This window comes from Aliidiomarina quisquiliarum (assembly GCF_023922585.1).
GTDB lineage: Bacteria > Pseudomonadota > Gammaproteobacteria > Enterobacterales > Alteromonadaceae > Aliidiomarina > Aliidiomarina quisquiliarum.
Window position 1 is genome coordinate 1 of sequence record NZ_JAMFTN010000027.1, and the last position, 48,589, is coordinate 48,589.

At 47.6% G+C, this 48,589-nt stretch carries 42 protein-coding genes, 4 tRNA genes and 1 pseudogene; 39 read left to right on the forward strand and 8 right to left on the reverse strand.

What is annotated here, in order from left to right; genetic code table 11:
- From M1L23_RS11760 to M1L23_RS11785, 6 genes are all read left to right on the forward strand, one after another.
- The coding region (locus tag M1L23_RS11760) for a beta strand repeat-containing protein (RefSeq protein ID WP_252627629.1) at positions 1–2,219 on the forward strand (2,219 nt) is incomplete at its 5' end.
- Positions 2,220–2,365: 146 nt separating this feature from the next.
- Entirely contained in the window at positions 2,366–3,760 is a 1,395-nt protein-coding gene (locus M1L23_RS11765) for a TolC family outer membrane protein (RefSeq protein WP_252627630.1), read from the forward strand.
- 20 nt (positions 3,761–3,780) lie between these two features.
- On the forward strand, positions 3,781–5,907 hold the full coding sequence (locus M1L23_RS11770; RefSeq protein WP_252627632.1) for a type I secretion system permease/ATPase: 2,127 nt from the start codon (positions 3,781–3,783) through the stop codon (positions 5,905–5,907).
- Positions 5,907–7,382 (forward strand): HlyD family type I secretion periplasmic adaptor subunit, encoded by a 1,476-nt coding sequence (locus M1L23_RS11775; RefSeq protein ID WP_252627633.1) that lies wholly within the window; start codon positions 5,907–5,909, stop codon positions 7,380–7,382. Before M1L23_RS11770 ends, M1L23_RS11775 begins: the two co-directional genes overlap by 1 nt.
- Positions 7,383–7,398: 16 nt before the next feature.
- Positions 7,399–7,980, forward strand: coding sequence for a response regulator transcription factor (locus tag M1L23_RS15025; RefSeq protein ID WP_252627634.1), 582 nt, complete (start codon positions 7,399–7,401; stop codon positions 7,978–7,980).
- 23 nt (positions 7,981–8,003) lie between these two features.
- Positions 8,004–8,345 (forward strand): hypothetical protein, encoded by a 342-nt coding sequence (locus M1L23_RS11785; protein ID WP_252627637.1) that lies wholly within the window; start codon positions 8,004–8,006, stop codon positions 8,343–8,345.
- Here M1L23_RS11785 and M1L23_RS11790 read toward each other — a convergent pair.
- Together M1L23_RS11790 and M1L23_RS11795 are read right to left on the reverse strand one after the other, a co-directional pair.
- The gene (locus tag M1L23_RS11790; protein WP_252627639.1) at positions 8,332–10,254 is read right to left on the reverse strand and encodes an EAL domain-containing protein; all 1,923 of its coding nucleotides are present in this window, start codon (positions 10,252–10,254) and stop codon (positions 8,332–8,334) included. The genes M1L23_RS11785 and M1L23_RS11790 overlap by 14 nt on opposite strands.
- Positions 10,251–11,006: a transglutaminase-like cysteine peptidase gene (locus M1L23_RS11795; RefSeq protein ID WP_252627640.1), complete on the reverse strand. Its 756-nt coding sequence runs from the start codon at positions 11,004–11,006 to the stop codon at positions 10,251–10,253. Before M1L23_RS11795 ends, M1L23_RS11790 begins: the two co-directional genes overlap by 4 nt.
- A gap of 114 nt (positions 11,007–11,120) precedes the next feature.
- Here M1L23_RS11795 and M1L23_RS11800 point away from each other — a divergent pair, with 114 nt between their 5' ends.
- The 4 genes from M1L23_RS11800 to M1L23_RS11815 all read left to right on the forward strand — a co-directional run bounded on the left by M1L23_RS11800 (position 11,121) and on the right by M1L23_RS11815 (position 15,278).
- Positions 11,121–12,182 carry an OmpA family protein gene (locus tag M1L23_RS11800; protein ID WP_252627641.1) on the forward strand — a complete coding sequence of 354 codons (1,062 nt, stop codon included), beginning with the start codon at positions 11,121–11,123 and terminating at the stop codon, positions 12,180–12,182.
- A 312-nt stretch (positions 12,183–12,494) separates the two neighbouring features.
- Positions 12,495–13,028: a PAS domain-containing protein gene (locus tag M1L23_RS11805; protein WP_252627673.1), complete on the forward strand. Its 534-nt coding sequence runs from the start codon at positions 12,495–12,497 to the stop codon at positions 13,026–13,028.
- 167 nt (positions 13,029–13,195) lie between these two features.
- On the forward strand, positions 13,196–14,191 hold the full coding sequence (locus tag M1L23_RS11810; protein ID WP_252627642.1) for a sensor domain-containing diguanylate cyclase: 996 nt from the start codon (positions 13,196–13,198) through the stop codon (positions 14,189–14,191).
- A gap of 76 nt (positions 14,192–14,267) precedes the next feature.
- A complete protein-coding gene (locus M1L23_RS11815) occupies positions 14,268–15,278 on the forward strand; it encodes a PAS domain-containing protein (protein ID WP_252627644.1) in 1,011 nt (336 codons plus the stop codon).
- Positions 15,279–15,283: 5 nt separating this feature from the next.
- Here the strand turns inward: M1L23_RS11815 and M1L23_RS11820 are convergent.
- A pseudogene (locus M1L23_RS11820) lies at positions 15,284–15,930 on the reverse strand (integrase core domain-containing protein).
- A gap of 247 nt (positions 15,931–16,177) precedes the next feature.
- Between M1L23_RS11820 and M1L23_RS11825 the strand changes: the two are divergent.
- Genes M1L23_RS11825 through envZ form a run of 9 tightly spaced genes read left to right on the forward strand, consistent with a single transcriptional unit; the run spans position 16,178 to position 25,134 of the window.
- Positions 16,178–16,780 carry a TetR/AcrR family transcriptional regulator gene (locus tag M1L23_RS11825; RefSeq protein WP_252627645.1) on the forward strand — a complete coding sequence of 201 codons (603 nt, stop codon included), beginning with the start codon at positions 16,178–16,180 and terminating at the stop codon, positions 16,778–16,780.
- A 57-nt stretch (positions 16,781–16,837) separates the two neighbouring features.
- Entirely contained in the window at positions 16,838–17,863 is a 1,026-nt protein-coding gene (gene hlyD, locus M1L23_RS11830; RefSeq protein ID WP_252627646.1) for a secretion protein HlyD, read from the forward strand.
- A 4-nt stretch (positions 17,864–17,867) separates the two neighbouring features.
- Positions 17,868–19,616, forward strand: a complete 1,749-nt coding sequence (locus tag M1L23_RS11835) for an ATP-binding cassette domain-containing protein (protein ID WP_252627648.1) — start codon at positions 17,868–17,870, stop codon at positions 19,614–19,616.
- Entirely contained in the window at positions 19,613–20,740 is a 1,128-nt protein-coding gene (locus M1L23_RS11840; RefSeq protein ID WP_252627649.1) for an ABC transporter permease, read from the forward strand. The genes M1L23_RS11835 and M1L23_RS11840 overlap by 4 nt, the downstream gene beginning before the upstream one ends.
- A gap of 2 nt (positions 20,741–20,742) precedes the next feature.
- Entirely contained in the window at positions 20,743–21,867 is a 1,125-nt protein-coding gene (locus M1L23_RS11845; protein ID WP_252627650.1) for an ABC transporter permease, read from the forward strand.
- A 30-nt stretch (positions 21,868–21,897) separates the two neighbouring features.
- Positions 21,898–22,755: an LOG family protein gene (locus tag M1L23_RS11850; RefSeq protein ID WP_252627651.1), complete on the forward strand. Its 858-nt coding sequence runs from the start codon at positions 21,898–21,900 to the stop codon at positions 22,753–22,755.
- Positions 22,752–23,015 carry a hypothetical protein gene (locus tag M1L23_RS11855; RefSeq protein ID WP_252627652.1) on the forward strand — a complete coding sequence of 88 codons (264 nt, stop codon included), beginning with the start codon at positions 22,752–22,754 and terminating at the stop codon, positions 23,013–23,015. Before M1L23_RS11850 ends, M1L23_RS11855 begins: the two co-directional genes overlap by 4 nt.
- A 39-nt stretch (positions 23,016–23,054) precedes the next feature.
- Positions 23,055–23,780 carry an osmolarity response regulator transcription factor OmpR gene (gene ompR / locus M1L23_RS11860; RefSeq protein ID WP_252627653.1) on the forward strand — a complete coding sequence of 242 codons (726 nt, stop codon included), beginning with the start codon at positions 23,055–23,057 and terminating at the stop codon, positions 23,778–23,780.
- Positions 23,746–25,134 carry a two-component system sensor histidine kinase EnvZ gene (envZ, locus tag M1L23_RS11865; RefSeq protein WP_252627654.1) on the forward strand — a complete coding sequence of 463 codons (1,389 nt, stop codon included), beginning with the start codon at positions 23,746–23,748 and terminating at the stop codon, positions 25,132–25,134. Before ompR ends, envZ begins: the two co-directional genes overlap by 35 nt.
- Before the next feature lie 15 nt (positions 25,135–25,149).
- Here the strand turns inward: envZ and sthA are convergent, their stop codons facing one another.
- A complete protein-coding gene (sthA, locus tag M1L23_RS11870) occupies positions 25,150–26,577 on the reverse strand; it encodes a Si-specific NAD(P)(+) transhydrogenase (RefSeq protein WP_252627655.1) in 1,428 nt (475 codons plus the stop codon).
- An 83-nt stretch (positions 26,578–26,660) separates the two neighbouring features.
- Positions 26,661–27,317 carry a GMP/IMP nucleotidase gene (gene yrfG, locus M1L23_RS11875; RefSeq protein WP_252627656.1) on the reverse strand — a complete coding sequence of 219 codons (657 nt, stop codon included), beginning with the start codon at positions 27,315–27,317 and terminating at the stop codon, positions 26,661–26,663.
- A 22-nt stretch (positions 27,318–27,339) separates the two neighbouring features.
- On the opposite strand from yrfG, the gene nudE reads away from it, so the two are divergent.
- Both nudE and cysQ read left to right on the forward strand, forming a co-directional pair.
- A complete protein-coding gene (nudE, locus tag M1L23_RS11880) occupies positions 27,340–27,948 on the forward strand; it encodes an ADP compounds hydrolase NudE (protein WP_252627674.1) in 609 nt (202 codons plus the stop codon).
- Entirely contained in the window at positions 27,945–28,784 is an 840-nt protein-coding gene (gene cysQ, locus M1L23_RS11885) for a 3'(2'),5'-bisphosphate nucleotidase CysQ (protein WP_252627657.1), read from the forward strand. Before nudE ends, cysQ begins: the two co-directional genes overlap by 4 nt.
- A gap of 11 nt (positions 28,785–28,795) precedes the next feature.
- On the opposite strand, the gene M1L23_RS11890 is transcribed toward cysQ, so the two are convergent.
- Positions 28,796–29,020, reverse strand: a complete 225-nt coding sequence (locus M1L23_RS11890) for a YheU family protein (RefSeq protein WP_252627658.1) — start codon at positions 29,018–29,020, stop codon at positions 28,796–28,798.
- Complete coding sequence (locus tag M1L23_RS11895) at positions 28,995–30,050, reverse strand: hydrolase (RefSeq protein ID WP_252627659.1); 1,056 nt, start codon at positions 30,048–30,050, stop codon at positions 28,995–28,997. The genes M1L23_RS11890 and M1L23_RS11895 overlap by 26 nt, the downstream gene beginning before the upstream one ends.
- 34 nt (positions 30,051–30,084) lie before the next feature.
- Between M1L23_RS11895 and M1L23_RS11900 the strand changes: the two genes are divergently transcribed.
- Positions 30,085–32,922 carry an insulinase family protein gene (locus M1L23_RS11900; RefSeq protein WP_252627660.1) on the forward strand — a complete coding sequence of 946 codons (2,838 nt, stop codon included), beginning with the start codon at positions 30,085–30,087 and terminating at the stop codon, positions 32,920–32,922.
- 26 nt (positions 32,923–32,948) lie between these two features.
- Here M1L23_RS11900 and M1L23_RS11905 read toward each other — a convergent pair whose 3' ends face one another.
- Entirely contained in the window at positions 32,949–34,853 is a 1,905-nt protein-coding gene (locus M1L23_RS11905; protein ID WP_252627661.1) for an ATP-binding cassette domain-containing protein, read from the reverse strand.
- A 153-nt stretch (positions 34,854–35,006) separates the two neighbouring features.
- Here M1L23_RS11905 and M1L23_RS11910 point away from each other — a divergent pair, with 153 nt between their 5' ends.
- The 17 genes from M1L23_RS11910 to M1L23_RS11990 form a co-directional block, all read left to right on the forward strand.
- A complete protein-coding gene (locus M1L23_RS11910; protein ID WP_252627662.1) occupies positions 35,007–35,216 on the forward strand; it encodes a YheV family putative zinc ribbon protein in 210 nt (69 codons plus the stop codon).
- Between the two features lie 17 nt (positions 35,217–35,233).
- A complete protein-coding gene (locus M1L23_RS11915) occupies positions 35,234–36,820 on the forward strand; it encodes an NAD(P)H-hydrate dehydratase (RefSeq protein WP_252627663.1) in 1,587 nt (528 codons plus the stop codon).
- Positions 36,807–37,298, forward strand: coding sequence for a tRNA (adenosine(37)-N6)-threonylcarbamoyltransferase complex ATPase subunit type 1 TsaE (gene tsaE, locus M1L23_RS11920; protein WP_252627664.1), 492 nt, complete (start codon positions 36,807–36,809; stop codon positions 37,296–37,298). Before M1L23_RS11915 ends, tsaE begins: the two co-directional genes overlap by 14 nt.
- On the forward strand, positions 37,295–38,641 hold the full coding sequence (locus tag M1L23_RS11925) for an N-acetylmuramoyl-L-alanine amidase (RefSeq protein WP_252627665.1): 1,347 nt from the start codon (positions 37,295–37,297) through the stop codon (positions 38,639–38,641). Before tsaE ends, M1L23_RS11925 begins: the two co-directional genes overlap by 4 nt.
- Before the next feature lie 17 nt (positions 38,642–38,658).
- The gene (gene mutL, locus M1L23_RS11930) at positions 38,659–40,407 is read left to right on the forward strand and encodes a DNA mismatch repair endonuclease MutL (RefSeq protein WP_252627666.1); all 1,749 of its coding nucleotides are present in this window, start codon (positions 38,659–38,661) and stop codon (positions 40,405–40,407) included.
- The gene (miaA, locus tag M1L23_RS11935) at positions 40,407–41,360 is read left to right on the forward strand and encodes a tRNA (adenosine(37)-N6)-dimethylallyltransferase MiaA (protein WP_252627675.1); all 954 of its coding nucleotides are present in this window, start codon (positions 40,407–40,409) and stop codon (positions 41,358–41,360) included. Before mutL ends, miaA begins: the two co-directional genes overlap by 1 nt.
- A gap of 165 nt (positions 41,361–41,525) precedes the next feature.
- Positions 41,526–41,777: an RNA chaperone Hfq gene (gene hfq / locus M1L23_RS11940; RefSeq protein WP_252627667.1), complete on the forward strand. Its 252-nt coding sequence runs from the start codon at positions 41,526–41,528 to the stop codon at positions 41,775–41,777.
- Positions 41,778–41,819: 42 nt separating this feature from the next.
- Positions 41,820–43,112, forward strand: a complete 1,293-nt coding sequence (gene hflX / locus M1L23_RS11945; RefSeq protein ID WP_252627668.1) for a ribosome rescue GTPase HflX — start codon at positions 41,820–41,822, stop codon at positions 43,110–43,112.
- A gap of 42 nt (positions 43,113–43,154) precedes the next feature.
- Complete coding sequence (gene hflK / locus M1L23_RS11950) at positions 43,155–44,315, forward strand: FtsH protease activity modulator HflK (protein ID WP_252627669.1); 1,161 nt, start codon at positions 43,155–43,157, stop codon at positions 44,313–44,315.
- Positions 44,316–44,317: 2 nt separating this feature from the next.
- On the forward strand, positions 44,318–45,199 hold the full coding sequence (gene hflC / locus M1L23_RS11955) for a protease modulator HflC (RefSeq protein WP_252627670.1): 882 nt from the start codon (positions 44,318–44,320) through the stop codon (positions 45,197–45,199).
- Between the two features lie 97 nt (positions 45,200–45,296).
- Complete coding sequence (locus tag M1L23_RS11960) at positions 45,297–46,451, forward strand: aminotransferase class V-fold PLP-dependent enzyme (RefSeq protein ID WP_252627671.1); 1,155 nt, start codon at positions 45,297–45,299, stop codon at positions 46,449–46,451.
- 78 nt (positions 46,452–46,529) lie between these two features.
- Positions 46,530–47,831: an adenylosuccinate synthase gene (locus M1L23_RS11965; protein WP_252627672.1), complete on the forward strand. Its 1,302-nt coding sequence runs from the start codon at positions 46,530–46,532 to the stop codon at positions 47,829–47,831.
- A 152-nt stretch (positions 47,832–47,983) separates the two neighbouring features.
- A tRNA-Thr gene (locus M1L23_RS11970) sits at positions 47,984–48,059 on the forward strand.
- 15 nt (positions 48,060–48,074) lie between these two features.
- A tRNA-Tyr gene (locus M1L23_RS11975) sits at positions 48,075–48,159 on the forward strand.
- A 34-nt stretch (positions 48,160–48,193) separates the two neighbouring features.
- A tRNA-Gly gene (locus M1L23_RS11980) sits at positions 48,194–48,268 on the forward strand.
- Between the two features lie 15 nt (positions 48,269–48,283).
- Positions 48,284–48,359, forward strand: a tRNA-Thr gene (locus tag M1L23_RS11985).
- Between the two features lie 106 nt (positions 48,360–48,465).
- On the forward strand, positions 48,466–48,589 hold a 124-nt coding region (locus M1L23_RS11990), incomplete at its 3' end, for a GTP-binding protein (RefSeq protein ID WP_252627676.1).

A 48,589-nucleotide genomic window follows, 5' to 3' on the forward strand; every position in this document is an offset into this window, starting at 1 on the left:
TGGACGGCATTGATGTCAGCGGCTTGACCGATGGTCCATTGACCATTGATGTGGTGGCGACAGACAACAACGGTAGCCCGGTCAATGACAGCACCAGTGCCGAGCTGGATGCAGTTGATGCAGCACTGAGTGTGAATGCGACGGTTAACCATCAAAACGCTACTCTCGATATTGAGGGGCAGTCGCTAGATTTACCGGCGGGAAGTACTGTAAGTATTTCAATATCCGACCAGAACGGTAACGTGGTCACTGTGGTAGCTACACTAGCTGCGGATGGTAGTTATAGCATTGCGGGGGTTGACGTCAGTGGCTTAGCAGATGGTGAACTCACTGTTACAGCAACAGCCACGGACAATAATGGTAACACTGTTAATGCTACGACTAATGCTGACCTTGATACGACTCCGCCGGTGCTCACCGTCGATGCGCCGGACAGCAACGATACCACACCAACCATCACTGGTACCTCAGATGAGATCGGGGCGACCGTGACCATAGTGGTGAAGGATGCAGCGGGTAATGAGCAAACATTGACGGCCGTGGTTCTTGCCGACGGTACATGGAGTGCAGAAGTTAATTCATCACTTGCAGAGGGCGTATATCAAGTAGACGCGAGAGTAAGTGATGCAGTAGGCAATGTTACTACTGCCGAAACAACCGGTGAAATAGACTTAACGCCACCACTCATTGAATTCGACGATCTGCCAACGAATACCAACAACACCATGCCTGATATTAGCGGGACGTCAGATGAAAAAGGCGCGACGGTGACGGTTACAGTAACGGATGAGAACGGTGTAGAGCAGACGGTCACAGGAGTGGTACAAAGTGATGGCACCTGGTCAGTCAGCCTGGTTCGTCCATTGGCGGTTGGCAATTACACTGCTAAAGCAACGGTTAGCGACGCAGTGGGTAATACTGCAACAGCGCAGGCCGAGGCCCCTGGCGTAATTGTACCTTCAATAGCTATTTCTAACTTCGAGTTGAAAGAAGAAGCAGGTATTGAGGTGACTCAGCTGATATGGGAGGGGGGACTTTCAACGAGTCAGTTTGGCGTCACTACAAACCTCGCAAACACGAATAATGGCGTCACTGGCCGCTTGACTAATAATGACGTCAATAGAACTCGTAACCTGTCGATAACCAGTGTCGATGGCAGTAATACAACGGCTCTGATGGCTGTGGGCGATACTTACTTAGTGTCCTGGCAAACCGTGAATGCTGCTGGCCATGTGAATGGTAACTTTGAAGTGGAAATGACGGTTACCCGGTCTGATTATTTCTCCTTCACCGGTGAAGCTAGAGACATATTAGTATTGCAGGGAACTGTGAATGGTAATTTATACTCGGTGGTGGTCGATTCTAACGGCGTTCAGACAGGTTCCTACGGATGGTTTGGTTGGTCAGGTAATGAATACCTTATCAATGATCTGTATGATACCGATGTAGGTTTCAGAGAATTTATTGTTAATGGACAAGGTGCGGCTAACTCATCTGTTGTATTGTCTCAAATTGATGAGAATGGCGTTGAAACACAACTAGGAAGCACTACTACAGATGCTAACGGTAACTGGAACTTCGAGCTGGGTGCTTTAATCGGCCGTACTGGGGAGCTGAAAGTTGTCGGGGTTGATGAATTTGGAAATGAGTCAGTAGATGTCAAATCTTTCATTTTTGGCGAAACGAATATCTCCAACTCATTGGAAGGTACTGGAGACTCAGATTTGATTGTGGGTGGTCTACAGGACGATGAGATCACTGGCGGTGGTGGTAATGATGTGCTTATCGGTGGAGGTGGTAATGATACTTTCATTTGGAACGACGGGCATGAAGGCACAATAAACATACCGGCTGTGGACACTATTCAGGACTTTTCGTTAGGTAACTTTGCAAACGATTCAGAAGCAGACAGACTCGATTTGTCGGACCTTTTGGTTGGCGAGAGTCCATCGAACATTAATGATTACATTATTGCCGCAGAAGATGGAAACGGTAACACAATTCTGTATATTAGCTCGGAAGGTGGTCTGGCAGGCGATAGCGCTAACGCCAATCAGCTTATTCAACTTAGCGATGTGAGTATGAGTGGTGGAAGTTCTGCCGACTTTATTCAGGCGCTGTTGAATAACGGTCAGCTTATTATTGACTCTGGAATAAGCGGCACCAACTCGCATGATGAGAACCAGAATGTAAACTCTAGTGATAGTTATGTGAAGTAACCCTAAAAGGCTATATAGTTTATAGTGTTGTTGTACTAATAAAGAAGGGGTAGATTAGGCTCTAACCCTTCTTTATAATAAGGAAGGGGTAGATTAGGCTCTAACCCTTCTTTATAATAAGGAAGGAAAGGGAAAAAGGGATTAGCATGAATAAGAAAAAGAGTATTTTTATTAAGCGTAGTGCGGTACATGGACTTTCCTTGGCTGCATTAATTGCAACCATGCCCGCGTCAGCCAGTCTTGAACGAGCAGTTAATCAGGCGTTGAATCAGAACCCTGAAGTCCGTCAGATGTGGCGAGAGGTTTTGCTTAGTGACGCGGACATTGATATCGCATCGGGAGACGTTAAACCAAACGTGGACTTGGTAAGTGGCTACGACTTTACGGATCGGAACTACTCTAATAATCGTACTTTTAGTGGTGCCTTTGCTGAGGTGCAACTTAATCAACTTCTTTATAACGGTATTGCGCGTCACAATATAGCGAGATTTGAAGAAGTTCAGTTGGTCAGGTATCGCGAACTCTTGGGGATGGCGAATAACATAACATTTGATACTGTCAGAGTTTATGTTGACGTCAAGCGACAGCAAGAACTAGTGCGTTTGGCAGCTGAGAATTATCGCCAACACCAAACCGTGTTCGATCAAGTTGAAGAAAGTTTTGAGGCCGGGGTTGTCCGTAACTCTGATTTAGAGCAAATCAGTGGTCGAATGGCGCTGGCTCAGTCGAACTTACTGACTGAACAATCGAACCTGCACGATGTGATTGCACGATACTTGAGAGTGGTGGGTACGCTACCTCCTGCAACGCTTGAAGACGTATCGTTGGAAAGCCCCTTACTGTCTCAGGATGTGGTGGCTCAATTACGTCACGCCTACCAGCACAACCCTCGCTTCCTGGCATCGTTACATAATATTGAAGCCGAGCGGCACAACATCAGTGCAAATGAAGGGCGCAATAAGCCAGTATTCGAATTTAATGCGTCATATGGCGTTAGAGAAAATGATGAGATAGGTATATTTGCTGGCACACAACGAGAAGCCAGAGTTGGTGTGCAAATGCGCTACAATCTGTTCCGAGGCGGTAGTGACCGGGCAAATATCAGGCGTTCTTATGAACTCTACAATCAGGCTCAGGATGTGCGCACAGGCGTTTGTATGGACATTCGACAGGATATTCAGGTCAGTAACAACGAGCTGAAAAATTTACAAAGACAAATCCCTAACCTGCGCCAACACAGGAACTCGTCTGACCGAGTGCGCGTTGCATACTCTGATCAATTTGGTATTGGCAACAGAACCTTGCTTGATGTGCTTGATTCTGAAAATGAATATTTCCAAGCTAGTATTGCTTACACCAACGCTCAATATGATGAAGTTATTCGTCGTGCGGCGCTATTAAGCAGTATGGGGTCACTAACCCCAGTGGTTGGTGGAGCGGAATCTCATTTTCCTGAGCCGAGAAAGGACTCATCCATTGACGTTGACTTTGATTATGTTTGTCCGCAGTATGACTTAGGCCAATACGTGAATTATGGTTGAAACGTCTTAAAGGAAGTAACGTGTCAGAAACTGGACATAATAAAGATTTACTGAAATGTCTTGAAGTTATCGCCCGTATTCACGGGCGATATTTTAATGAAGCTACAGTCCTAGCCGGTTTGCCACTCACCAACGGGGACCTTACCCCTAGTACGTTTGAGCGAGCAGCTAGCAGGTTGAAGTTAGCCTCGCAGGTGTTAAGCCGGAGTATTACCAACCTTAATCCATCATTGCTACCAGCTGTCATTTTGCTGGAAGATGATCAAGCCTGTGTGTTGCATACGGTCGATTACGCAAAAGGGACAGCAGAGGTTGTATACCCAGATTTACCCGGCTCTACCATTGAGCTTCCGTTGTCCGAGTTAGCCAGCACATGCAATGGCTATGTGATTTACTGCCGACCAGAGTTTGACTTTGACAAAAGGGCTGACGATGCGATACGCACTAAGAAGAAGCATTGGTTCTGGGGCGTCATTAGTGAAAACCGAAGGTTATACCGCGACGTCTTGATTGCCGCGTTGCTCATAAATATCTTTGCATTGGCAATGCCTTTGTTTGTTATGAATGTGTATGACAGAGTCGTTCCTAATCAAGCAACTGAAACGCTGTGGGTGTTGGCTGTCGGTGTGTTTATTGCGATAACCGCAGACATGATTTTACGTTTAATGCGTACTTGGTATGTAGACCTCGCAGCGAATAGGATAGACGTAAAAGTGTCGGCAAATATAGTGCATCATGTGTTGGGCATGAAAATGAGTGACACGCCACAGGCGACTGGATCGTTTGTATCCGGTATTCAAGGGTTTGAGTCTGTCCGACAATTTTTTAGCTCCGCAGCTGTCAACGCGCTTGTGGATTTACCCTTTGTAATCTTCTTTATTGCGGTTATAGCGATTATTAACCCTTATCTGGCGCTGCCAATTATCATTGGCGCTGTATTGTTGTTTTTATATGCTTTAATGACACAGCACAAAATGAAACAGCTTGCGGAAGATAGTATGAAAGCGGCGGCAATGCGCAATGCTTCGCTGGTTGAGTCTGTTAGTGCAATGCCCTTGGTTAAATCTTTTAATGCACAGAGTAAAGTACAGTCGACCTGGGAAAAGAGTACTATTTTCATTAGTCGTACAGCGGCACGAATGCGTGTACTGTCTGCATCATTGTCTACATCAGGATCCTGGTTACAGCAAACGGTTGCTATTAGCATGATAGTGATAGGTGTTTATCTTGTTATTGCTGGCGAATTGACTGTTGGAGGTATTATTGCTGCTTATTTATTGTCTTCCCGCGCCATGGCACCAATTGGTCAGGCTGCCGGCCTTCTGGGGCAGTACCATAATGCAGCAACCGCTATGACCTCACTCAATGAATTGATGAGTAAAGAAACCGAAAGCGACGAAGAAACTTCTCAAGTGTCAAAGCCGATCTTGCAGGGTGGGATTGAGTTTAAAAATGTTGATTTTGCCTATGACGAAGATGGCCCCGACGTGCTAAGCAACTTATCTTTCGTGATAAAGCCCGGAGAACGGGTCGCTATATTGGGACGAAATGGGTCAGGAAAGTCATCAGTAACTCGATTGCTCCTGGGGCTTTACCACCCGCAAAAAGGAGAGGTACGGCTCGACGACATCAATGTGAGGCAGCTCAACTTGACCGAAGTGAGACGCAACATTGGATTTTTACCTCAGGAAGCGGATCTTTTTTTCGGTACTTTACAAGATAATATCATGCTTCCAACCGATAAATTCCGCCCCGAACGACTCGTCGAGATCGCGAATCAAGTTGGCTTGTCATCTGTAATAGGGCAGTTTCCTGACGGTTTCAACCACATGATTCAAGAGCGCGGGCGTAACTTATCCGGAGGACAAAGACAACTCGTCGCGCTGGCCAGGGGGCTTATCAATGACCCTCCTATTGTCATGCTTGACGAGCCGACAGGCTCTTTGGATCACAATAGTGAAGACCTACTTCGGCGGACGCTGAGTGATACTTTACAGGGAAAGACCTTAATTGTAGTAACTCACAAAACGTCCATGTTAGAGCTTGTAGACAGAATTATTGTTATCGATGGTGGTAAAAAAGTAGCCGATGGTAATAAAGAAGACGTTCTACAAGCTTTACGTTCTGGCAGAGTGGGGGCTGGCTGATGCCGGGTGTTAAAATAAAACATACAAGCCAAAAACAAAGAGAAAAAGTTAGCAGTAAATCAGCTAGTAATACTACCTCCGAGGAAAAGGCCTTTAAAGCACTAGGAAAAGTGACGTCGCAAGGTGCAGCCGGCAGTAGAATATTTGATGCGCTTTTTGGGCGGTGGCTGACGATACCGAAGTCTTCTGATTGGTTAGTTGATGGTGAATGGGCCGAAATACAGCAATCACCAATTAAATCCAGAGTGTTACTTTATGCAATAGCATTTGTATTGTTTATGCTAGTGCTTTGGGCTGGATATGCAGAGATCGATGAGGTAGTCAGAGGCGACGGTAGAGTCGTCCCTTCGTCGCAATTGCAACGCTTACAGTCCCTCGATGGTGGTGTTGTTCAGGAAATACTGGTATCCGAAGGACAGGTAGTCGAAGCTGGCGAGACGCTGCTAAGAATCGACCCAACTAGGTTTATTTCGGACTTTCGAGAGCAACGCTCTGAATACTTTGCTCGCGCAGGTGAGGTTGCCAGACTTCGAGCCTTAGTGGCGGGCGTTGAACCAGTATTCCCTGCGGAGCTAGAAGAGAACGCGCCGATTGTGATTGAGGATCAACTAGAACTCTATCATTCTAGCATGGACGAGTTAGCGCAGCGGCGTGCAGTATTCGAGGCGCAGCTTGAACAGCGACAGAATGAATTAGAGGAGTTACGAGCGGCTTTCAGACAGCATCGAGACTCCCTGGCTTTAACACGGCGTGAACTAGAAGTTACCTGGCCGTTACGGCGAAGTGGTGCAGTTTCTGAAGTAGAGCTACTGCGTTTGGAGAGAGAAGTTACCATTTTGCAGGGTGACGTTGAGCGAACAGATGCAAGTATAGAGCGAACTAGTGGCGCAATAAGTGAAGCGGAAGCAAGGCTGCGAGAGGTAGAAGTTGCGATGCGTAATGAATGGCGGGCTCAGCTTGCTATTGCCTCTGCGCGGCTGAGTGGTCTGTCAGAAGCAGAGGCAGGTTTAGCGGACAGAGTAAGGCAGAGCGAAATTAGAGCAACGACAAGGGGGGTCGTGCAAACAATGCACGTCAACACCGTTGGCGGGGTTGTTTCTCCGGGCAGGGATGTTCTGGACATTATTCCGTTAAATGATCAGTTAATTATTGAGGCGAGAATAAGGCCTCAGGACATTGCATTCTTACGTCCAGGTCAAGAGGCTATGATAAAATTCACAGCCTATGATTTCATGATCTACGGAGGGTTTCCCGCAGAAGTTCGGCATATAAGTGCGGACACCATTACTGATGAGCGAGATAATACATTTTATATCGTAAGGCTAGCTACCATCGCGGATGAGCTACCAGAGCACATCAATATTATCCCTGGGATGACAACAGAAGTTGATATCATCACAGGTAAACGGACTATTATGCAATACCTATTGAAGCCAGTGCTAAGAGCTACTTCAATGGCACTCACGGAGCGATAGCTGAATGGATATATTCGTGTCTACCAAAGGTTTCCGAAACTCAGCCTGGGCAGAGTTTTCGAGTCGTAGCCTTGTGACAGAGGCCCCCAGTGACCTGAGTAAATTAAAACAAGGGGATACTCTATGGGTCTTAACTTTACAAAACACCTGGCGCGAAATGGTGTTGGAAGCGGTTAAAAAAGAGTGCCATGTTGTAGTAATGTCGACTTTGCCGAATGCCAGAGAAATGGAAACAGCAATCAATTCTGGCGCGTCGGGCTATTGTCCTGCGATTACCGATAAGGATACTTTGCACGCAATTAAGATGGCGGTGACGAAGGATTCAATATGGATTCCAGCCAAATTCCTAAGGCAGCTTACGGGGTCTGTTACAGAACTAATGAATGGAGAAAACCGCAATAGTGACTGTGCAGGGCTGGGACTAAGCGAGAGAGAGGCTGATGTTGTCCAGTTAATTTTGAAAGGCTACTCTAATGCTGAGATCGCTGCAGCGCTTTTCGTGGCTGAAAGAACGGTGAAAGACCACCTTACGAATATTTTTAAAAAGCTCAATGTCAAAGATCGACTTCAACTAGCGTTGCTAGTTTTAAAACGTTAATTTATAGAGTTTCTGAGGTACACATGCCTTATATTAAAAGAAGTAGCGATGGTCAAATTGAGTCCGTAAGCGCAAATGTCAGCGATGAAACCAACGAATTTATCGCCAGCGACAGCTCTGAGTTAACGAAATTTTGGAACTCTTTAGCCGGTAAGTCGCATGCAGAACTAACTCAATCAGATACTGATGTCGCTCGCATTTTTGAAGATTTAGTCGATATATTAATTAACAAAGGTGTTATCCAATTCACTGATCTTCCCAAACCTGCCCAAGCTAAGTTAATTAAGCGGCAGGATTTAAGAAAAAAAGTGGGCAACCTCGATTATAAAATCGACTATGATGATGATAATATTAACTTAGGTTAACCCCTGGGCCGGTAAGCCCGTCAACCCCCAGCTCCTCTAGCAGCCCTCTATCATGTTGGGGCTGAAAACCTTGCGCAATAACCACTGTTCCCAATGAGTGACCAACCCGACAGAATCCTTTAAGAATATTCTGACCATCGACCGACTCGTGAGCCCCCTGAGTTAGTGTTGCGTGTAGCTTAATAAAATCAAGACCTAACTGCTGTATATTACTAAGTTGATTAAAGCAGTTAAGCGCTGATTGCAAACCAATGGAAAAGCCTGCTTTTTGGAGTTCAACGCAATAGGACTCAATAGCATCAAAATGTTCAATAAGCGCAATTTCATGAATTTCGATAGACACGCGAGCATATGGATGAAGTTGTGCTAGCTTTTTCAATGCAGCGCGGTTGGCCTCCTTACTTAAAAACTCATAAGATAACTTGATAGATGTTTGCTTGTCATGAGCAACACTTCTCTCAAACAAGCGGTGTAGTGCTGAAAGCTCGATAACGTCTATAAGCCCTAAGCGTCGCGCCCAAGGAAGAAAGAACCCTGCGGAACGAATTTCATCTTTCAGTTGCGCTCTTATCATGCCTTCATAATGAATAACACGGTTTTCATTTACCATGATCACAGGATAGAGCTGGAAGAATACCTGCTGCGCTTTGACCGCTGATTCAAGAGCCACCCGCCAATCCTCGGTGGTTAAGTACGGGCTGACTCTAGCTTCGTCAGAATGCAAGTATGAACTATTCGATTCGTTCGACTCAATATCACTCAATACTGAGTCTATACGCATCAATGTCTGTGCTTTAGTATCATCGGAACTGAAGTTTGTTGATCCAACCAGAACTTGGTTTAAATTCAGACCTTGTTCATTACATAAAGATGCAACACTTTCATATATTTTTCGTGAAAAATCCGAGAAGTTAGTTGGGTGACTAACAAGTATAGAGAAATCAGACCCATTTAATCTCGCGACGGTATAGGATTCAAACTTTGAAACATTATGTTTGCAAAGGAGCTCTAGGGTTTGTGCCAACTTGATAATGAATGCATCAACATGGCGCCGTCCCAGCTCTTTATTCAGTTTATCTAGTTGTCTCAACCGAATAATAGCGACACCGTGGTCTTCCGATTTATCACTGCTTGCGAGCAATGCGCCTAGATTACTTAAATAGACGTTTCTGTTTGCTAACCCCGTTAGTTCGTCATGCTCAGTCTTGGCTCTCAAAGCGTTGAGTTTATCATTTTCCTTTTCAAGGATACTTTTTACCCGACGTGTCAAAAGGTTCATGGCTGACACAAGGCGTCGATATTCTATAGTCTTGGGTAGCGGCAGTGAAATAAAACGTTTCTCTCCCAGCGCCTCAGCCTGATTAATTACTTTATCCAGGGGCCGGGTCACGATGCGTTGCAGCACCATACTTAAAGAGCCTATCACTATGCCAATCAGAGCTGACCAGATTGCGAAGCGTATAGTAGCCGCCCAGATTTCGCTGACAAAAAAGCCTGAATGGCTTTTTATCTCAATAGTGCCAAATTGACTCCAGCCGTCACTAATATGAGCAACGCCAGCAGGTGCGTCTATATTGATAGCAGAAGAGAACCACAAGGGCGCGTTGGCTTGGGCCGTTCCTTCAAATTCAAGGGTGATATCAAAGTCGCTATTAATTCCCCTTAGCTTGATATACTCATAATGCCCAGTGTCAAACTGAGCTGAAATAAGCAACTCCAATAAAACAGGGTCTTTGTCGATTTCAGTCAGCATCTGTGCGAGAAGATTTGCGCTATCATTATTTTTAATAGCGAGTTGCTGATTAATTTGGTGTATGTTTGACGCAGTTGAGACCAACACTCCACACAAAAACATGAAAACAACGACAGTAGTTATAATTGCCCAAAGTTGTTTATTTAAAGTCATCATTGATGCTCCAGGTAAATGCCTTGCTGTTCCATGCGTTCAATCACGTTGCGCCAACGTGATAATCTTGATGTGGGGCTGGAAGCCGCTCTACTTCCTGTTGAACCAGCCCAAAGTCCATCACTATTAAAACTGAAAACGGGTGTTAAATCATCACGTTCCGAAGCTGGTAAAATATTGCGTACTAAACTGTCAAGAATCAAAGGCTCTGAAGACGGAGTCTCAAAGTAGCCTAAAACCATATGCGCCTGGCTAAAGCTACTGCGAGGTCCGCCTATCTGTGCACGAACATATATTAAGCGTAATTTACTTGCTTCAACACCAGCTAGTCTTAGGCTAATATATTTGGCGATTGCGTAATCTTCACAATCACCAACACCTTGCCCTATAGTTTCCAGAGGCGTTGTCCAGTAGTCTTCTATTCCATGTACACGCATGTCGGTTTGGTAGGTTAGATTTCTATGGAAGAAATCATTTACGGTACGAATTTTGGTACTATCGGGTTGATTCTGAATATTCCTTATCATCGAACGCCATTGATTGGTAACGGCTGCTTTTTCATTTCCGTAGGATTGCCGAACAAAACGCTCTGAAACTTCAAAGTTGACAACCCAGCATGCATTCGATTGCTCTGCTTCAGCATATAAATGCGCAGATACTAAGGTACCGGCTATTAAAATAGAGATCCCAGTAACTCGAAATTTTGATACTCTGCTGAGGAAATTTTGTTCGTATGCCACTAGATTAATTTTCACGTATGCGTGATGATTAGCATTATATTTTTACTCGCAAAATATGTTCAGGAATGTTTAACGCTGAACACTATAGCATTAAAGCTAGTTAACACAAAATAACATGGAGAACACCAAATGAATACTCTGCTGCCGAAACTCGCGTGCGTAAGCGTCGGGGCTGTCTTACTCTCGGCAACGCCATCGGTTCTAGCCGATGACATCACTGGTTTTGCAGGCGCAAGGGGTGGCTGGATGCATTTGGATAGTCAGCGAACAGAAACAATTGATGAGAGCGAATTTAACATTCGAGATGGACTGCGCACATTTGCGCCAGGTATTGAACTAGGTTTTGTGGTAGCCGAGGAGCTCGCTTTCAGAGCTTATTATGACCATTTAAGTGCAGAGTATCGAAACACTAACCGGACGGCCAGGGGATACAGCTCCGGCGTAGACATGCTTTTTGGGTTCTCAGAAGGTTTTTATGGTGGTGTGGGTGTTAATCATACGGATCTGGGTGACCAAAGAGGTTTCGGCCTTCGTTTAACTGGTGGGCACCGATATAACTTCACTGATCGTATCAGCTCGAGAATTGAGCTCGCCTACCAAGCGACAACGCAACGTGGGTTTGATGATATTCATGTAACTGCCATCTTGCAATATACCTTTGGTCAGAAAAGAGCCTTACAAGCTATTCCAGAACCTTATGCTACACAGGCTGCTTCTGTCGAAATTCCTGACGCAGACGGTGACGGCGTCCCTGACTATCTCGATCTGTGCCCAGGCACGCCCGCTGAGCATGCTGTTAACGAATATGGTTGCTCTCAATATCAAGCCAGAGATCGTAGGTTTGAAATTAATGTAACTTTTGCACTTAACTCTGCTGATATTCAGGACGAGTTTCTGCAGGAAATTTCCGTGTTCGCAGAGCACCTGCGTCAGAACCCAGACCAAATGCTACGAATTGAAGGTCACACCGACTCAAGTGGTCGTGGTTGGCGCAATCGTCAGCTTTCTCAGGAAAGAGCTGATGCAGTGAAGTCTGTTCTCGTGGATGTTTTCGGCATTGATGCTTCGAGAATTGAAACGCAAGGTTATGCAGATACAAGACCATTGAATTACGGCGACAAAGAAAACCCCGCGAATCGTCGGGTTGAAGCTATTTTCGAAGTTGAACAGAACGAAGCCGTTCGTCGTTGAATTTGGGCCTACAGTGTTTTCTGACAATTGAAAGCGTAATAAAGCATTGTTGGCTTTTTAGCACGGGGATTGTGTTAAGTCAGTCGAAGCTCATACTCCATTTTTCATGACACAAGGGTTCGTCTAAGCCCATTACGATTGTCACGGTGCTTGTAGTATGGGCTTGGTCGAGCTAGAAGTATGAAAATCACGTCAGTAAAGTTGAAGTGAATTCATGTTATGTGGAACTCTGTTACAGGCTAATGCGTAATCGGTTAGCGCTGCCTTTTCCGGGTCTCTTGCTATAGAACAAGGACGTCCCAGTTGAATAATATGAAGGAAATTAATGCCCATGTAGCCGGGCTGTTAAATGAAACGCTACTTTCTAGCCCTGCGGTTATCTATCGGGTAGTTGCCAGTTCACCATATCAGATGGAATATTTGTCAGCGAACGTCGAATCATTACTGGATGTAGATGGAGACACTCTTAAAAAGGAAAGTGGTTGGGATGAGCTCGTGCATCCTGACGATTTTGAGGCCTCATTTATCAAATTCGTCGAGCTTCTCAAGAACCCAACCCAGGTTGAGCTGCACCGCAACTACCGTTTAAAAACACGAGCGGGACGGTATATTTGGGTATCTGACCGGAGTAAGAAAGCCTTTCGAAATAATCAGTTGATTAGCATTGTTGGCTCCGTTGTGAGCGTCGATTTGCAGTATCGCCAGCAAAAAATGATTGACTCTCTTATGCAGGCCGTCCCGGGCATGTTATATCAGTTTATGATAGACACTGAGGGTAAAGCTTCGTTCCCTTTTGTCAGTCCAAACATTATAGCAATTTACAATGTTGGCGCCGAAGCGGCTTGAACTGGTCTAATGGATCCGGACACATTAATTAGCGACAATGCGGATGTAATATTTGATGTGATCCATCCAAAAGATAAGCAGCGGCTTTTAGAGAGTATAGAGAAATCAAAGCAAGAGATGTCAATTTGGAAATGTGATTATCGAGTCAGTCTTGAGGGGTGCATAGAATGGCTGCGTGGTCAGGCAATGCCCACGAGGCTCGAAAACGGAAGTACGCTTTGGCATGGGCAAATTATGGTCATAACCAGGGAAAAAGAAACCGAGAAGGCGCTGGCAAAACTCAGTCTCAGCTTAGAGAGGCTCAGCGTATAGCGAAGCTTGGGCATTGGGTCGCATACCCTTATCAAAATCGTTTAGAGTGGTCCGATAACGTTTATGATGTGTTAGGCATAGAACGTGGAACATTTGAGCCGTCAATTAAAAACTTTCTTTCAGTTATCCATCCAGATGACGTTGGGATAGAGCAGGCAGCAATGGAAAAGGCCTGGGAGACAGGTAAATATGAAGTATCTCATCGGGTATGCACCCCTTCAGGCGATGTGGTTTGGGTACATGAGCTAGGCGAATTGACGACCTTGCCCTGCGGGGATGTTCAATTACTAGGAACTGTCCGAAATATTACTGCCGAAAAACATAATGAAGAAAACCTGCGTATTTTGGCCTCAACAGATGCGCTGACTGGCATAGCAAATCGCAGACATTTCAACCAATCCTTAAAGCATGCATTTTCTAACTATCACAAAAATCGATCGGCATTTAGCATTATTATCTTCGACTACGACTTTTTCAAATCGATCAATGATACATATGGTCACTCCGTAGGCGATGCAGTTTTAATCGAGGGAGCGCGAGTGATTCAACAGGCGGTGCGCGGTAATGACCTGTTTGCTCGTCTCGGAGGCGAAGAGTTTGCGGTTATTCTATACGGTGCTGATATTGAGTCAGCGATCAAAATTGCTAGAAAGTTACAGGACAAGCTGAAAAAAGCTTGTGTGAGCATTCAGGGGCAGGATTTATTACTTAATGTCACCGCCAGTTTTGGTGTTGCCGAAATGAGTCATCGTTATCAGTACCCAGACAATTTATTAAATGCTGTCGACAAAGCCCTATACCAGGCCAAAGACAGAGGCCGGAATCGAATTGTTAGAGTATCACCGGATTAATTCTCAAAATTTTTCTCTTTTGACAGGCTCCGCGTTGTGATAAACCTAGATAGGAGGAACATATGGAGTTTTGTAGATGCAGCGACCGGCCACCCCCGAGGACGAAAAACAACGTCAGGCTGCGCTTGATGCAACCGGGCTTTTACATTCAGGCTCAGATCCGCGCTTCGACCGAATCACCCGCATGGCGAGTGAGTTATTTTCGGTACCTGTGTGCCTTGTCTCTTTGATTGACCGTGAAAGGCAATGGTTTAAATCCTGTTATGGACTGAATGAGCAAGAAACTGCGCGAGATATCTCATTTTGTGGTCATACCATTTTAGAAGAAAGGCCACTGATTGTAGAGGATACCTGGGGTGACCGTCGGTTCGCCGATAATCTTCTCGTTATCAGTGGGCCTAAGATTCGCTTCTACGCAGGTGTTCCCCTAAAAGCACTGGGGCGATTTCACATTGGCACCTTATGTATTATCGATACCGAACCAAGGTCTTTATCAGCACAGCAAGTTGAGCTTCTTGTAGATCTTGCTGCTATGGTTGAAACTCTGGTTGAAGCTGACGTTGACGCAAAACAAGTTCGGGCAGTGCTTGAAGCGACAATGCAAGAAAAAGAGCACCGTGCACAATTAGTGATTGAGGGTACGAGAGTCGGTACCTGGCAATGGAACGTGCAGAGCGGTGAGACCGTATTCAATGAGCGATGGGCTGAAATTGTTGGTTATTCCCTAGCCGAGCTGGAACCGATCAGTATTACTACCTGGATGGATTTGGTCCACCCGGACGATCTCGCAGAGTCAGAAGCAAGACTCAACGCACACTTCTCCGGTGAGCGGGACATGTACGATTGCAAATGCAGAATGCGCCATAAGCTCGGGCATTGGGTGTGGGTCCACGATCGCGGCAGAGTCGTTCAGTGGACCGCGACGGGCGAGCCATTGCTCATGTATGGAACCCATGCGGATATTAGCGAGGAAGTTGCGAGTCAGCAGGCTTTGCAGAGTAGCCGCAACGAACTGGCTTCACTAATTGAAAACATGCCAGGAGTTACCTACTGTAAATACCCCATTTATAACACAGTCATCTCGTAGAGAATTTATGCCGCATTTCGGTACTCTAACGGCGTCATGTCATTCAGTGAGTCGTGTGGTCGTTCAGTGTTATATAGCTCAATCCAGTCTTCGGTTATTTGCTTTACCTCATTCAGGTTGTTGAAAATATATAAATCCAGTACATCATCACGATACGTTCGGTTAAATCGCTCAATGTATGCGTTTTGGTAAGGGCAACCAGGTTTGATGTAATCAATCATAATGCCATGCACTTTTGCCCAGCTGGTGAAGACTTCTGAGGTAAATTCACTGCCGTTATCAACGCGAATTTTCTCAGGGTAACCGTGCCATTCAGCNGGCCTAGCTTTCGAAGGCGTTTAAAGCGTTTAGGAAAACCCCAGCGATGATGTTTTTCAATCAACGCATTGAGTGCATCAATGATTGCAGTGTCATCGGTTAACTTAGGTTCGTAATAATAAGCGGTACGGCTGATGCCAACCGCATTACAGCACGTTACAACGCTCGCGTTATACCGCACATCGGACGCTTCCATACCGCCATATTTTTCGCGCCACTTATAAAATGTTGAATTGCCGATGCCATACTTACGGCAGAGGTTTTTGATCGGCATGCCGACTTCAGCTTCTTTCAAAATCGCCACAATTTGGCTTTCAGTCTTTCGTTTGCTCATCGTAAAACTCCTTTGCTTTAGCTTAAAAGAAATTCTACGAGTAATCTGTATTATTTTACGGGGTAGTTACAGGTGCGTGTGTGCGCAGCCGTGCACTCCATTCAAACTAGAAAGCGAATAATAACAACTATTTAAAGCAAAGCCCCACGTTGCATTGAGTGGGGCTTTTTGTGTTTGTAAAATTCCTTTGCAAAAGCGAAGTCTCAGGCATAAGATAGTAACTAGTTACTATCTTTAAGGGCCGGTTATGACCAAGTTTCCAAAACATCTTCCTGCCGACGAGCGGCGTTCTGCCACTGTGGCTACCGTTATTGATTTAGCCGCGGAACAAAACCCCAGCGACATAACTACCGCGGCCATTGCTAAGCGCATGGGCTTAACCCAGGGCGCTATATTTCGCCACTTTGCTAATAAAGACGCCATTTTAGAAGCGGTTATGGCTTGGGTTTCGAAACGCTTATTAGCCCGAATAGACAAAGCCATAAAAAATGCCGCGTCGCCCTTAGATGGGTTAGAGGCAGCTTTTTTAACCCATGTCGACTTTGTGGCTAAACATCCTGGCATACCACGCATGCTGTTTGGCGAATTGCAGCGCACGGGTGAAACCTTACCTAAAAAAATGGTGCAAACATTATTGCAGCACTACAGCGAGCGTATTAGCCAGCAACTTGCTCAGGGTAAAGAGCAAGGCCAGCTATACGCCGATTTAGACATAAGTGCCGCCACTTTATTGTATGTGGGAACTATTCAAGGCTTGGTAATGCAGTCGGTGCTGGTTGGGCATACCAAAACAATTAAAGACGACGCGGCACGTGTGTTTGCTATTTACAGCCGGGGTATTCAAGCCTAAACAAGCCAATAGCAGTTAAGTGCAAGCGGTAGCAATACGCTTGCGGAGGTATAAAACATGATAAAAACATTCTTTTCTAAGCCTATTAAATGGTTGGTTGTGGTGGCTGTTATTGCGCTGGTCGGTTGGTTTTGGCAGCAAAGTAAAACTGTTGAAAACCCCAACCTACTGCTGTACGGCAACGTAGACATTCGTGAAGTGCAGCTGGCTTTTAGGCAGCCAGGCCGTATAGAAACCATGTTGTTCGACGAAGGCGACAGCGTGCAGGCGGGCGATAGAATGGCAACACTCGACGCCCAGCCCTACCAAGAAGCCTTGCGCGTAGCCGAGGCAACCGTAGCGTTGGCCGAAGCCGAACTGGCAAAAATGAAACGTGGTTTACGGCCGCAAGAAATTTCTCAGGCCGAACAAAATGTGAATCAGGCGCTGGCCATTGAGCGCGACACAGAAAGTAATTACCGCCGCCAACACGACTTGTATGAAACAGGCCTAAGTAGCCAGCGTGCATTAGACGCTGCGCGGGCTGCTTACGAACAAGCAGTGGCGCAAGTGAAGTCGGCCCGAGCGGCATTGTCGCAGGCAGTAGAAGGGTTTCGCGGCGAAGACATTGCGGCCGCTGAGGCGCGCTTAGCTTCGGCCCAGGCGCACCAGGCCCAAGTTGCCACGGCCTTAGCCGACACGGAATTAGTGGCGCCCAGTGAAGGCACGGTTATTACCCGAACCCGCGAGCCGGGCAGCATGGTTACCAGCCAGCAAACCGTGTATAGCTTAAGTTTAAATTCGCCGGTGTATGTTCGTGCCTATATTGGCGAGCAACAGCTAGGCCGTATTGCACCAGGCACGCAAGTAAAGGTGTATTCCGACTCGTCGAGCAAAACTTATGTGGGGCAGGTGGGTTTTATTTCACCCCGTGCTGAATTTACCCCGAAAACAGTTGAAACCACAGACTTACGTACCGACTTGGTGTACCGCTTACGCATTGTAGTAACCAACGCCGACAAAGCCCTACGCCAGGGCATGCCGGTTACCATAGAGGTAGAAAACGACTGGTCGCTGGCGCCTAAAACCGTGCCGGAGCATTAATAATATGCTGGCCAATAATACAGCGGTGGTAATTGAAGGCGTAAACAAGCACTTTGCCAATACCAAAGCATTGCGCAACTTGAGCGCCACCATTCAATACGGCCAACTTACTGGCATTGCCGGCCCCGACGGGGCTGGTAAAACCACCCTTATGCGTATTCTTACTGGGTTATTAGAGCCCAACGCAGGCCATGCTACGGTGGCGGGTTTTGATGTGGTGAACAACAACGAAGCCATTCATGTGGTTACGGGCTATATGCCACAACGATTTGGCTTATACGAAGACCTAACGGTAATGGAAAATATGCGTTTGTACGCGCGCTTGCGCGGAATGAACGTTGCTGAGCATACGGAATTATTTGCCGAGCTGTTGGAATTTACTCGCCTTGGCCCTTTTACCGAGCGCCTGGCGGGTAAATTGTCCGGTGGTATGAAACAAAAGCTAGGCCTTGCCTGTGCGTTAATGGCCAGGCCAAAAGTGTTGTTGTTAGACGAGCCCGCCGTAGGCGTAGACCCCGTTAGCCGGCAAGACTTATGGCGCATGGTGCAAGCCTTAACCGACGAAGGTATGGCGGTGGTGTGGTCGACGGCGTATTTAGACGAAGCCGAGCGGTGCGATACGGTGTTGTTGTTGAACGAAGGCCAGCTAGTATTTCAAGGGCCACCGGAAGAATTAACCAACCGCTTGGTAGGGCGCAGTTTTCGGCTTGAAAACGTGGGCGCCGAGCGCCGCGCGGTGTTGGCAGAAGTGTTAAACTTGCCCAGTGTAAGCGACGGTGTTATTCAAGGGGCTGCGGTTCGCGCGGTACTTCGAAAAGACGCCCAGGTAAATGAATTACAGCAGTTAGCCAACCGCGTGCAAGCAACCATACAGGAAGTGCCGCCGCGCTTTGAAGACGCCTTTATCGACTTGTTGGGTGGTGGCCCAGGTGGTACTTCGGCCTTGGCGGAGCGCTTGCCGAAGGTGGAGTTAGCTTCTAATATTGCCGTGTCGTGTAAGCATTTAACTAAGCGTTTCGGTGACTTTACCGCCACCAATAACGTGAGTTTTGAGGTGCAAAAAGGCGAAATATTTGGTTTGCTTGGCCCCAATGGTGCAGGTAAGTCGACCACCTTTAAAATGTTATGTGGGTTAATGAAGCCAACCGCGGGGGAAGCCCACGTGGTGGGGTTAGACTTGCGTAAAGCCACTGGGGCGGCGAAAGGCCAGTTGGGTTATATGGCTCAAAAGTTTTCCTTGTATGGTTTGTTGTCGGTTAAGCAAAACTTAGAATTTTCTGCCGGTGTATATGGTTTAAGTGGTGCCAAGCAACGGCAGCGTATTGCCGAAATGATCAAGGGTTTTGCCCTAGAGCCATGGCTAAATAGCTCGCCCGACTCGTTACCCTTAGGTTTTAAGCAGCGCTTGGCGCTGGCTTGTGCGGTTATGCACCAACCGCCGGTGTTATTTTTAGACGAGCCCACTTCGGGGGTCGACCCCATTACCCGCAGAGAATTTTGGACCCATATTAATGGTTTGGCCCGCAAAGGCGTAACCATTATGGTAACCACTCACTTTATGGACGAGGCAGAATATTGTGATCGGGTGGCGTTGCTGCACCGTTCCGAGCTTATTGCCTTAGACACGCCCGACGCACTAAAACGAAGCGCTATTACCGAACAATGCCCAGACCCCACCATGGAAGACGCCTTTATATATTTAGTGGAAGCGGCCGACTTAGCCGACGATCTTAAAAAGCAGGGGGGCGTATGAAGGTGAAAAAGTTCGACTTAAAACGGCTAGGCGCCTTGGTGTACAAAGAAAGCCTGCAGGCTATACGCGACCCTTCTACGCTGTTAATTGCCTTTGTGTTGCCGGTGGTGCTGTTGTTTTTATTTGCCTATGCGGTGTCGCTTGATGTACGCGACGTGCGCATTGGTGTGGTGCAAGAGTCTAATTCGGCGCCGGCCCAGCAGTTGGCGGCGGCTTTTGCTAGTACCCGTTATTTAAATGTAACCATGGCGCAAGACCGGCGCGAAGTGGCGGAACAAGTGGTGTCGGGTAAATTGCGTGGCTTTGTGGTTATTCCTCAAGACTTTGAACAACGCTTACACAGCCAAAATGGCCTACCACTAATTCAAATTATTACCGACGGCTCGCAGCCGAACACCGCCAACTATGTGGCAAATTATACCCAAGGGGTAATTCAAAACTGGGGCGCTGGCGCAGGCATGAAGGTGGCGCCGGCCGCCATAGAGCTAGAGCCCCGTTATTGGTTTAATGCCGAATTGGAAAGCCGCCGCTCGCTAGTGCCGGGTGCTATTGCCATTGTTATGACCATTATTGGCACCATGCTAACGGCGTTAGTGGTGGCGCGCGAATGGGAGCGCGGCACCATGGAAGCGGTTATGTCGACGCCGGCTTCGGTGGTGGAAATTCTGATTGGTAAGCTGTTGCCTTATTTCGTGCTGGGTATGTTAGCCACCTTAGGGGCTGCGGCCTTGGCTATTTTCGTGTTCAATGTGCCGTTGCGCGGCTCGCTGGCGGCGCTGTTGTTTTTGTCGGCGGTGTTTATGATTCCAGCGTTAGGGCAAGGGTTACTTATTTCGTCGGTTACTCGTAATCAGTTTTTAGCTGCACAAATAGCGCTGTTCTCTGGGTTTTTACCGGCCTTTATGCTGTCTGGCTTCTTGTATGAAATAGACGGTATGCCCGCTCCCATTCAGTTTATTACTTGGTTTGTGCCGGCCCGATATTTTGTTTCGTCGTTAAAAACGGTGTTTTTAGTGGGCGACATTTGGGCTGTGTTTTGGCCAAACCTACTTGCCATGGCCGCCATTGGTACATTTTTCTTTGTGCTGGCTAAACGTGCCACCCGCAAGAACTTGGAGGGCTAATAATGACAAAGCAGTCGAGTTCGTTTTCTATAGTACGGCTACGGGCGCAATTTATAAAAGAAGTGTTCAGCGTGCTAAGAGACCCACGCAGCCGCATGGTTATTTTTGCGCCGCCCTTATTGCAGTTATTAATATTTGCCTTTGCCGCTACCTTAGAAGTAAGCAATGTAGAACTTGCCGTATACAACCAAGACTCGGGGCGCTGGTCGCAAGAGCTTGTTATGCGTTTAGACCACGCCGACTTTGTTAGCAACATTCACTATGTGGGCAAAAGTAGCGATTTACAGCGCTTAATTAATGAAGGCAAAGTTATTGCTGGTATTCAGGTGCCTATTGATTTTTCTCGGCAAATTACCGCTGGCGCAAGTGGCCAACTGCAAGTTCTTATAGACGGCCGGCGAAGTAATTCGGGGCAAATTACCTTTGGTTATTTGTCGGCTATTGTGGCCGACATAAGTGCCGAAGTGCAGGCGGAGCAAAGCCAAATTACCCCAGTGGTGGTGCGCCATTGGTTTAACCCGAACTTAAATTATCGTTGGTTTATTGTACCGGGGTTAAGCGGCATTTTAGCGTTTTTTAGCGCCTTAATGATTACGTCGTTGTCGATTGCCCGTGAACGTGAATTAGGCACCTTTGATCAGCTATTAGTGTCGCCCACCTCAACGGCTGAAATTATTATTTCAAAGTCGTTGCCGGCCTTGGCTATTGGTACGTTATTAGGGCTATTAATGATTGCCGCGGCGGTGTTCTTATTCCAAATTCCTTTTAGTGGCTCTTTTTGGTTGCTGTTAATTAGCATTGTTTTGTTTATTTTGTCGGTGGTAGGTATTGGCTTAATGATTTCAGCCATAAGTAGCACCCAGCAGCAAGCTATATTGGGGGCTTTTGCTATTGGCGTGCCGGCGGTATTAATGTCGGGCTTTGCCACCCCCGTTGAAAATATGCCTATGATATTACAAGCCTTAGCTCAAGCTATTCCGCTTACGCACTTTTTAGTAATTGTGCAGGGCAGTTTTTTAAAAGCACTTACTCCAAGCGACATTTTAGCCAACGTGTGGCCGTTGTTGGTTATTGCTGTGGTGTCGTTAACCCTAGCCACTTTATTTGTAAGAAGGCGGCTAGAGTAACTGGGTTTATTCAAACACGAGGGCAAATACATGCAAACCACAGACATGACATGGCGGTTGTTATCTATTCTCGAGTCGCCTACGTATCGTTTGGCTGAAGCCGATATGGAATTGCTTAACCATGCAGACTTAAGACCAATACGGCTGCAGCTAGAACTACTCAAGCCAGAATTGGTGTTACGCCAAGAGCATATACATTCTACGGTGGTGGTGTTTGGCAGTGCCCGCGTGCTTGATACTGATTCGGCTGACAAAGAATACGCTAACAAGGCCACACAAAGCCGAGCCAAGCCAAACAATACAGGCCTTAAGCAAGAACTAAGCCTGGCTACTAAGCGGGTAGAACAAGCGCGGTACTACGAGCAAGCCCGCCAGTTTGCCAAGTTAATTTCAGCCCGCTTTCAACAAGAAAAACGCAATGACTTTGTTGTGGTTACAGGCGGTGGCCCGGGCATTATGGAAGCGGCTAATCGTGGTGCCTATGAAGCTGGTGCCCGTTCAATTGGCTTAACCATTACTTTGCCGAACGAAGAAAACCCTAACCCCTATATTAGCCCTGAATTAGCCTTTCGTTTTCATTACTTTGCCTTGCGCAAAATGCACTTTTTAATAAAGGCCAAAGGGCTGGTTACTTTTCCTGGCGGCTTTGGCACCCTCGACGAACTATTTGAAGTGCTTACCCTAATTCAAACCGGCAAAATGCCGCGCATTCCTATTGTGCTGGTTGGCCAAGCTTTTTGGCAGCGAGCGATAGACTTCGACTACTTGGTGGCCGAAGGCTACATAAGCGCTAGCGATTTGAACTTATTTAGCTACGTAGACGACGCAGCAAGCGCCATGGCGGAATTAGAGCGGTTTTACCAAAACAATAAAAAAGGTGACCTATGAAACTGGCAAAATATACCTACACAACCATGTTGCTGGCCCTAATGTTGTGGGCGAGTTCAAATTCGCTATTGCATGCGCAAGCAAATAATGAAGTGCCGAATATGGTGTTGCAGCAAGTTATGCAAAAACTTGGCCGCGATATGGAAGCTGTAACCGCCGCTATAGCAGTTGAAAACTGGGCCCTTGTGGCCGAGCTGGCACCGCAAATTGGCAGCGTTGTTAATTTGCTAGGGTATAAATATTGGCAACGGCGCTGCTGATCCTTACACTGTTGTTTGAAACCGTATGGAGATAACAACGTGGGCGAAACAGTAAACCGAATTTTAATAGTAGACGATGACGTGCGCTTACGTGCGTTGCTAGAACGATATTTAACCGACCAAGGCTTTCAAGTACGGGCTGTGGCCGACAGTGGGCAAATGGACCGGTTATTATTACGTGAAACCTTTCATTTAATTGTGCTCGACTTAATGCTGCCGGGCGAAAACGGCATAGCTATTTGTCAGCGGCTACGAAGCAAAAATAATTCTATTCCTATAATTATGCTAACGGCGAAGGGCGACGAAGCAGACCGTATTTTGGGCTTAGAAGTAGGCGCCGACGACTATATGCCTAAGCCTTTTAACCCCCGCGAATTGCTAGCGCGCATTAGGGCGGTGCTGCGGCGTCAAGTACGAGAAACGCCCGGGGCGCCCAGTTCTGATGGCCAAGAAGTGGAGTTTGGCGGCTTTTGCTTTAATTTAGCTACCCGCGAGCTGCACCGTGGCATTGAAGTTATTAACCTAACCAGTGGCGAATTCGCGGTATTAAAAGCCTTGGTAAACCATGCGCGCGAACCCCTTTCACGCGACAAATTAATGCACTTGGCCCGTGGCCGCGACTATAGCGCCATGGAACGTAGTATTGACGTGCAAGTGTCGCGCTTGCGGCGCATTATTGAAGCCGACCCGAGTAACCCGCGCTATTTGCAAACCGTTTGGGGCTTGGGTTATGTGTTTGTTCCCGACGGCGTTGCCCAAACCTAATATGAAATACTTACCCCGCACAGCGTTTGCTCGTACCTTGGTGTTGCTGGCTGGAATTTTAATTATTAACCAAGTGGTGTCGTACCTAATGATTACTATGTACGTGGTTAAGCCCAGTGTTCAGCAGCTTAGTTATTTGGTTGGCAAACAAATTCAAGCACACCAACTTATTGCCGAGCAACGTTTGTTGCCCCGCTTACGCGAACGCTATAGCGAAATTTCTGGGGTTGAAGTATTCACGGCTAATGAAGCCATTCAAGCTGGGGTCGACTTAGCTGTTCCTTATTCTTTTATTTCTAATGAACTAAGCAGCTTACTTGAACAGCCCGTAACGGTACGTTTTAGCCAAACAGGACTTATTCATATTTGGGTGCAATTCGACGGTGATTCAACCTGGTATCGGGTGGTATTAAGTAGTTTAGACGACCGCCAGTTTTCACCATTATTATTTTATTTATTACTTATTGGCAGCTTAAGTGTGGCGGGTGGGGCGTGGTTTGCCCGATGGTTAAACCGGCCTTTGCGGCGCTTGCAGCGGGCGGCATTAGACATGAGCCGAGGAATTTACAGCGACCCATTGCCAGAAGCAGGGGTTTCAGAAGTGGCTAACGTAACCCAAGCCTTTAATAAAATGTCGCGCAGTATGCAAAAGTTAGACGCTGACCGCTCATTGTTATTGGCGGGTATTTCTCACGACTTACGCACCCCATTAACACGCATTCGGCTGGCTGCCGAAATAATGTCAGTAAGCGACAGCCATTCAAATGAAGATGCCAGTCAGTCAAATGAAGATGTATTTAGCGAGACCATGTATGAAGGTATCGTGCGCGATATTGACGATATGAATTCGATTATTGATCAATTTGTCGACTTTGTTCGCTCGCCCGACATGAGCGACGTGGCTAAAGTGAGCTTAAATGAACTTATTCATGACGTGGTGTTAACCAACGATTACACCGAACTAGAGCCGATAGAATTAGCGCTCGATAATAATTTGCCATTACTTTTAGTGAACCCTACGGCTATTAAGCGTTTGCTAACGAATTTAGTGGTGAATGCGCGGCGTTATGGTGTTCCGCCAATTATCATTCGCAGTGGCTGGAATAAGCGCAAAGCCCGGGTGTGGTTTTCGGTGAGCGACGCAGGTAAAGGTATACCGGCCGAAGACTTTGAAGAAATGTGTGCGCCCTTCAGGCAAGGCGACACAGCCCGCGGCGGGGAAGGCTCAGGGTTAGGTTTGGCTATAGTGCGGCGTATTGTCGACGTGCATGAAGGCGAACTACGGGTTAATAATAAACCGAGTGGGGGCTTCAGTATTAGCGTAGAGCTGCCACTGAAGCGCCACCATAAATAAACAACTGAATAACAGTTAGCTTTCTGGTGCTAAGCGGTTCATGCCGTTTAAAGCTGCAACACGATAGGCCTCGGCCATAGTTGGGTAATTAAAGGTGGTATTAATAAAGTAATTAATATTATTACCGCCGTTTTTCTGTTCCATAATAGCCTGGCCAATGTGAATAATTTCCGAGGCACGTTCACCAAAGCAGTGAATGCCTAAAATTTCTAATGTTTCACGGTGAAAAATAAGTTTTAGGCTGCCCACATCGCTGTCGGCTATTTGTGCTCGAGCTAAATGCTTAAACTGCGCACGCCCCACTTCATAGGGCACTTTGTGGGTGGTTAATTGCTCTTCTGTTGCGCCCACTGAACTAATTTCAGGAATGGTATAAATGCCGGTGGGAATGTCGGAAATAAGCTTGGTGTCGCACGTGCCGTCGAGCATGGCAGTGGCAGCAATACGGCCTTGGTCGTAAGCGGCACTAGCAAGGCTGGGGTAGCCAATTATGTCGCCCACGGCGTACACATTATCTACCGATGTACAGTAATTTTGGTCTACTTCTAGTTGGCCACGGTGGTTAGCTTGCAAACCAATAGCTTCGATATTTAAGCCTTCAATATTACCAGAGCGGCCGTTGGCGTATAACAGGCAGTCGGCAAACATACGCTTGCCCGACATGGTAGTTAAAATAACGTTGTCGGCACCGCCTTCAATGGTTTTGAATTCTTCACCATGGCGAATAATAACGCCGTTGTTGCGTAAGTGATAACTGAGTGCGTCGGAAAACTCAGAATCAAGGAATGACAACAAACGGTCGCGGTTATTCACTAAGTCAACCTTTACACCTAAACCGCGGAAAATACTGGCGTATTCACAACCAATAACTCCGGCGCCAACAATAATAATAGAGCGTGGGTCATGGTCTAGGGTTAATACCGTGTCGGAGTCGTAAATACGAGGATGCTTAAAGTCGACATTGTCAGGCCGGTAAGGGCGCGAACCGGTGGCAATTACTACTTTACCAACATTAAGCCGATCTACCGAACCGTCGGGTTTTTTTACTTCCAAGTGGTGCTTGTCAATAAACGACGCATAACCATGAATAACAGTTACGTGGTTACGCACATAAAACGAGCTGCGTAAGGCCACTTGTTTGCGGATAACGGTTTCAGAGTGGCGCAAAATTTCTTTAAAAGACAACCGGCGTGGCATTTGGTCTTGCTTAAACAGTGGGCTAGAATTGTATTCAATTAAGCGGTTTACCGAGTGGCGTAAGGCTTTAGAAGGAATAGTGCCGCGGTGGGTGCAGCTGCCGCCAAGCCTTGGGTAGGCTTCGACAATAGCTACTTTTTGGCCACGCTTGGCTAGCATCATGGCGGCGCCTTCGCCGGCCGGGCCCGAGCCAATAACGACGAAGTCGTAGTCTGCGGTTGTTGTTCGTTTGTTGTGCTTAGCCATAGGCTCCTCGTGTTTACTACTGGGCAACGTAAAACCCGCGCTTTACGCTGCTAATTGTAACTTAAATCAGCTGCTTGTAGGTATTACTCTATTGCAGGTAATTGCGCAAATGAAGCCACCGACATGTGCCGACTAAAACGAGTAGCGGGCTGTTGGCTGTCGGGGGTTTCAATGCCAAGGGTATAACGAATACCAAAGGTGCGGGCACTGTCTAAAATATGTTCGCTGTCGTCGGCAAACAAAGTACGTTCGGGGTTAAATTGCAACTGTTGCTGCAGCCCTAGCCAAAGCTCTTGAAATTCTTTGCAGTAGCCAAAGTCGTGGGTGGAATATTGTATGGCGCACCGTTGTTGTAAGTCGGTGTATTTGTTTTTTAGTGCCAGCGCGTCGGGGTGGGCGTTGGTTACAATAACCACTTCTTTACCGGCCTGCTTTAAAGCGTCGAGAAAAGCGGGTGCGTCGGGCCGATATTTAATTTTGTCGGCGAAGTGTTCTTTTAGTTCTCGAATGGGTAGCTTTAAGGTACGTTCCCAGTAGTCGATACAATACCAATTAAGGGTACCTGCCACCTGGCTGAAGGCATTACGAAAGAATGACTGGGTTTGCTGCACCGAAAGTTGATGCTGTTTTGCATAGCACTGCAGTAAATAATCGTTCCAAAAATGGTTGTCGTAATGTAAGTCGAGTAGGGTGCCGTCCATGTCGAGCAGAACGGTGTCTATTTCAGACCAATTTAACATGCAGTTTCCCCGTAGTTTCGTTATGGTATATGTTCAACACGCTGATGGAGCTGTGAGCAAACGTATTGTGCCTAGTAAGCAAGTTCCCACCATATTGTCGCGTCAGATTGTAGCGGAAAGTCGCTTGCTACGCATTGAAGCAATAAACCTAAAATTTAGTAATGGCGCCCTACGCCAATACGAACGTATGCAAGGTAGTGGCCGTGGTGCGGTATTAGTGGTGCCCATGCAAGATGAACACACCATGTTACTTATTCGTGAGTATGCCGCCGGCTTGCATAATTACCAGCTTGGCTTCCCTAAAGGGTTAATCGACCCGGGTGAAACGCCAGCACAAGCCGCCGACCGCGAACTTAAAGAAGAAATTGGCTTTGGTGTGCGCGAACTTAAAGAGCTTAAAACCGTAACTGTGGCGTCGTCTTTTATGGCTGCCCACATGACCTTATTTGTTGGCCGCAACTTATACCCAGAATGGCTGCCTGGTGACGAGCCCGAGCCATTGGAAATAGTACCATGGAAGCTGTCGGAACTCGATAACTTGCTAAACCAACCCGACTTTACCGAAGCACGAAGCATTGCTGCGTTATTACTTTTACGCCGTTGGCTCGACCAGGGAGGGTGGAACACATGAGTTTCATGCCTAGTACCGAGCTAGCGGCATTGCTAGAGCCAACCTGCGATGTTGCCAGCGAAACGGGCAAGCTGTTGCTTGAATTACAACGCAGCGGTGGGTTTGCGGTAGAAAGCAAAAGTGACAGTTCACCGGTTACTTCGGCCGACTTTGCCGCCAGCGACTTAATTGTACGGCGCTTAACCACACTAACCCCACATTTGCCGGTGCTAACGGAAGAAGCCTTAAGGCCTTGGCGCGAGCGCCGTGATTGGGGTTCGTATTGGTTAGTAGACCCCCTCGACGGCACCCAAGAATTTATTTACGGCAGCGACGACTTCGCCGTAAGTATTGCCTTAGTAGAACAAGACCAACCCGTGTTAGGGGTTATTTATTGGCCGGCTAAAAATGCCGTGTACTTTGCTGGCCGTGGCCAAGGAGCGTGGCGTAAAGTTGGCAGTAAATTAGCAAACATTCGGGTGCGGCAACTGCTTAACCCGGCTACTGATCCAATTACTATTGCCCTTAGCCGTCGCCAGCCCGCCGAACGTATATTGTCGCGTATGCACAATGGTAACCGCACAGTGGAACGGGTGCTTACGGGTAGTTGTGCGTTAAAGTCGTGTTTGGTGGCAGAAGGCACCGCCGACTGCTTTTATCGGGTGGGTGAAACCGGCGAGTGGGACACCGCCGCGGCACAAATTTTAGTACAAGAAGCGGGGGGTAGTTTAGTTGACGAGCACTTTAATGCCTTGTTATATAACCACCAGAAAAACCCTGTGAACCCGAACTTCTTAGTATTGGGCGACCCACGTATTGCTTGGCCGCTAATATTTAACGGGCAGAGGCCGGCTTAGCTACTGGTAGGCTATTCTTCCGGTACATAACCCGACTTTGGCACAATATGCGCACTTTCGTGTAATTCAGACCAAACAATAATAGCGTCGCCGGCTTTTAGTTGGCGACGCACTTGGTTTACTTTGGTGGCTAGTGAAACGTCGAATTCGCCATATTCGGTACCTTCCATTAACACAAACTGTTCTATTAGCTTGGTAAGTGTTTCTGCTTCAAGCTTTTGCCATGGAATGAGCATAAAACTCCTGTTCAGTAAAAAAATTAAATAAACGTGGTGGTAGCCAAGGTAAGGCATTGCCGTTACGTTTTTCAATAAAACCCACGTGACCACCCCGTTGGTGTAGTTCGTAGTGTACCTGCGGGCTTAGCGCATTGCGATCCGGGATCGACGCCTTGCAGGTAAAGGGGTCGTCTTTAGCATGCACAATAAGCAGCGGAGTTTGAATAGCACCTAAAAATTGTAACCCACTACACTGGCGGTAATAGTCGCTGGCGCTGCTAAAGCCGTGCAAAGGTGCTGTAACAAGGTTGTCGAAATTAGGAAAGTCGCGAATAGACAGCAAGCAACGCTCGGTTATGTTTAGGTGGTTGGCAAGCACGCCATTTTCTAGTTTAGCTAAGGTTTTTTGTTTTAGGCTATTTAGTAAATGGTTACGGTACATGCGCGACCAGCCCCGGTTAATGCGTTGCGAACTGGGCGCTAAAGCGAGCGGTGCCGACACCGCCGCTGCCGCCACAATAGGTAGTTCGGGCGACTCGGCCAGTAATTTCACCAACATATTACCGCCTAAACTATAACCCGCTGCATAAAGTGGCTTGGCAGTAAACTCGTGGGCTAAGTACTGCACAAAAAAACGAGCGTCGGCGGTGTCGCCGGAATGATAAGCACGGGCAGTACGGTTGGGCCGGCCAGAGCAGCTTCGAAAGTGCATAACCACGGCGTGCCAGCCTTGCTGCTTAGCTTCGAGCATAAGTTGGTCGGCATAAGACGACTTAGCACTGCCTTCTAAACCATGAAATATAACCAGCAGGGGTGCGTGGCTTGCGGCTATTGTTGCCCGTGGTGCGGTCCAAGCTAAGTCAACAAAGTCGCCGTCGGGTAGGGTTAGTTCTTGCCAAAACAATTCTACACGGGGCTGATACTTGGCTAACCGCGACCAAAGGGTTTGTAAATGAGCGTTTTTAAACCATGGGTGAGGGTTAAAAACCTGGGGCTTGAAATGGTTAGAAACAATTGTTTCATTGAACGGTGCCGGTTGGGCTTGCATAATCTAACCTTCATTCTGTTGATGGACCATATACATGAAGCTTTCTAATTATAAATTACTTTTCGTAACTGTTTTGCTACTTAGCTTGGCGTTAACGGGCTGTTCGGCACCCGAGGTTCAAGTAGCCAGTAGCGATCAAGTTTACACTAGTCCGTACGATACCCGCGAATACCGCGCCTTAACCTTAGAAAATGGTATTCAAGTAATGCTGGTAAGCGACCCTGAAACAGAAAAGTCGGCGGCGGCATTGGCAGTGGGTGCCGGTAGTATGCAAAACCCCGACGACCAACTGGGTTTAGCGCACTTTTTAGAACACATGCTGTTTCTTGGCACTGAAAAATACCCAAACCCAGATGAATACAGCGAATTTATGGCGCGCCATAACGGTATGCATAATGCCTACACCGCCGACGACCATACTAACTATATGTTTGAAATAAATAACAATGCTTTGCCAGAAGCCTTAGACCGTTTTGCCGACTTCTTTAAAGCCCCGCTGTTTACGCCTGAATATGTAGAAAAAGAAGTAAACGCAGTGAATTCAGAATGGTCGATGCAACGTGCCAACGACGGTTTTGTAATGTTTGCGCTGAATAATATTACCTTAAACCCAGCCCACCCTATAGCCCGCTTTCGTATTGGTAATAACGAGTCGTTAAGCGACAAGGAAAACAGCAAACTGCTACCAACCATGGTGGAGTTTTATCAGCGTTATTATTCCGCCAATTTAATGACCGTAGCGTTAGCAGGTAACCGTAGCCTAGACGAGCTAGAGCAATTGGCCCGCGACGCTTTTAGCGACATCCCTAACTTTAACGCCAAGGTAGACGACATTACCGTACCGCCGGCAACCGCCAACGAACTGCAACAGGTTATTTATTACAAGCCACAGGTTGAAACCCGTGAGCTGTTGTTCGACTTTCTTATACCCGACATGAGCGCCGCGTTTCTAAGTAAGCCGGCGGGTATTGTGTCGTATATTATTGCTTCGGAAATGCCAGGTACCCCGGCGGCCTTATTACGTGAAGCTGGCTTTATCGAGTCGATGAGTTCGTGGGGCGAAGCGAATAACTACGGCAACGCTGGGCGCTTACGGGTTCACATTAGCCTAACTGAACAAGGGTACGCACAAAAAGAATTGGTAATGGGGCTGTTGTTCCGCTACCTCGATGAAATTCGCCACGAAGGTGTTGATTTAGCCTATGTAGACGAAGTGCGTACAGTATTGAACAATGACTTTCAATTTTTGCGTCGCCAAGGGGCGTTCCAATATGTGTCGAATTTAGCCGCGGTAATGCAAACGGTGCCGATGCAGCATGCGGTTGACGGCGATTATCGCTTAGACCATTTCGACGCTGCGGCCACCCAACAGGTGCTCGACAGTTTAACCCCTGCCAATGTGCGCATTTTTGTTATTGCCGCCGATGTAGAAACAGACCGAGAAATGCACTTTTTCGACGGCCACTACCGCATTGAAAAACTAACGGAACAAACCATTGCTGACTGGAAAAATATGGCGGGGCCAGTGCCTATTAATTTGCCTGCCGTAAACCGTTTATTACCAGAAAACCTAAGTTTGGTATTAGGCGCAATAAGCAAAGAGCCCAAAACATTATTAAATAACCAAGGTGTGTCGTTGTTGTACCAGCGTAGTGAACGTTTTGCCGAGCCCCGCGCTGCGGTAACGGTGAACTACCATAAGCTGCTAAGTGAATTAACTTGGGAACAGCGTACAGCCGCCCGCATGCTGCTAGACACCTTTAACTTGAGCGAACAAGGTTTTGCCCGTGAAGCGTCGATTGCTGGGGTAAGTTTTAGCCTAAGCTTAGGTACCGGGCTAGAATTATTTATGTCGGGTTTTAACGACAAGCAAGAGCAATTAGCTAGCATGGTTATGGACCGCTTTTTAGCTTTTACACCTTCGCCAGAACAGCTAGAGCAGTCGCGCGACCGGTTCCGCCGGCAAATTGAAAATATGCGCCGAGAACGGCCACTACAGCGTTTATTTCCTACTTATACGCAACTGACAGCAGCTGAATATAAGTTAGAAAGTGAACGCCTAGCGGGTATTCAAGCCATTACCATGGAGCAAGTGCTGGCCAGTCGTGAGGCACTATTAAGCGATGTAAGCGTACGAAGCTTTGTGTATGGCAATCATGCGGAAGCCACCGCGTTGGCCTTAACCCGTAAGCTTGCAAGCTATGCCCAGGTGAATGCCGACCGTACTTTCCAAGAGTTTGAACCAACGCGAGAGCTAAACGACTTTCCGTTGAACTTCCAAAGCGACACCCAGTTAAGCGACAGCGCCGTGCTGGACGTTTACCTGTTAAATGAAACGTCGATGCAAGCCCGTTTAGCCGTAAGCATGCTGCGCGACCTCATGCACACTCGCTTTTTTAACCAATTGCGTACGGAAGAACAGTTAGGTTATGCGGTGGGTGTGGCGGGAGTAAACTTACAAGATCGCCCCGGCTTTGGCTTTTATATTCAAAGCCCAGTGCGTGGGCCAAGCGACTTAATTGCTCGTTTTGACACCTTTAAAGACAACTTTTTGCCATACTTAACTGAACTAAGCGACGAGCGTTTTGCTGAAGTGCAGGCGTCTATTCGCAGTAACCTAGTGCAACCACCACAAAATTTAAGTGAAGAAGCAAGCTTGGTGCGCAGAGAATGGCGTAAAGCACAGCCTATGTTTGATCGGCGCGAGCAACAGTTGGCCTTAGTCGACAGCATGACCAAGGCTGACTTAGTGCATTTTTATAACCGCTTAGTAAGCAATGAGGCGTTACGTACCCGGGTACAATTCCGTGGCAGTGACTTTACCGACACGGAATTTGTTACACAGGAAGGTTGGAAGGTGTTTAGCGAATAGTTTTTTGCTAAGCAAATGAATATGAGCTACTGATTCAGTAGCTCATATTGCGCCTCAAGCTCTAGCCATTCAGCTTCTAATTGCTCAAGTTCATTTTGCTGCTGACCTTGCTGCTGAAATAAAGCCTTTAACTGCTCGGCCGATTTGCTTTGGTAAATATCAGGGTTTGCCAAGGTTTCATTTATCAGTGCTAAGCTTTGTTCTACTTTCTGCATGGCCATTTCGGCTTTCTTTATTTTGTTTCGTAGAGGCTTTAATTGTTCGCGCTGGGCTGCTGCGGCTCGGCGCTGTTGTTTCTTTTGATCTTTAGCTTCGGCATTATCTGCTTGACTGTTCACTACACAAGAATCTTCAATTGAAGAGGTTTGCTCGTTCAGCCATTGGCTATAGTCGTCAAGGTCGCCCTTAAAGTGCTCTACGGCACTATTGGCAACTAAATAGTAGTCGTCAACGGTAGCGCGTAAAAAATGTCGATCGTGCGACACTACTACCATGGCCCCAGAAAATTCTTGTAGCGCCATAACCAGAGCTTCGCGCATATCTAAGTCGAGGTGGTTGGTGGGCTCGTCGAGTAATAGTAAGTTTGGCCGCTGGTATATAAGCATGGCTAACACTAAGCGGGCTTTTTCACCGCCAGAAAAAGGTGCAACAGGCTCGAAGGCACGGTCGCCTTTAAAGCCAAAGCGGCCTAAGTAGTCGCGCATTTTTTGTTCCGCCGCGCTTGGGTCTAGCCGCAACAGGTGCGCCATAGCGGTTTCTTCGGGGTGCAAAGTGTCGAGCTGGTGCTGGGCAAAATAACCAATAGCTAAGCCTGCGCTTACTTCTCGGTCTCCTGTTAGGGGTTGTATTTCCCCGGCCAGCAGCTTGGTTAAAGTTGACTTACCCGCACCGTTACGCCCTAACAAACCAATACGGCTGCCAGGCACTAAGTTAAAGTGAATGGCTTTTAAAACAACCGTGCTGCCATAACCGGCTTGTACGTTGTCGAGTTTAATCAGTGGGTTAGGCAGTTTGTCTGGTTTTGGAAAGGTAAGGTCGTAGCTTACGCTTTCGTCGAGCGGCGCGGTGGCGGTTAATTTTTCTAAGGCTTTTAAGCGGCTTTGGGCCTGCTTTGCTTTACTGGCTTTAGCGCGAAAACGGTCGACAAAACTTTGTAAATGAGCCCGTTGGTCTTGCTCTTTAGCAAATTTTTGCTGTGCTTGGGCACGGCGCTCGGCACGCTGGCGCTGAAAGCTGGAATAGTTACCTTGATAGCTATTGGTGGTGCCTTGTTCAATATGTATGGTGTGGGTAATTACGCCGTCGAGGAAGTCGCGGTCGTGAGAAATAATCATAACCGTGCCGGGAAAGCGTACTAGCCAACTTTCTAACCAAATAATAGTGTCTAAGTCGAGGTGGTTGGTGGGCTCGTCGAGTAATAATAAGTCGGCCCGTGCAATTAATGCCTGAGCTAAGTTTAAGCGCATACGCCAACCACCCGAGAATGACTGCACCGGGTGGTTAAGTTGTTCGGTGGTAAAACCAAGGCCCGCCAATAGCGCCGAAGCGCGGGCTTCTATTTGGTAACCGCCAATAGTGTCGAGCTGGCCATGCAGTAGCGCAATGGCATTGCCGTCGTTGTTTAATTCTGCTTGTGTTAGGGCGGTTTGAATAGCCATGTATTCGCTGTCGCCAGCAATAACATAGTCGCGGGCAGGGGTGTCGAGGGCCGGTGTTTCTTGCGCTACACTAGCTATACGCCATGCTTTAGGAATACTAAGTTCGCCGTGATCTTGCTTTAGTTCGCCACGTATTAAGGCAAAAAGCGATGACTTACCAGTACCGTTAGCGCCCACTAAGCCGACACGTTGCCCGGGAAAGATGGTAAACTGTGCAGCGGTAAGCAATAGTTTGCTACCACGCATAAAACTAAGATTTTCGGCCTTGATCATATAATTTAAGAACATCGCTTGGTTAAATGAGAAGCGGGCATGATACTGGTTTTAGCTAAACATTGTTAGATAGGTAGTGCCAGATACTTTTTGCCTGCTAGATTCTATTCGCTATATTCTTTAGGCAGGCTTTGTGAAACAAGAGAGGAAAAAATGACCCGCACCCGAAAGCGTTTTATTGCCGGCGCAATATGCCCAGAATGTAAAGACGAAGACAGCCTAATGCTTTACGAAGAAGGTGGGCAAGAGCACGTAGAATGTGTGTCGTGTCATTACAAAATGAGCGAGCGCGACGCCAAGGCAAACACTAAAACGCCACCAACACCACAGCAAGAACAGCTTATTGGGTACTTTAAACCTTAAGGAATTAAAAACTGATTATGAAAAACACTAGGTTAACATGCACGACCTTTAAGAGCATTTCGCAGCCATTATATACGCCAGCACAAGTGCGTGAATATGAAGGCGTGGCAGCTGAAAATGCGGGTATTACCATGTGGCAGCTAATGGAGCGTGCTGGCCAAGCGGTAATAAATTGTTTGCGGCATCGTTTTCCTATTCCGGTAACTGTTGGTGTGCTTTGTGGCAGTGGTAATAATGGCGGCGACGGTTATGTGGCGGCTACTCTTGCTCGCCAAATGGGCTACAACGTACGTGTGTTTGCCAACCAAGAATTAAATAGTAAACAAAGTTTAGAAGCCGCATTAGCGCTAAATCTTTGGCTTGAAACTGGTAACCAAGTAGAAAGTTTTGACGACTGGTTAGCCAGTAGCACCGACGTGGTAATAGATGCCTTGCTAGGTACTGGCTTACAAGAAAACGTGCGCGACGACTTAGTGCCAATTATTGAAGAATTAAATAGCCGCAATATTCCGGTTATAGCTATAGATGTGCCTAGCGGTTTAAATGCCGACACCGGTCAAATACAAGGCTGTGCAGTAAAGGCGGCCCATACAATTAGTTTTGTGGGTATGAAGCGCGGCTTATATACGGGCGCGGCCCGCGACCATTGCGGCCAGCTTTGGTTTGCCGATTTAGGCTTAAAAGAAGCTTTTCGTGAACTAACTGAAGTGTCGGCTTGGCGCTTAGAAGCGCGCCAACTTAGCTACTGGCTGGCGGCACGAAAACAGCAAAGTAATAAAGGCGACTTTGGCCACTTACTTATTATTGGTGGCCAACAAGGTATGACCGGCGCCTTGCAACTGGCGGGTGAAGCTGCGTTGCGCAGCGGTGCTGGTAAAGTAACCATAGTGTGCCAGCCGGGGCAGGAAGGTTTTGTAGCCGAAGTGCCAGAATTAATGGTGCTGGGCCTTGATCCAAACAACATTGCCGACGCCACCCGGTTAGACATTCTTATTGCCCACGCTACCCATATCGCTATTGGGCCGGGCTTGGGGCAGTCTGAATGGGGTCAGAACCACTGGTTGCGGGTGCTGGAGTCGGCTAAGCCCATTATTGTCGATGCCGATGCATTGAACCTTTTAGCTGCAACGCCGCTCAAACGAGACAATTGGATACTTACGCCGCACCCAGGTGAAGCAGCACGGTTGTTAGGCACCGACACCGCCAGCATACAATTAAATCGCTGGCGAAGTGTGAAGGCCTTGCAAGAAAAATACGGTGGTTGTGTAGTATTAAAAGGTTCGGGCTCATTGGTGCAAGACGCCACCGACGTAGGCGTATGTGCTGCCGGAACCCCAGCCTTAGCTACCGCAGGTACAGGCGACGTATTAACTGGCGTGATTGGTGGTTTAATGGCACAGTCGGAAGCATTAGCCTTAACACCGTGGGAAGCCGTAAGTGCAGGGGTGTTAGTGCATGCCCTAGCCGGCGAAACGGCGGCCCATGAATTGTCGTTAGCTAGCCGCAAAAAAGGTGCCGCGCCAACGCCAGTAAGCCGTGGTATGACCGCTTCGAACCTATTGCCACATATTGTAAAATGGGTGAACCCAAATGAACGTGACTAAAGCCGCCTCAGTGGAAAAGTTGCTATTAGCCGATGAAGCAGCAACACTAGCTTTAGGTGCAAGCTTGGCAAAGGCGTGCACGCAGGCCACCGTTATTAGCTTGCAGGGCGACTTAGGGATGGGGAAAACAACCTTTTCGCGCGGTTTTATTCAGGCTTTAGGGCATAAGGGGGCAGTGAAAAGCCCCACCTATACACTGGTAGAGCCCTATGAATTAGCCAGTTGGCGGGTGTACCACTTCGACCTGTATCGCCTAGCCGACCCTGAAGAACTTGAATTTATGGGTATTCGAGATTACTTTTCAGCAGACAGCTTGTGTTTAATTGAATGGCCAGAACGTGGCATGGGTGTTTTACCAAGCCCCGACATTGCAGTGCGTTTTACTGCAGCACGTTCGGCTACAGGAGCGCCCACACGGGAAGTGGTGCTAGAAGCACTAACAACAATAGGGCAGCAAATATTGAATAGTCGCCTATGAAAAACCTTCATCAACAGCTCAGTTGTTTATTGCTTGCGGTGTTAATGTTTTCCGCAGCGAGCGCCCATGCGTCGGCTATCGACAGCGTTCGGGTGTGGCCTACGCCCGAACAAACGCGCATTGTTTTTGATGTGGCCGCCGAGCCCAGCTACACCTATTTTACGCTTTATGAAAACGGCCCCAAGCGTATTGTTATCGACTTTAAAAACAGTAAAAACAATGCCGACTTAAAGGCGGTAGAAATAGAGTCGTTATTGCTTAACCGTATTCGGCTAAGTACCCCACCTAACGCAAGCACGGTACGTATAGTGCTTGAAGTGAACGACGCGGTAGACCCAAAAATATATAAATTACCACCAACCGGCCCTTATGGGCATAGGCTAGTTGTTGACTTGGCGGGTATTTCAATGGTTGTTCCTCCTGCACCTGTGCGCGAGTCGCGCGTGGTGCGAACTGCAGAATGGAGCGAGCATAGGCCCGTTGTGGTTGCCATTGACGCCGGCCATGGTGGGCAAGATCCTGGTTCAATAGGGCCTACGGGCACCTATGAAAAAATGATAACGCTAGCTGTAGCCCAACGGTTGGCGGCAAAAATTAACGCTGATCCGGCTATGGAAGCCGTGTTAACACGTAACGGCGACTATGGTATGTCGTTGGCGCAACGGGCGTCGCAAGTGCGTCAGGCCCGGGCCGACTTCTTTATTTCAATTCATGCGGACGCTTTTACTACGCCCCAACCGCGGGGCGCTTCGGTATGGGTGCTGTCGCGTAGCCGCTCGGAAACAGAATACGGTCGTGCCTTAGAAAACAAAGAGCGTTTAAGTGAAGAGCTATATGAATTAGATTCACGCCTACAAGAAAATGGTAACGACCCATTTTTAGCGCGGGCATTGCTAGACATGCGGCGCGACGATTCCATGCAAGACGGTTCGTTAGCGGCTGAAATATTACTTGACCAATTGGGGCGAGTAACTACGTTGCATCGGCCCAAGCCACAAGGGGCAAGCTTTGCGGTACTCAGCAATATTGGTACTCCTTCGGTGTTGGTAGAACTTGGCTTTATTTCTAACCCGCATAAAGAACGCCTATTAAAAAGTGCTGCGCACCAAGAAAAACTGGCTGCAGCATTGTACGCAGGGTTACGCACCCATTTTACGCGCTATCCGGTTGATGGCACTATTTTAGCCCACCAGCAACTACACAAACATGTGGTTGCGCGGGGTGAGTCGCTGTCGATTCTGGCTCAGCGCTACAACACCACGGTCGACGCCATTGTTCAATTTAACGATTTGGGCAGCACCACTATTCGTGTGGGCCAAGAACTGCATATTCCAACATCGTAACTAGTATAGTTAAAACCATGCCTATTCAATTATTACCCACTCAGCTTGCCAACCAAATTGCGGCGGGCGAAGTGGTTGAACGTCCTGCTTCGGTGGTAAAAGAGCTGGTTGAAAACAGTTTAGACGCCGGTGCCAACGAAATTACTATAGAGGTAGAAAAGGGGGGGAGTCGCCGTATTCTTATTCGCGACAATGGCAAAGGTATTCCCGAGCAAGAGCTTACCTTAGCTTTAAGCCGCCATGCCACTAGTAAAATTTCTACTCTAGACGACCTTGAAGCAATTATAAGCTTGGGTTTTCGGGGTGAAGCCTTAGCCAGTATAAGCTCGGTGTCGCGCTTGCGCTTGGTGTCGCGTACCGCGGAACAAGATTCGGCCTTTAGTGCCTTTTGTGAAGGCCGCGATATGGCCGTTACTGTAGAGCCCGCAGCACACCCTATTGGCACCTCGATAGATGTGGAAGACTTGTTTTTTAACACCCCTGCGCGACGTAAGTTTTTACGCACCGAAAAAACCGAGTTTGGCCACATTGAAGAAGTAGTGCGGCGTATTGCTTTAGCTTACCCACAAGTTAGCTTTCGCTTACACCATAATGGCCAGCTGGTACGTCATTACCCAGCATTACGGGGCAATGCCGAACCGTTAACCCGTATTGGCCGCATTGTGGGCAAACGCTTTGCCGACGAAGCTATTTATTTAGAGCATGAATATGGAGAATTAAAGTTAAGTGGTTGGTTGTCGCCGCCCGAAGTTTGCCGCCACCAAAACGACGTACAATACTTTTATGTGAACAACCGCATGATGCGTGACCGACTACTAAACCATGCGGTGCGGCAAGCATACGGCGACTTGCTCGCCGACGACCGCCAGCCTTCCTTTGTGTTGTATTTGTCGTTGCCAGCCCGCGACGTAGACGTAAACGTGCACCCAGCTAAACATGAAGTACGCTTTCATCAGTCGCGCCAGGTACACGACTTTGTACTTACTACCCTACGCGACGCACTAGCCCAAGCGGCAGGTGTTGACCCAAGCATGGCCCACGAGCCTGTGCCGCATCAGTATACTGCGCCAAACCCAAACCGCTACGTAATGAGCCCAGGCACAACAAGCCCAAGCGGTAGTAAGCCAAGCCAAAGCCGTGCTGCAGGCTCTGGTTATGGAGCCGGTGCAGTTGCCCGTACTGCAGCAGCTAGCTGGCAGCAAATGTTAGCAACACCATTGCTTGAAGGCACCAGCGCCGACGCGCAAAAAACTGACTGGCAACCGCTGTACCAGTTGAACCCCACTTGGTTGCTGATGGCGAAAGGCGAACAACTAGGGTTAATCAAGCTGGCTGAGCTACAAGCGGCTTTGACTCGGCGCAAACTTGATCAAGCTATTGCCGTTGGGCTTAGCGGCCAGCCGTTGTTATTACCAACGCAGGTGGAAGTTACTGGCGTAGCCAGCTGTTTGGCCCAATACCAAACGCATTTAAGCCGGCTAGGTGTACAGCTAAAGTTAGTGAATGCTAACCAATGTGCAATTTTGCAAGTGCCGGCTATGTTACGGCGCACCGCAGTGGCAGAAACCGTGCCAGCGCTATTAGCATGTTTGCAACAGCAACCCGCCAGTGTTGCTATAGACGAGCGCAGCGATGTGCTGCAATGGTTAGCTGAACAAGCCAACGAAACTATTGCCGCTGCTAGCATGCAACAAAATTGGCAGCAATTAAGCGCTACACAACGGCCCACCTTACACCCACTAAACTGGCAGCGAGCTATTTTATGATACAAGCAGGCGATGGGGTAATTTGTATTTCAGGGCCTACGGCGGCGGGTAAAACAGCATTAGCAATGGCCTTATACGACAGGTTTCCCTGTGAAATAATAAGTGTCGATTCGGCGCTTATTTACCAAGGCATGAATATTGGCACAGCAAAACCAAGTGCCGCCGAACTGGCCCAGTACCCACACCATTTAATTGATATTTGTGATCCGGCTGAGTCGTATTCAGCGGCTGACTTTGCCAGCGACGCTAAAGCACTAATTACCGACATTATCCGCCGTGGTAAAACACCACTGCTGGTTGGCGGCACCATGTTGTACTATAAAGCCCTGCTTGCGGGGCTGTCGGAACTACCAGCGGCAAACCCACAAATACGCGCCGACATACAAGCACAAGCCGATGCTTTAGGCTGGGACTTGTTGCATGCACGCCTTGAACATATAGACCCAGTGAGTGCAGCGCGTATTCACCCGAATGATCCGCAGCGGTTAATGCGCGCCCTAGAAGTGTTCGCAGTAAGTGGGCAAACACTAACGGAACTAACCCAAGAGCAAAAGCCAGGCTTGGAACTGCCCAGTTGGCAAATAGCTGTAGCCCCAAGTGATCGAAAAGTACTACATCAACGTGTTGAACTACGCTTTGATCAAATGCTAGCGCAAGGGTTTCGTACAGAAGTTGAACAATTGTATGCGCGGGAAGACTTACATATAAATTTACCCGCCATACGCTGCGTGGGTTATAGGCAAATGTGGCAATTTCTGAACGGCGAGCTCACTTTCGAAGCTATGCGTGAACGTGGCATTATAGCAACCCGGCAGTTAGCAAAGCGCCAAATTACTTGGTTGCGATCTTGGCCAAGTTTAACCTGGCTAGATCCAACTGAAGGTCAGTTAGTTACGCGGGCCATGGCGGCTTTACAACAACCGCCGACAGCCCCTGAAGTTTGGCTGCCCTAAGTAGCTACAATTAAAGCGGAAGTATGTTTAGGCAATATTTATCTTGTGTTTTGATAGGCTTTAGCAACAAAATCTATATATTATAGCTAAACTAAAAAAGCACTGATGTTGAAAAATTATAAGTCGACCCAATAATACTAATAATGAGTAATAGGATACATAATCATGGCAAAGGGACAAATATTACAAGACCCATTTTTAAATGCGTTACGACGTGAGCGTATCCCTGTTTCAATTTATCTTGTGAATGGCATAAAGCTGCAAGGTCAAATCGAATCCTTTGATCAGTTTGTAGTATTGCTAAAGAACACAGTGAGCCAAATGGTATATAAACATGCCATTTCAACGGTTGTACCGTCGCGCATTCCAACCCAATATCCACCACAAGCAGGGCAAGAGTACGACGACAACCATTAGTTTTTACATAATCACCTTTACGAGGTGCAGGAGTGTGCTTGTTTGTTAGAAAGATATGAAGGTGGTGAGCAAGCAGTGCTGGTTCATGTAACTTTTGTTGCTGAGTCGGCAAGAGAAGATCTTGAAGAGCTAAAGTTATTAGTGTCTTCAGCGGGGGTAAATGCAGCTACTGTAGTAACTGGGTCACGCAGTACCCCCGATTCCCGTTTGTTTGTGGGTAGCGGCAAGGCAGAAGAAATAGCTAGTGCCGTAAAAGCAACAAACGCCGATGTTGTTATATTTAACCATGCGCTTAGTCCCTCGCAAGAGCGAAACTTAGAGCGTGTATGTGAATGTCGAGTCATTGATCGGACCGACCTTATTTTAGATATATTCGCCCAACGAGCGCGTACCCATGAAGGTAAGCTACAAGTTGAGCTAGCCCAGTTGCGCCATAAATCGACCCGCCTGGTGCATGGTCGAGACTACCTGCAAAGCCAAAAAGGTGGTGTAGGTATGCGTGGTCCGGGTGAAATGCAGTTAGAAACCGACCGGCGTTTAATTCGCGAGCGCATTAAAAAAATTACGGAACGTTTAAACAAAGTAGAAAAGCAGCGCGAGCAAGGCCGGCGTTCACGCAAGCGGGCCGACATTCCAACCTTAGCACTGGTGGGTTACACCAACGCGGGTAAGTCTACTTTATTTAACTTTTTAACCGAGTCGGACGTATATGCGGCAGACCAGTTATTTGCCACCCTCGACCCAACGTTACGGAAATTAGATTTAGGCGATATTGGCCCAGTTGTGTTTGCCGACACGGTTGGTTTTATTCGCCATTTGCCCCATGACTTAGTGGCGGCCTTTAAAGCAACGTTAACGGAAACTCGCGACGCCGACTTATTGCTGCATGTTATTGACGCTGCCGACGAGCGTTTGGCAGAAAACCAATACGAAGTTGACCAAGTGCTAGAAGAAATTGGTGCTGCCGAGGTACCTCAGTTATTGGTGTTTAATAAAATAGATGTATTAGCAGAAGTAGAGCCGCGCATTGATTACGACGACGAAGGCGTGGCGCGGGCTGTGTGGATGTCGGCAGAAACCGGTGCTGGCGCCGATTTATTACAACAAGCGCTGTACCAACGGCTGATGCCAAAAATGGTGGAAAAAGCAATATATTTGCCGCCGGCGGAAGGTAAATTACGCAGTGAGTTTTATAATTTGCAATGTGTACAAGCAGAAACCGTGCAGGACAACGGAGATATGTTAATATCTGTGCGGCTGCCGACAATTGAATGGCACAAGCTTATTAAAGAGTACGGCGAAAAATTAAACGAGTACAGCCACAAAGTAGGCTGAACATGCAAGAACCATTAAAACTAGTGAAAATTGGAGTAGTCAATGGCCTGGAATGAACCGGGAAAAGGCGGCAAAGACCGCGACCCTTGGAACACCAATAAGGGTGGGAATAATCAGGGGCCACCTGATTTAGACGAAGCTTTAAAGAGCCTTATGGGCAAATTAGGTATCGGTGGTGGCAAGGGCGGTAGCGGCTCGAAAGGCAGTGGCAACATACCTGCTAAAGGGGTTGGCCTAGCTGCGGCGCTGGTTATCGTGGTTTGGTTTATTGCCGGTTTTTATACCGTTAATGAAGCCGAGCGTGGTGTAGTGCAACGTTTTGGTGCTTACCATTCAGAAGTAACCTCGGGCTTACACTGGCGCCCTGTGTTTATTGATACAGTAACAAATATCGACGTAAATACAGTGCGTTCGTTACAAGCTTCGGGCTTTATGTTAACTGAAGACGAAAACGTTGTGCGGGTTGAAATGGCGGTGCAGTTCCGAGTGGTTGATCCGCGCGGTTACTTGTTCAATGTGGAACACCCTGAAGCTAGTTTAGCCCAGGTTACCGACAGCGCTTTGCGTTACGTGGTTGGCCATAACACCATGGACAACGTGTTAACGGTTGGTCGTGAAGAAGTTCGCCAGCAAACCTGGGAAATTATTGATCGCTTAATTACCCGTTATGGGCTTGGTTTAAACGTTATCGACATTAACTTCCAAGGTGCTCGTCCGCCAGAGCAAGTACGTAATGCATTTGACGACGCTATTCGTGCTCAGGAAGACGAAGAACGCTTTATTCGTGAAGCTGAAGCTTACGCGCGTGAAATAGAACCGACAGCACGTGGTCGAGTACGCCGTATGCAACAAGAAGCGCAAGCCTATAAAGAGCAAATAGTGCTTCGTGCCCAGGGTGAAGTGGCTCGTTTTGATCTGTTATTACCACAGTACAAAGCAGCACCAGAGGTAACGCGTCAGCGTATTTTCTTGGAAACCCTCGAGCGCATTTATGCCAACAACACCAAAGTATTTCTTGACGCCGGTGACAGCAATAACCTGATGTTACTGCCGCTTGATAAATTGCTTGAAAAAGCCGAGCAGCAGCAAGTAACTCAGCCAGCACAGCAAGGTCAGAATAGTGCGACGCCGCCACAACGGACGCCAGTTCAGTCGAGCAGCAACCGTGAAACGACACGAACCAGCAACCGAGGAGTTAACTAATTATGAAAAACTTTGTGTTTGTCATTATTGTTTTGTTAGCCATACTTGGCTTTTCTTCACTGTTTTATATTGCCGAAGGTGAGCGCGGTATTGTGCTGCGCTTTGGTAAAGTGGCACAAGAAAACGGCACTGCCTTGGTGTATCAGCCAGGCCTGCATTTCAAAATGCCATTTATTGAGCGTATCGTTAAGTTAGATGCCCGCTTAAAAACCCTAGACGGCCAAGCCGACCGCTATATAACCAGTGAAAAGAAAGACTTAATTGTTGACGCTTTTGTTAAATGGCGAATTCAAGACTTTGAAAAATACTACCTGTCCACCGGTGGTGGTAATCAACGTCAAGCGGAAGACCTATTAACACGTCGAATTAACTCGGGCTTAAGAGCCGAATTTGGTACTCGTACCATTCGCGACATTGTTTCAGGGCGTCGTGACGAGCTAATGGAGCAAGCGTTAATTCAAGCGTCGGAAAGTTCAAACGACTTAGGTATTCAAGTAATCGACGTACGGGTGAAGCAAATTAACTTACCCGACGAAGTAAGTTCGGCTATTTTCGACCGTATGGTTGCTGAACGCCAAGCCGTAGCGCGTGAACACCGTTCGCAAGGTCGCGAGCAGGCTGAAATTATTCGCGCCGACATTGACGCTCGAGTAACCGTAATGCTAGCCGATGCTGAACGTGAAGCACGCCAAGTGCGTGGTGAAGGTGACGCCGAAGCAGCTGAAATTTATGCCAATACCTATGGCCGCGACCCTGAGTTCTTCTCATTCATTCGTAGCTTAGAAGCCTACACCAGAAGCTTTGGCCAAGGTGATACGGTTATGGTGATTAGCCCAGACAGCGAATTTTTCAAATATTTCAATTCGTTACAGGCAGCTCAATAAGGTTGCTGAAGACAGGCTAAGCATTTGTTAACTTTTGCTGTATAAAGAAAGGGGGCTTAGCCCCCTTTTTTGTGTTTGTTAGAAAAGGACTTAGTTCATGTACAAGAAACACTATTCACGGTTTTTAGCCGCGCGGCCTGATCTGTTACATTGTGCGCCTCATAGCCATTACTACTGGCCCGATATTACGCGGGAAGCCCAGTTGCGCTACTGGGACGATTCAGCTCTGTATGCCGACGAGAAGTGGGGCTATTTGTTTAGTGAAAAAGTACCTGCGGTACAACAAGGTATTGCTCGCATATTAAATGTAAGTAACCACGAGCAAATTGTTTTTGCGCCAAACACCCACGAATTGTTGTACCGAGCTATATCAACTTTTGACTATGGGCGACCCTTAGCTATTTTAACCACCGATGCGGAATTCCATAGCTTTAATCGCCAAAGCCGGCGTTTAAAAGAGCGCGGTAATGTAAAGCTGGTGCGCATTGCTACCGAGCCGTTCGCAACCTTTGCCGAGCGTTGGCGCGACGCCGTTGCTTCCCACAGCTGGGACATGATATTTATAAGCCAGGTGTTTTATAATTCTGGCGTAGCAGCACCCTTACCAAATGAATGGTTGGCTGGGGTACAAAATGACGACTGTTTAATTATGGTCGACGGCTACCATGGCTTTGCTGCGGTTCCTACCGACTGGTCGGCCTATACCGACAGAGTGTTCTACTTGGCAGGGGCTTATAAGTATGGCCAAGCGGGCGAGGGCTGTTGCTTTGCGGTGGTGCCGTTAAAGCATGCCTATCGGCCAGAATACACGGGCTGGTTTGCTGACTTTGCCAGTTTAGCCAAAAGCCAAGCTGGGCCAGTAGAATATACGGCTAATGGCATGGCCATGGCTGGTGCCACTATAGACTTAAGTGCCTTGTATCGGTTCGAGTCGGTACTGAACTGGTGGCAGCAAGAACAGCTAACGCCGCAGCGAATACACGATTACATACGAAACTTGCAAGTTGCTTTTTTAGGCCGCCTAGACGAATTAAATGATCAACGAGTAAACCGCCACACGCTATTGGAAAATGGTTTAAACCGGCACGGTCATTTTTTTACCTTTCGATGGGGCTCGGCAGAAGCCGTTGCTGAATTGGCGCAACAGCTAAGAAGTGGTGGAATAGCAACAGATTACCGCAATGATCGGTTACGATTTGGCTTCGCTTTGTACCATAACGCCGAAGATTATCAGCGAATTAGCTTCGACTGAACAAAATTACTGCAAAACGCGCGGTGAATTCTGGTAGAATTACCGCCTAAAATTCCTCCTCAACGTTGAAAGAGTATCATGGGCAAGAATGTAGTGATTCTCGGCACCCAATGGGGTGACGAAGGTAAAGGTAAAATAGTCGACTTACTTACTGATCAAGCCACTTATGTGGTGCGTTATCAGGGTGGTCATAATGCTGGGCATACACTGGTTATAGACGGTGAAAAAACTGTTCTGCATTTAGTTCCTTCGGGCATATTGCGCGACAATGTTACCTGTATTATTGGTAATGGTGTGGTGCTTTCACCAGAAGCGCTAATGAAAGAAGTCGTTATGTTGGAAAGCCGCGGTATTCCAGTGCGTGAGCGTTTACTAATTAGTGAAGCTTGCCCATTAATACTGCCGTACCACATTGCCGTAGACCAAGCGCGCGAAGTGGCTCTTGGCGAACGTGCTATAGGTACAACTGGCCGTGGCATTGGCCCAGCCTATGAAGACAAGGTTGCCCGCCGTGCCATTCGTTTAGGTGACTTATTTCACCCAGAGCGGCTAGAAGAAAAGCTACGTGAAGTAATGGCGTACCACAATTTTATTCTGCGTGAATACCACCAGCAAGACGAAATTAGTGTTGACGAAGTGCTAGCTCATTGCTTGGAATATGCAGCAATATTCCAGCCTATGATTACCGACGTACCAGGCTTATTAGACGAAGCACGCTTAGCGGGCAAGCCGATTATGTTCGAAGGTGCACAAGGTACGTTGCTCGACATCGACCATGGTACTTACCCCTTTGTTACTTCGTCGAACACTACCGCCGGTGGGGTTGCTACAGGCGCTGGCTTTGGTCCACGCTATCTAGACTATGTGTTAGGTATTGTAAAAGCTTATACTACTCGGGTTGGCTCTGGGCCATTCCCCACCGAACTTGATTGTGAAGTAGGGCAGTACCTTGGCGTGAAAGGCCATGAGTTTGGCGCCACTACAGGCCGTAAACGCCGTACCGGGTGGTTCGACGTAGTTGCCCTACGCCGAGCAGTACAGGTGAATTCAATCAGTGGTTTATGCTTAACCAAACTAGATGTACTCGACGGCCTCGACGAAATTAAAATTTGTACTGGTTATAAAATGCCCGACGGTAGCATTAAAAGCTTGCCGCCAATGGCCGCAGAAGACTACGACCATGTGGTTCCTGTGTATGAAACTATGCCTGGTTGGGCAGAACGTACTGAAAGTGTCACGGAGTATTCACAGTTGCCTGCAAATGCGGTAGCATACATAAAGCGCTTAGAAGAGCTCTTAGGTGTGCCAATGGACATTATTTCGACAGGTCCCGACCGTGTTGAGACAATTGTTTTACGACACCCGTTTAGCCCAAACTAAAAGTGCCTAAAAATAAAAGGTGTGATTTCGCACCTTTTTTGTTCGAATTAACTATTTTTTGAGCGGTTGGCACAAAAAGAGTAAAAAAAGTGGCTTTCGGTGTTGCAAGACGTCAAATGATGCCCTACTATGCGCTCCACCTAACCGGTGGTGCCGACATAGCTCAGTTGGTAGAGCAACTGACTTGTAATCAGTAGGTCCCGAGTTCGACTCTTGGTGTCGGCACCAGTTAGAAAAATATGTGGAGGGGTTCCCGAGTGGTTAAAGGGATCAGACTGTAAATCTGACGGCTCCGCCTTCGCAGGTTCAAATCCTGCCCCCTCCACCATTTTTTGCAGGTCCGAGGTAGCCCAGTTCTGATTGCGGGTGTCGTATAATGGCTATTACCTCAGCCTTCCAAGCTGATGACGCGGGTTCGATTCCCGCCACCCGCTCCAACGAAATTTTATGTTGCTGATATAGCTCAGTCGGTAGAGCGCACCCTTGGTAAGGGTGAGGTCCCCAGTTCAAATCCGGGTATCAGCACCAGTTTCTTAAATCAGTTCTAAACTCCTTCCCTGCTGTACACTAATTATAAACCCCCATTGAAGCACTGGTGCTAACAAGCCACCGCGCATTCGAGAGAGAGGCTGTCATGGCAAAAGCAAAGTTCGAACGTACAAAGCCACACGTTAACGTAGGTACTATTGGCCACGTTGACCACGGTAAAACCACATTGACTGCGGCAATCGCAACCGTATTGGCAAAAACCTATGGTG

Coding starts and splice junctions, on each gene's coding strand:
- M1L23_RS11785 (WP_252627637.1), top strand. CDS start 8,004: ATGCCTTATATTAAAAGAAGTAGCGATGGTCAAATTGAGTCCGTAAGC.
- M1L23_RS11910 (WP_252627662.1), top strand. CDS start 35,007: ATGACCCGCACCCGAAAGCGTTTTATTGCCGGCGCAATATGCCCAGAA.
- hfq (WP_252627667.1), top strand. CDS start 41,526: ATGGCAAAGGGACAAATATTACAAGACCCATTTTTAAATGCGTTACGA.
- M1L23_RS11835 (WP_252627648.1), top strand. CDS start 17,868: ATGCTGGCCAATAATACAGCGGTGGTAATTGAAGGCGTAAACAAGCAC.
- M1L23_RS11815 (WP_252627644.1), top strand. CDS start 14,268: ATGCAGCGACCGGCCACCCCCGAGGACGAAAAACAACGTCAGGCTGCG.
- M1L23_RS11805 (WP_252627673.1), top strand. CDS start 12,495: ATGAAGGAAATTAATGCCCATGTAGCCGGGCTGTTAAATGAAACGCTA.
- M1L23_RS11890 (WP_252627658.1), bottom strand. CDS start 29,020: ATGCTCATTCCATGGCAAAAGCTTGAAGCAGAAACACTTACCAAGCTA.
- yrfG (WP_252627656.1), bottom strand. CDS start 27,317: ATGTTAAATTGGTCTGAAATAGACACCGTTCTGCTCGACATGGACGGC.
- M1L23_RS11965 (WP_252627672.1), top strand. CDS start 46,530: ATGGGCAAGAATGTAGTGATTCTCGGCACCCAATGGGGTGACGAAGGT.
- M1L23_RS11845 (WP_252627650.1), top strand. CDS start 20,743: ATGACAAAGCAGTCGAGTTCGTTTTCTATAGTACGGCTACGGGCGCAA.
- M1L23_RS11925 (WP_252627665.1), top strand. CDS start 37,295: ATGAAAAACCTTCATCAACAGCTCAGTTGTTTATTGCTTGCGGTGTTA.
- M1L23_RS11800 (WP_252627641.1), top strand. CDS start 11,121: ATGAATACTCTGCTGCCGAAACTCGCGTGCGTAAGCGTCGGGGCTGTC.
- hflK (WP_252627669.1), top strand. CDS start 43,155: ATGGCCTGGAATGAACCGGGAAAAGGCGGCAAAGACCGCGACCCTTGG.
- M1L23_RS11810 (WP_252627642.1), top strand. CDS start 13,196: ATGGCTGCGTGGTCAGGCAATGCCCACGAGGCTCGAAAACGGAAGTAC.
- M1L23_RS11790 (WP_252627639.1), bottom strand. CDS start 10,254: ATGATGACTTTAAATAAACAACTTTGGGCAATTATAACTACTGTCGTT.
- M1L23_RS11765 (WP_252627630.1), top strand. CDS start 2,366: ATGAATAAGAAAAAGAGTATTTTTATTAAGCGTAGTGCGGTACATGGA.
- tsaE (WP_252627664.1), top strand. CDS start 36,807: ATGAACGTGACTAAAGCCGCCTCAGTGGAAAAGTTGCTATTAGCCGAT.
- M1L23_RS11855 (WP_252627652.1), top strand. CDS start 22,752: ATGAAACTGGCAAAATATACCTACACAACCATGTTGCTGGCCCTAATG.
- mutL (WP_252627666.1), top strand. CDS start 38,659: ATGCCTATTCAATTATTACCCACTCAGCTTGCCAACCAAATTGCGGCG.
- M1L23_RS11895 (WP_252627659.1), bottom strand. CDS start 30,050: ATGCAAGCCCAACCGGCACCGTTCAATGAAACAATTGTTTCTAACCAT.
- M1L23_RS11905 (WP_252627661.1), bottom strand. CDS start 34,853: ATGATCAAGGCCGAAAATCTTAGTTTTATGCGTGGTAGCAAACTATTG.
- hlyD (WP_252627646.1), top strand. CDS start 16,838: ATGATAAAAACATTCTTTTCTAAGCCTATTAAATGGTTGGTTGTGGTG.
- M1L23_RS11850 (WP_252627651.1), top strand. CDS start 21,898: ATGCAAACCACAGACATGACATGGCGGTTGTTATCTATTCTCGAGTCG.
- M1L23_RS11825 (WP_252627645.1), top strand. CDS start 16,178: ATGACCAAGTTTCCAAAACATCTTCCTGCCGACGAGCGGCGTTCTGCC.
- M1L23_RS11840 (WP_252627649.1), top strand. CDS start 19,613: ATGAAGGTGAAAAAGTTCGACTTAAAACGGCTAGGCGCCTTGGTGTAC.
- cysQ (WP_252627657.1), top strand. CDS start 27,945: ATGAGTTTCATGCCTAGTACCGAGCTAGCGGCATTGCTAGAGCCAACC.
- M1L23_RS11915 (WP_252627663.1), top strand. CDS start 35,234: ATGAAAAACACTAGGTTAACATGCACGACCTTTAAGAGCATTTCGCAG.
- envZ (WP_252627654.1), top strand. CDS start 23,746: ATGTGTTTGTTCCCGACGGCGTTGCCCAAACCTAATATGAAATACTTA.
- M1L23_RS11900 (WP_252627660.1), top strand. CDS start 30,085: ATGAAGCTTTCTAATTATAAATTACTTTTCGTAACTGTTTTGCTACTT.
- hflC (WP_252627670.1), top strand. CDS start 44,318: ATGAAAAACTTTGTGTTTGTCATTATTGTTTTGTTAGCCATACTTGGC.
- M1L23_RS11775 (WP_252627633.1), top strand. CDS start 5,907: ATGCCGGGTGTTAAAATAAAACATACAAGCCAAAAACAAAGAGAAAAA.
- M1L23_RS11960 (WP_252627671.1), top strand. CDS start 45,297: ATGTACAAGAAACACTATTCACGGTTTTTAGCCGCGCGGCCTGATCTG.
- nudE (WP_252627674.1), top strand. CDS start 27,340: ATGGTATATGTTCAACACGCTGATGGAGCTGTGAGCAAACGTATTGTG.
- sthA (WP_252627655.1), bottom strand. CDS start 26,577: ATGGCTAAGCACAACAAACGAACAACAACCGCAGACTACGACTTCGTC.